Genomic DNA, 57,671 nt, shown 5'->3' with positions numbered 1-57,671 from the left:
CCGTAATTGCGTTTCATTATTTGAGCCTAACTTTACCCGTGCATTCAGCAATGGGTAAAGTCTGGTTTATCGTTGGTTTAGTTGCCAGTAGGTATTATATCGCCATAAATGCCACGAATATTATTGGATTCTCCTTATTATTTGCGGCGCTTTTTTCACTTACCGGAGGTTATATGGAACCTGATCCCACGCCTCTCCCTCGACGGAGATTAAAACTTTTCCGGTAAGCCCGTCTTTTCACGGCGTTACCGGATGCGTAAGGCCGTGACGTTTTAACGTCCCAGCTCAGCTTTATTACCTTCAGGTAAGGCTTCGCCACGCCTGAAGACATTTCTGCACTGTTTCAGACAGTGCGGAGGGACTCCTTATGTTTAAAGAAATTTTTACCCGGCTCATTCGCCATTTACCTTCCCGTCTGGTTCATCGCGATCCATTGCCTGGCGCGCAGCAGACAGTGAATACGGCGGTCCCGCCGTCCTTAAGTGCGCATTGCCTGAAAATGGCGGTGATGCCAGAACAGGAATTATGGAAAACGTTCAATACCCATCCGGAAGGGTTAAATCAGGCGGAAGTGGAATCTGCCCGCGAACAACATGGTGAAAATAAATTACCCGCGCAACAACCGTCGCCGTGGTGGGTACATTTATGGGTCTGCTATCGCAACCCCTTTAATATTTTGCTCACCATTCTCGGTGCTATTTCTTACGCCACGGAAGATTTATTTGCCGCAGGTGTTATCGCGCTAATGGTCGCTATTTCTACGTTGCTGAACTTTATTCAGGAAGCTCGTTCCACCAAAGCGGCAGATGCCCTGAAAGCGATGGTCAGTAATACCGCGACGGTACTGCGCGTAATTAACGATAAAGGTGAAAATGGCTGGCTGGAAATTCCGATAGACCAACTAGTGCCCGGCGATATTATAAAACTGGCGGCGGGGGATATGATCCCGGCAGATTTACGTATCTTGCAGGCGCGGGATCTGTTTGTCGCTCAGGCGTCGTTAACCGGTGAGTCTCTGCCCGTGGAAAAAGCTGCTACCACTCGCCAGCCGGAGCACAGCAATCCGCTGGAGTGCGACACCCTGTGTTTTATGGGCACCACCGTGGTGAGCGGCACGGCACAAGCAATGGTGATTGCTACAGGAGCCAACACCTGGTTTGGTCAACTGGCGGGGCGTGTTAGTGAGCAGGAAAGCGAGCCGAATGCCTTTCAGCAAGGGATTAGCCGCGTCAGTATGCTGCTGATTCGCTTTATGCTGGTGATGGCTCCGGTGGTGTTGCTGATCAACGGTTACACCAAAGGTGACTGGTGGGAAGCGGCACTGTTCGCACTTTCGGTCGCGGTAGGCTTAACGCCAGAAATGTTGCCGATGATTGTCACTTCGACGCTGGCGCGTGGTGCCGTAAAGCTGTCGAAACAGAAAGTGATCGTCAAACATCTGGATGCCATTCAGAACTTTGGCGCTATGGATATTCTGTGCACTGATAAAACCGGCACCCTGACGCAGGATAAAATTGTGCTGGAGAATCATACCGATATCTCCGGTAAAACCAGCGAACGCGTGCTGCATAGCGCGTGGTTGAACAGTCATTATCAGACCGGACTTAAAAACCTGCTTGATACAGCGGTGCTCGAAGGTACGGATGAAGAGTCAGCGCGCTCGCTGGCCAGTCGTTGGCAAAAAATTGATGAGATTCCGTTTGATTTCGAGCGTCGCCGGATGTCGGTGGTAGTGGCAGAGAATACCGAACATCATCAACTGGTTTGCAAAGGCGCATTGCAGGAAATCCTCAATGTGTGTTCGCAGGTGCGTCACAATGGTGAGATTGTGCCGCTTGATGACATCATACTGCGTAAGATTAAGCGCGTTACTGATACGCTGAATCGTCAGGGGCTGCGCGTGGTTGCGGTGGCGACGAAATACCTGCCAGCACGTGAAGGGGATTACCAGCGGGCGGATGAATCCGACCTGATCCTCGAAGGATATATTGCTTTCCTTGATCCGCCGAAAGAGACAACAGCTCCGGCACTGAAGGCATTAAAAGCGAGTGGCATTACCGTGAAAATCCTTACTGGCGACAGCGAGTTAGTGGCGGCGAAAGTGTGCCATGAAGTGGGACTGGACGCGGGAGAGGTGGTCATTGGTAGTGATATTGAAACGCTATCTGACGACGAACTGGCAAATCTTGCACAGCGCACCACGCTGTTTGCTCGCCTGACGCCGATGCATAAAGAACGCATCGTGACCTTGCTAAAGCGCGAAGGGCATGTGGTTGGCTTTATGGGCGATGGTATTAATGATGCGCCCGCCTTACGCGCTGCGGATATCGGCATTTCTGTGGACGGTGCGGTAGATATTGCCCGTGAAGCGGCTGATATCATCCTGCTGGAAAAAAGCCTGATGGTGCTGGAGGAGGGGGTTATTGAAGGACGCCGGACTTTCGCCAACATGCTGAAATACATAAAAATGACGGCGAGTTCTAACTTCGGTAATGTGTTCAGCGTGCTGGTGGCGAGTGCTTTCTTGCCCTTCCTGCCGATGCTGCCTTTACACTTACTGATCCAGAACCTGCTGTACGATGTGTCACAGGTGGCGATCCCGTTTGATAACGTCGACGACGAGCAAATTCAAAAGCCTCAGCGTTGGAATCCGGCGGATTTGGGGCGCTTTATGATCTTCTTCGGACCGATCAGTTCGATCTTCGATATTCTGACGTTTTGCCTGATGTGGTGGGTATTCCATGCCAACACGCCGGAAACGCAAACGCTGTTCCAGTCGGGCTGGTTTGTGGTGGGATTACTGTCGCAAACGCTGATTGTGCATATGATCCGTACCCGTCGTGTACCGTTTATTCAGAGCTGTGCATCGTGGCCGTTAATGATCATGACCGTGATTGTGATGATAGTCGGGATCGCATTGCCGTTTTCGCCGTTGGCCAGTTATCTGCAACTGCAGGCGCTGCCGTTAAGCTATTTCCCGTGGCTGGTTGCGATTCTGGCAGGGTATATGACGTTAACCCAGTTGGTGAAAGGGTTCTATAGCCGTCGTTACGGCTGGCAGTAAGCAAGTGATGAAGCTGGCCTGAAATACACTTTCAGGTCAGTCTGTTACGAAAACACCTGAATAAAAAAATAGATTACTGCAAAAATAAAAAAACAAATAAACGTCCAGCTCAAATTATAAAGGGCGCTATAGCTGTTATTAACAGAACGAGAGAGAAAAATGTCTTCTTTTTTTATATGTCTGGCGGAGATGTTGCGATACAGGCGGATATAATAAACACAATAGAATAATAAAGGCGGTATTGCCCATCCACCTGTAGGTTTACCAAATATAAGCGTGAGTATAATGACGATAGCAATGAAAAGCAGAAAGACGATCTGTGCTTTAGATTCTATTTTTTTTAATTCGCTTCTGATGCCGTCAGCGTGCTGTTCTTGCCAGCGCCGCAGCGTGTTAACGCTAAATTGATAGTGTTCACAAAGCTCCTTATTAGATGCCCCCTCTTTTGACCGCTGTAAAATTTCAGCAATTTGCTTATCTGTGAAACGGGATTTAGCCATCTTCAACCCTCCGTGGTTGAATCAGATAATCCAGGCGCGAAACCTGGATTATCTTTTTGAAAGAGATTAGCGACGAACAGCGATCGCTTCGATCTCAATCTTCACGTCTTTCGGCAGACGGGCAACTTCAACGCAAGAACGTGCCGGGAAGGTGGCATTGTGCTCGGTGAAGAACGCTTCGTAGGTAGCGTTTACGGTTGCGAAGTCGTTCAGATCTTTCACAAACACGGTGGTTTTAACGATATTGCCCACTTTCAGGCCAGCGGCTTCGACGATTGCTTTTACGTTATCCAGCGACTGACGTGCCTGTGCCGCTACGTCTGCCGGTACTTCGCCGGTTTTCGGGTTTACTGGGATCTGACCGGAGGTAATGATCATATTGCCCAGATCAACGCCCTGAACATAAGGACCGATAGCTGCCGGTGCATTTTCCGTCGCGATAGTTTTGCTCATGATTTCTCCTTTATTACAGCGGTAAAAAGTCTGGCTCATTATAGGGAGCCAGACTTTTATTACCAACCGCAATTAATTGGCCAGCACCACATTATGGGAAAACTCTTTTTCACAGTATTTGCATTTGAGCGCGATATCATTGGCGCGTTTTCGCACGGCAAAGCTGGATGAAACCGGTTCGGCATGGCTGATACAGTTGCTGTTCGGGCAGACCAGCACATTGTCGATGCGCTCTGGCAGACTGGGGCGCGATTTACCAACCACTTCATAGTTGTCGATACGGTTAACCGTGGCTTGCGGTGCATATAACGCCAGTTGATCAACCTGATCCTCACTTAAAAATGTATTTTCGATTTTGATCAGATCTTTACGCCCCATCTCACCAGAAGGCAGGTTCAGACCAATGGTGATGCGCTGATCCGTTTCGGTCAGCTTGAACAGACTCAACAGCTTAAAACCGATCTGGGCGGGGATATGGTCAATTACCGTGCCGCGTTTAATAGCTTCAACCTGCAATTTATTATCGTGTGTCATCTCTATTTCCCCTTACAGTACCAGATCGCGATTCAGAACCAGTGCCAGTAACGCCTGGCGAGCGAAAATCCCGTTGCCTGCTTGCTGGAAGTACCAGGCGTGCGGCGTTTTATCAACATCGGTGGCAATCTCATCAACGCGAGGCAGCGGATGCAGCACTTTCATATTGGCTTTGGCGTTGTGGAGATCGCTGGCGCGAAGAACAAACTGCGCTTTCACGTTGGCGTACTCGGACGGGTCCAGACGCTCTTTTTGCACGCGAGTCATATACAGAATGTCCACTTCCGCCATCACTTCTTCAATGGAGCTGTGCAGACTCCAGGCGATCCCTTTTTCATCGAGCATATCCAGGATGTATTGCGGCATTGCCAGCGCGTCCGGCGCGATGAAGTAAAAACGGTTGCCGTCGAACTTCGCTAACGCCTGGGTCAGGGAGTGAACGGTGCGGCCATATTTCAGGTCACCAACCATTGCGACGTGGAGATTGTCCAAACGCCCCTGGGTTTCCTGAATGGTGAATAAGTCCAGCAAGGTTTGTGTCGGATGTTGGTTGGAGCCATCACCGGCATTCAGTACCGGTACATTGCCGGAAAATTCGGTGGCCAGGCGCGCCGCACCTTCCTGCGGATGACGCATCACTATCGCATCGACGTAAGTGCTGATAACCGAAATGGTATCGGCCAGCGTTTCGCCTTTTTTACCCAGTGATGTATTGGCGCTGTCGGAGAAGCCCACCACGCTGGCACCCAGGCGGTGCATGGAAGTTTCGAAAGAGAGGCGGGTACGGGTAGAGGCTTCGAAGAAACAGCTGGCAATGACTTTGTGCTTCAACAGCTCTGGTTGCGGGTTTGCTTTCAGTTTCGCCGCTGTCGCCAGCACCAGATTAAGGTCATCGCGACTAAGGTCGTTTATGGAAATGATATGTTTCTGATATAGCGGATTAGCCATCTTTTATCTCCTGACGCCTGGGCAAAAAAAAGCCCCTCGATTGAGGGGCTGGGAATGGGTGATCAACGGGAAGAAAAACGGCAGGCCAGCGTCTTTTTTCAGACGCGGTAAGACAAAATGTCGAACACACTGAACCATACATCCTCCCGGCAAATTGTCCGGCATTATACTCATAGCCAGAAGCGGTGCAAGCATTTGATGCAATATTTTGTCAGCGCAAACGGTTTATTTGAATTAAAAGTCAAAGTGTATGCATTTTTATTTGCTATGATTCTGGAGGGGAACGGTCGTTCGGTATCAATAATTGCAGACATTTCCTGCTTTTTTCTTTTTCAATTTCACCCAATCCGATATGCATTTTATTCCATTCATCCGACTTATAGGGCGGAGTGTGAAAACTCACGGCTAAAACTATTGCTTACAGCTCAGGGATGCGCGCTATCACTTTAATTTCAAAATCAAAGCCTGCCAGCCAGGTAACACCCACCGCCGTCCAATTTGGGTAAGGTGGGGCGCTAAATATTTCATTTTTGACTGTCATGATGTCTTCAAATTGTTTTTCCGGATCGGTATGAAAGCTCGTCACATCAATGATATCGTCAAAAGTGCATCCCGCAGCTGCCAGGGTCGCATGCAAATTATCAAATGCCAGTCTGACTTGTTGCTGAAAATCGGGTTCAGGTGTTCCGTCTTCTCGACTTCCTACTTGCCCGGAAACAAACAGCAAATCGCCGGAACGGATAGCCGCAGAATAACGATGTTCAGCATACAGTGAATGTCGGCCAGCAGGGAAAACAGCGATTCTTTCTACCATTTGGTTATCCTCAAGATTTACGACATGAACAGAAGATTTATATTTACCGGGAGCCGCTTTTAGGGGACGACGAGAGTAAACAAAACCCAGACATCATGGATAATGGCTGGGCTTAATTGAGCATAGTCGGTTATGCGCCAAACGCGCCATCAATGGTATGCATCGCGCCGGTAACAAAACTGGCTTCTGGCCCTGCTAACCATGCGACCATACCAGCGACCTCTTCCGGTTGCCCATGTCTTTTGATAGCCATAAAACCATGCAACATATCGCGCATAGGCCCGTTGGCGGGATTCGCGTCGGTATCAATTGGCCCTGGCTGGACGACGTTGATGGTGATCCCACGCGGTCCAAAATCACGGGCCAGCCCGCGCGCCATACCTTGCAGGGCAGATTTACTGGCGGCATAAGCAGCCATGCCTGCAACAGGCATACGATCGCCATTCACGGAGCCGATGATTAAGATGCGCCCGCCTTCGGGCATCTGCCGGGCGGCTTCAACAGAGGCATGGTAAGAAGCATGAATATTGATTTTGAAAAGGCGATCAATATCGTCGGCATTTAATTCCAGGGCATCGCCAAAGACGCCAATACCTGCATTTACCACCAGGATATCCAATGCGCCGCTCTTACGAACGACATCAATGACAGCGTCTCTGTCAGCACTATCTGTGAATACTGCTGTCGCTCCCGTCTCTTGTGCCAGGCGTTCAGCGGCATCTTTCGACCCCGCATAGGTGAATCGTACATTGGCCCCATCGGTGACGAAACGACGTACGATAGCAGCACCGATTCCACGACTGCCACCGAGGATGAGAACTGTCTTACCTGTAAAAGCGCCCATAAGGACTCCTTGATTTATTATGTAACATGCATTACAAAACTGTTTTAACTTTCTGTCAACATGTTTTGTAATGGTCACTAAAAAACAATCTCGAGTTCCAGGTCGTCCCAGACGTTTCGCTCCTGAGCAGGCAGTCTCTGCGGCAAAAGTGCTTTTTCACCAAAAAGGTTTCGATGCTGTCAGTGTTGCTGAAGTTACTGATTATCTTGGTATTAACCCCCCGAGCCTCTACGCGGCTTTTGGCAGTAAGGCTGGGTTATTTAGCCGTGTACTCAATGAATATGTCGGTACGGAAGCTATTCCGCTTGCCGATATTCTTCGTGATGATCGTCCGGTAGGCGAGTGCCTGGTTGAGGTATTAAAAGAAGCGGCGCGCAGATATAGCCAAAACGGCGGCTGCGCTGGCTGTATGGTTCTTGAAGGTATTCATAGTCATGATCCACAAGCGCGTGGTATTGCCGTTCAATATTATCACGCCGCAGAAACAACCATTTATGACTATATCGCAAGGCGGCATCCACAAAGCGCACAATGTGTGACTGATTTTATGAGTACCGTGATGTCTGGGCTTTCTGCGAAGGCACGAGAGGGGCACTCCATCGAACAACTCTGTGCAACAGCTGCCCTGGCGGGGGAAGCGATAAAAACTCTTCTCAAGGAGTGATGCTGGCCTTGATCCGAAAGGCGGGAACGCGCCTGCCGATAAGTTGTGATAAGACAATAATTCACGCGTTAAGGCTGGCGGAATTGATCATCTTTTCGTATAACGATAGAAATGAAACATTGTTTTAATTAAGGAGTGGAAAAGATGATCATCGGAAATATTCATAATCTTCAGCCGTGGCTACCCCAGGAGTTACGCCAGGCGATTGAGCATATCAAAGCAAACGTTACGGCAGAAACGCCCAAGGGCAAGCACGATATCGAAGGCAATCGTCTGTTTTATCTTATCTCGGAAGATATGACCGAGCCGTACGAAGCTCGCCGTGCGGAGTACCATGCCCGCTATCTCGACATTCAGATTGTGTTAAAAGGTCAGGAAGGCATGACCTTCAGCACGCAACCTGCAGGCACCCCGGATACCGACTGGTTAGCAGACAAAGACATCGCATTTTTGCCGGAAGGCGTTGATGAGAAAACAGTTATCCTTAATGAAGGTGATTTTGTTGTGTTTTATCCGGGGGAAGTGCATAAACCGCTGTGCGCAGTGGGCGCGCCAGCCCAGGTTCGCAAAGCAGTAGTGAAGATGCTGATGGCGTGATGACTTTTCGCCGTAAATAACTCCAGGTTTACGGCGAGTTTGTGAAAAGAGCGTTTTTTGATATTTTTTTGTGAGTAAAATTTGTAATGCTTAGACGTTCTTATTAACTCAAGGAGTTCGTCATGAGCAAAATATCGCATTCGGATTATTTTCACTACGTTGCTTCCTGCAGGAATTTTAAACCAAAACATGATGTTTTAAATAGCTGGTGTGTGGGAATCAATAATTTTTCCCGTATTGCCGAGGGGCAGCATAACAAAAGAAATATCCTTTCTCCTAAGGCATTTTTGGAGTTTCTGGCATGGATATTTACCTTGGGACATGTAGATTTTAGTGAAAGCCGCAATGAAGCGGGAAGAAAAATGATGGGTAATATAAAATCCTCATCTTATTTAAAAAAAGATGATGGTAGTGAAATAATGCGATTTTACATGAATAATCCTGAAGGGTGGGAAGATGATATACGCCCGGTTATTTTAGAAGTTAGACTTACCCCTCCCTCTGTGAATGGGGCTCGTCAAGGGCGTACAGCCATTATATTTGATGATGTAACAGAATCTGGTAAGTCAATTTTTCGTTTTGAAGGGACGGATTTTGAAACAAAAGATGAGAGTTCATTACTACTGATTACTAATAAAGTTCTGGCGTGTTACCAGCGTGAAATTAACAACGAAATAGCACTTCAGTTAAATAATAACCAGATGAATTGGCAAGCCCAGGACTATAAAGATTTTTTTAAAGATGCCTTGGCTACAACATTGTCAACAATAAAGCAAGAGCATCTGCTAATAATGCCTCATGTATGTAATGAAATTATTCCAGACTTACTGGGCGAAGAAGGCATACTTGAAGAGATAGATAATCTCAGCGCGTCTGACGATGCCTTTACTAATAATAAAAAAAGTAATGATGAAATTAATAAGATCAAAGTTGATCTAGCGCATATTCTTATTGATTCCTTAGATGATGCGCCGGTTGACCTCTCACCGGTCATCCGTTCGATGTTAGAAACTTTTTTACAATCGCCATATATGAGTGATGTAAAAATACTGGAGTGGTGTTTTAATAAAAGTATCGAATATTTTAATGCTGCTGCAAAGATAGATTATGCATGCGACGTGATAAAAAATATTAAGTCTGGTTGTGATCAGTCTAAAAGAGCTGAGGCATTATTTTCCCTTCTTGATAAAGAACCCTATAAAAATAATCCTGATTTACAGACGTTGATTTGGGATAAGTTGATTGTATATGTCGAAGTTTTAAACTTAAGCAATCAAGAGAAATCACATTTAATTGAAAGACTATTTAATAATGCTCAGTTAGTATTTAAGGACGTACCTGTCAGTATCTTGGTGAACAAGGTGTTTCTGAATGATTTTTTTATGAAAAAACCTGAGATGATTAAATGGTACCTTCCTCAGTTACTTGTGAGTTATGCAAGGGAAAAGAGAGATCTTGATAGCTTAGAATGTGATATTAATAATAGACAACTTACGAAAGAACAACTGGGTCAACTTATTGAAGAAAAGGCGATTAATGAATTAAACCTTAGAACTAACGTGTTGGTAATCATCAAAAATTTAAAAAGTGCTCTATTAACAGATTTTAATGACGCATATTTGGAGGGACGAAAACCTCCTGAATGGCTACAGGATGCAATACAGAACTATGTGTCGAAACAGGAGACTGACGCTGAATAATAGGATGCCGGGATAATATTGTATTTCCCGGCATCTTTATAGAGGTACAAATTATTTACTGAGTGTCGCTACCATCACCGCTTTTATGGTGTGCATCCGGTTTTCTGCCTGGTCAAAGACAATACTTGCCGGAGATTCAAAGACTTCATCGGTGACTTCCATTCCACCATGCAGACCAAATTCTGCGGCCATTTTTTTACCCAGCGTGGTTTGATCATCATGAAATGCAGGCAGACAGTGGAGGAATTTAACCTGCGGATTACCGGTCAGGGCCATCATTTTGCTATTCACCTGATAGTCACGCAGCAGGGCAATACGCTCCGCCCATTTCTCTTTGGGCTCACCCATCGATACCCAGACATCGGTATAGATAAAGTCTGCGCCTTTAACCCCAGAGGCGATATCTTCCGTCAAGGTGATTTTACCCCCGTGTTTTTGCGCCAGAGCACTGCATTCGGCGACCAGCGATGCTTCCGGCCAGTAGGCTTTCGGCGCGACTAAACGCAGATCCAGCCCGGTCAACGCCGCAGCTTCCAGCATTGAGTTCCCCATGTTGTTACGAGCATCTCCGGCGTATACCAGCGTCATTTCATTGAACGCTTTACCTGGCAGATGTTCCTGCATCGTGAGGAGATCTGCCAGCAGCTGTGTCGGGTGAAACTCATCCGTCAGGCCGTTCCATACAGGCACGCCAGCGTATTCAGCCAGTGTTTCAACAATTTCCTGACCGTAGCCACGGTACTGTATCCCGTCGTACATCCGACCAAGAACACGAGCCGTATCTTTAATCGATTCTTTATGACCAATCTGGCTGCCGCTTGGGCCTAGATAAGTGACTCGTGCCCCTTGATCATATGCGGCAACTTCGAAAGAGCATCGTGTGCGAGTCGAGTCTTTTTCGAAGATGAGCGCGATATTTTTACCCGTTAATTTAGCTTCTTCAGTGCCGTTTTTCTTCGCGGATTTCAGTGTTGCGGCAAGTTGTAGCAGGGTGGTGAGATCTGAAGAGGTAAAATCGAGTAACTTCAAAAAATGCTTCTGATAAAAACTGGACATACTTCCCTCCCATGGCATACGCCTTTGATGAATTAAAATTCAATCTATATGAATGATTATTCATTTGCAAGCTTGATAAATAAAACTTTGTGACAAAGGTGGAGGCAATGTCAGTGGTGTGTGACAATAAGAGTATCGGCAGGACATTAAGAGGAATGAGCCATGGCAAACCCGGAACAACTGGAAGAACAGCGTGAAGAAACACGTTTGATTATTGAAGAATTACTGGAAGATGGCAGCGATCCGGACGCGCTGTACACCATCGAACACCATCTTTCCGCAGACGATCTGGAAACTCTGGAAAAAGCGGCAGTTGAAGCGTTTAAACTCGGTTACGAAGTGACCGATCCAGAAGAGCTGGAAGTTGAAGATGGTGATATCGTGATTTGCTGCGACATCCTCAGCGAATGCGCCCTGAATGCCGACCTGATTGATGCTCAGGTGGAACAACTGATGACGCTGGCGGAGAAATTTGACGTCGAGTATGACGGTTGGGGCACTTACTTTGAAGATCCTAACGGCGAAGATGGCGACGATGAAGATTTTGTCGATGAAGACGATGACGGAGTTCGCCACTAATTAAGCGTAGCGCATCAGGCCCAGGTAGTTCCTGCAACCTGGTGAATTTGTTGCCCGGATAAGGCATTCATGTCACATCCGGCATAAACAAAACGTACGTTGTTAATGTTCGAATGCCCGCGAGTTGAACACGCGGGCATTTTTTTAGAGTTCGCGCAACATCCGTACTTCACAATCGACATGGCCCGTGCAGCCAAGCGCATAGTCGATATGCTCAAAGCCCAAGTGCTCATAAAGCGCAATGGCTTCCTTTAAAAAAGCTGTCGTTTCCAGATAGCAGCGTTTGAAACCCATCTCTCGCGCCTGCTCCATCGCCATTAAGGCCAGTTTTTTTGCCAGCCCTTTGCCGCGGATAGCCGGAAGAAAATACATCTTTTGCAGTTCGCAAATGTCCGACTCACTCCCGGTTAATGGCGCTATCCCACCGCCGCCGACCACTTCACCCTCGTACTCAACTACCCAATATGCATGGCCAGGCTGACTATACACTTGATACAGCTCGTCAAGATTCGGATCGGCGACGGTGTATCCTTTATCAGCGGTAAGACCGTATTCGGCGGATACCTGACGAATGACGCGGGCGATAGCAGGATTATCCTGCAGCGTCAGGCGACGCATTACAGGTGATTGCGGCGCAATGTTATTCATAGTTTAACCCAATAAAAATAAAGTAATTATACATTTGTTTAATACCACTCTCTTCTTACGTGCGCAAGCGACTTATAAAGTAATAAAGTTTTTGCCAGCCTATTACTGATAAGAGTATTGTAACGTGGCAGAACATTTTACTGTCTGTATATATAAGTTATATCAATGGATTTTTTAATTCAGGGATTTTTTATGGCTCAAGTTATTAATGAAATGGATGTTCCGTCCCATTCGTTTGTTTTTCATGGTACAGGTGAGAGGTATTTTCTTATTTGTGTGGTGAATGTGTTGTTAACGATTATAACGTTAGGTATCTATTTACCATGGGCATTAATGAAATGTAAGCGTTATCTTTATGCTAATATGGAAGTTAACGGACAACGATTTTCTTATGGAATTACCGGTGGGAATGTTTTTGTTAGTTGTCTTGTTTTTGTTTTTTTCTATTTCGCAATCTTAATGACAGTGTCAGCAGATATGCCGCTTGTTGGTTGTGTTTTGACTTTGTTACTGTTGGTTTTGCTTATATTTATGGCAGCAAAAGGACTGCGTCATCAGGCCTTAATGACCAGTCTCAACGGCGTAAGATTTAGTTTTAATTGCTCTATGAAAGGGTTCTGGTGGGTGACCTTTTTCTTGCCGATTTTAATGGCCGTTGGGATGGGGACTGTTTTCTTTATCTCGACAAAGATGCTACATGCCAATAGTTCAAGTAGTGTTATTATATCTATGGTTCTGATGGCAATAGTTGGTATTGTTTCCATTGGTATTTTTAATGGTACTTTATATAGTCTGGTAATGAGTTTTCTCTGGAGCAATACCAGTTTCGGTATACATCGTTTCAAGGTGAAATTAGATACTACGTATTGTATAAAATATGCCATTCTCGCATTTTTAGCTTTATTGCCTTTTCTCGCTGTTGCTGGTTATATTATCTTCGATCAAATATTAAATGCGTATGATAGTTCTGTATATGCAAATGATGACATTGAGAATTTACAGCAATTTATGGAAATGCAACGTAAAATGATAATCGCGCAGTTAATCTATTATTTTGGGATTGCTGTTAGCACCAGTTATTTAACGGTGTCGTTGCGAAACCATTTTATGAGCAACCTGTCACTGAATGATGGGCGTATTCGTTTTCGCTCAACTTTAACGTACCACGGTATGCTTTATCGCATGTGTGCGTTGGTGGTGATATCCGGGATTACGGGCGGTCTGGCTTATCCACTGTTGAAAATATGGATGATTGACTGGCAGGCAAAAAATACGTATTTGCTGGGCGATTTGGATGACCTTCCTTTAATCAATAAAGAAGAACAACCAGATAAAGGCTTCTTAGCCAGTATTTCTCGGGGAGTTATGCCTTCTTTACCATTTCTGTAAGAGATAAAAAAGGCCGGAGCATGCTCCGGCCTTCGTTTTCATCACGGTGTTGATTACAGCGCGGCGATAACAGCCTGCTGTTCAATCAGCTTCGCTTTCGCTTCCGCATAGCCTTCCAGCTTCTCACGCTCTTTCGCGATGACCGCTTCCGGTGCACGGGCGACAAAGCCTTCGTTCGCCAGTTTGTTCTCGATACGGCTGATTTCACCTTCAATCTTCGCCACTTCTTTCGCCAGACGCGCCAGCTCATCTTCTTTGTTGATGAGGCCAGCCATCGGGATCAGCAGCTCTGCACCGTCGATGATCTTCGTAACAGAAACCGGACCTTTGTCATCGGCAGGCAGCACGGTGATGCTTTCCAGACGCGCCAGCGTTTGCAGGAAGCCACGGTTTTCATTTACGCGACGTTCTGCATCCGCGCTGCAACCACGCAGCAGCAGCTCCAGCGGTTTACCCGGCGCGATGTTCATTTCTGCACGGATGTTACGTACCGCAACGATCGCCTGCTTCAGCCACTCGGTGTCGGCCAGTGCGGCTTCATCGACCTGAGACGCATCGTACTGCGGGAACGGCTGCAGCATGATGGTGTCAGCGGTGATGCCGCAAAGTACTTTCACACGCTGCCAGATGGTTTCGGTGATGAACGGAATGATCGGATGCGCGAGGCGCAGCAGACCTTCCAGTACAGTCACCAGCGTATGGCGAGTACCGCGCAGTTCGGCTTCTGTTCCACCGTTCATTACCGGCTTGGTCAGCTCCAGATACCAGTCACAGAACTGGTTCCAGGTGAACTCATACAGAATGCCGGCGGCGATATCGAAGCGGAAGCTGTCCAGCGCTTCGCGGTACGCTTTGATGGTCTGGTTGAACTCCGCCAGAATCCAGCGGTCCGCCAGCGACAGCGTCATTTCGCCGCCGTTGAAGCCGCAATCCTGACCTTCTGTGTTCATCAGCACAAAGCGGCTGGCGTTCCACAGCTTGTTACAGAAGTTACGGTAGCCTTCCAGACGCTTCATATCCCAGTTGATGTCACGACCGGTAGAAGCCAGCGCCGCCAGGGTGAAGCGCAGCGCGTCAGTACCGTGCGGCTCAATGCCGTTCGGGAACTGCTTCTCGGTGCGCTTACGGATTTTGTCCGCCAGCTGCGGCTGCATCATATTACCGGTACGTTTTTCCAGCAGTTCCGGCAGCGAAATACCGTCAACCATATCCAGCGGGTCAATCACGTTACCCTTGGATTTGGACATCTTCTGGCCTTCGTCATCACGAATCAGGCCGGTCATGTAAACGGTATGGAACGGCACCTGCGGTTTGCCATTTTCATCTTTGATGAAGTGCATGGTCATCATGATCATGCGGGCAATCCAGAAGAAGATGATGTCGAAACCAGATACCATCACGCTGGTTGGGTGGAACTGGCGCAGTGCGTCGGTGTTTTCCGGCCAGCCAAGGGTAGAGAAGGTCCACAGTGCGGAGGAAAACCAGGTGTCGAGAACGTCTTCGTCCTGACGCAGGGCAACATCAGCACCGAGGTTATTTTCTTTACGCACTTCGTCTTCGTTGCGGCCAACATAAACGTTACCCGCGTCGTCATACCATGCCGGGATGCGGTGACCCCACCACAGCTGACGAGAGATACACCAGTCCTGAATATCGCGCATCCAGGAGAAGTACATGTTTTCGTACTGCTTCGGTACGAACTGAATGTCGCCGTTCTCAACCGCTTCAACCGCCGGTTTCGCCAGCACGTCGGCACGTACGTACCACTGGTCGGTCAGCATCGGTTCGATAACCACGCCGCCACGGTCGCCGTAAGGAACGGTCAGGTCGTGCGGTTTAATTTCTTCCAGCAGGCCGAGCGCGTCAACCGCAGCAACGACGGCTTTACGTGCCGCAAAACGCTCCAGTTTCTGGAATTCTGCTGGGATATCGCTGGAATAAACGTCAGATTCGTTACCTTTGGTATCGAACACCTGGGCGCTTTCACGGATATCACCGTCAAAGGTCAGGATGTTGATCATCGGCAGGGCGTGACGTTTACCGACTTCATAGTCGTTAAAGTCGTGCGCCGGGGTGATCTTCACGCAGCCAGTGCCTTTTTCCATATCGGCGTGTTCGTCGCCAACAATCGGAATACGACGGTTAACCAGCGGCAGAATGACATATTTGCCAATCAGATCTTTGTAACGCGGATCTTCTGGGTTAACGGCCACGCCGGTATCGCCCAGCAGGGTTTCCGGACGGGTAGTCGCAACCACCAGATAATCTTTACCGTCTGCGGTTTTCGCGCCATCAGCCAGCGGATAGCGGATGTGCCACATCGAACCTTTCGATTCGCGGTTTTCCACTTCCAGGTCAGAGATAGCGGTACGCAGTTTCGGGTCCCAGTTTACCAGGCGTTTGCCACGGTAAATCAGGTCTTCTTTATACAGACGAACGAAAACTTCTTTCACCGCATTGGACAGGCCTTCGTCCATGGTGAAGCGTTCACGCTCCCAGTCCACGGAGTTGCCGAGACGACGCATCTGACGGGTAATGGTGCCGCCAGATTCCGCTTTCCATTCCCAGATTTTGTCGATGAAAGCTTCGCGGCCATAGTCGTGACGGGTTTTACCTTCTTCTGCGGCAATCTTGCGCTCAACGACCATCTGGGTAGCGATCCCGGCGTGGTCAGTACCGACCTGCCACAGGGTGTTTTTGCCCTGCATGCGCTGATAGCGGATCATGGTATCCATGATGGTTTGCTGGAAGGCGTGACCCATATGCAAACTGCCGGTGACGTTCGGCGGCGGGATCATGATGCAGAAACTTTCCTGGCTTTCATCGCCATTAGGCTTAAAGTAGCCCTGCTTTTCCCAGTGCTCGTAAAGCGGCTGTTCGATATCTTGTGGGTTGTATGTCTTTTCCATTATTTCCAGGTTGCCGTATTCAGGTTGAAACCAGCCACGCGGTAGGCTTTATAGCGTTCGCGCGCCAGTTGTTTCAGAGAATCTTCATAAGGAACGAAGTCTACCACTTCTGTGAAAGCGGTGGCAAAATCTGCAAAGCTTGTTCGCAGACTAATCAATATATCGCGCGGGCTGCTGCTACGCTTTTGTGGCCAGGCGATCTCCACCGGCGCACCGCCGCGCGGTCCTTCTCCCGCTAAATTATGCGGAACAAAGCTTTCTGCCGGACGCGCCCACAGGGCTTCATCCAGCCGGTAAGCCTGCTTTTCATCTTCACAGGCGATGAGTACGCGCTTACCGCTGCGCCAACGTTCTGCGGCAATTTCACACACCAGTTGCTCAACGGCGCTTAAGCCATCGACGGTGGTGTCATTGTCCAGAAGGTAGAACGTCGCGTTTTTCATAAATGGGGCTTCTTGTGGTGGATTTAAATATGCATTTGGTAATACACAGCGTTGCCTGATGCGACGCTGTCGCGTCTTATCAGGCCTACGGGTCCGGTATTCTGTGTCGGTCGGATAAGGCGTTCACGCCGCATCCGACAATAACAACATTGCCAGATGCGACGCTGTCGCGTCTTATCAGGCCTACGAGTCCGGTGCTCTGTGTCGGTCGGATAAGGCGTTCACGCCGCATCCGACAATAACAACACAGCCTGATGCAATTACTCTTCGCCGTTAAACCCGGCGCGGTTTAACAGGAACTGTGCCAGCAACGCCACCGGGCGGCCGGTTGCGCCTTTTGCTTTACCAGAACGCCAGGCGGTACCGGCGATATCCAGGTGTGCCCAGTTGTACTTACGGGTAAAGCGCGACAGGAAGCAACCTGCGGTAATCGCCCCGCCAGGACGACCGCCAATGTTCGCCATATCGGCAAAATTGGACTCCAGCTGTTCCTGATACTCGTCACCCAGCGGTAAACGCCATGCGCGGTCACCGGATTGTTCAGATGCAGCAATCAGCTCATGGGCCAGCGGATTGTGGTTCGCCATCAGACCGGTAATGTGATGGCCTAGCGCGATAACGCAGGCACCGGTCAGCGTCGCCACGTCAATCACCGCTTCCGGCTCAAAACGCTCAACGTAAGTTAACACATCGCACAGTACCAGGCGGCCTTCGGCGTCGGTATTCAGCACTTCTACGGTTTGACCGGACATGGTGGTTAACACATCGCCCGGACGATAGGCACGTCCGCCAGGCATGTTTTCGCAGCCTGCCAGCACGCCAATAACGTTAATCGGCAGTTGCAGCTCCGCGACCATACGCATCACGCCGTAAACCGCCGCCGCACCGCACATATCGTACTTCATCTCATCCATGCCTTCTGAAGGCTTGATGGAGATACCGCCGGAGTCGAAGGTTAAACCTTTACCCACCAGCACGATTGGGCGAGCATCTTCCGACGCGTTGCCTTTGTACTCAATCACCGACATCAGCGATTCGTTCTGCGAACCCTGACCGACCGCCAGATAGGAATGCATCCCCAGCTCTTTCATCTGCTGTTCGCCGATAACGCGGGTGATGACATTCTTGCTGTAGCTGTCAGCCAGCTGGCGCGCCTGAGAGGCGAGATAAGCGGCGTTACAGATATTCGGCGGCATATTACCGAGATCTTTCGCTGCTTTTATCCCGGCGGCAATCGCCAGACCGTGCTGGATCGCGCGCTCACCGCTAGTCAGTTCACGGCGGGTCGGCACGTTGAACACCATCTTACGCAGCGGGCGACGCGGTTCGCTCTTATTCGTTTTCAACTGATCGAAACTGTAGAGCGTCTCTTTTGCTGTCTCGACAGCCTGACGCACTTTCCAGTAGTTGTTACGGCCTTTAACGTGCAGTTCAGTCAGAAAGCAGACCGCTTCCATCGAGCCAGTATCATTCAGCGTATTAATGGTTTTCTGAATAACCTGCTTGTACTGACGCTCATCCAGCTCACGTTCTTTGCCGCAACCAATAAGGAGAATTCGTTCGGAAAGTACATTCGGAACATGGTGCAGCAACAGTGTCTGCCCAGGTTTTCCTTCCAGTTCGCCCCGACGCAGCAGGGCGCTGATGTACCCATCGCTGATTTTATCGAGCTGTTCTGCAATCGGAGAAAGGCGACGTGGTTCGAAGACGCCCACGACGATGCAGGCACTCCGCTGTTTCTCCGGGCTACCGCTTTTTACACTAAACTCCATGCACTACGCTCCTGAATCTTAAAGACAACGGCGGTGGCTACAGATAGAATTGCAAGCTTTCGTAACTCATGTCCGCTGTTGCGATGACTTCGTGTTAATCTTAACGTTATTACGGCATTGGCACGTCAGAACAAAATCTGAGAGGTGAATCCGTTGAGTATAATTATCTTAGCGACGATTTCGACGACTCAAGAGAATAAATGACGTTTAAGCCATGAAACAAGCTAAAATCCTGCAAAAGACGAGTTTTTACGGGCGTATTTAAAGTGATAATCATAAGATATCTGGTGCGGGAGACGCTCAAAAGCCAGCTGGCGATACTCTTCATCTTGCTTTTGATCTTCTTCTGTCAAAAGTTAGTGAGGATCCTCGGCGCAGCGGTTGACGGCGATATTCCGGCGAATCTGGTGCTCTCCCTTCTCGGGTTGGGCGTGCCGGAAATGGCGCAGCTTATCCTGCCATTAAGCCTGTTCCTCGGGCTGCTGATGACGCTGGGCAAACTGTATACCGAAAGTGAAATTACGGTAATGCATGCCTGCGGCCTGAGCAAAGCGGTGCTGGTGAAAGCGGCAATGATCCTTGCGGTATTCACGGCAATCGTCGCGGCGGTTAACGTGATGTGGGCGGGACCGTGGTCATCGCGTCATCAGGATGAAGTGTTAGCAGAAGCGAAAGCGAACCCTGGCATGGCGGCGCTGGCGCAAGGGCAATTCCAGCAAGCGACTAATGGCAGCTCGGTGCTGTTCATCGAAAGCGTTGACGGCAGCGATTTCAAAGATGTGTTCCTCGCGCAAATTCGACCAAAAGGTAATGCACGTCCTTCTGTGGTGGTGGCCGATTCCGGACATTTAACCCAGCTGCGCGACGGCTCCCAGGTCGTCACTCTCAACCAGGGAACGCGCTTCGAAGGCACTGCACTGTTACGCGATTTCCGCATTACGGACTTCCAGGATTATCAGGCGATCATTGGTCACCAGGCGGTGGCGCTCGACCCGAACGATACCGACCAGATGGACATGCGCACATTGTGGAACACTGACACCGATCGTGCCCGCGCAGAACTGAACTGGCGTATCACGTTGGTATTCACCGTGTTTATGATGGCACTTATGGTTGTACCGTTGAGCGTGGTTAACCCGCGTCAGGGACGCGTACTGTCGATGCTGCCAGCCATGCTGCTGTATCTGTTGTTCTTCCTGATCCAGACCTCCCTGAAATCGAACGGCGGTAAAGGTAAGCTGGACCCGACGCTGTGGATGTGGACCGTAAACCTGATTTATCTGGCTTTGGCGATTGTTCTCAACCTTTGGGACACCGTGCCGGTCCGCCGCCTGCGCGCCAGTTTTTCGCGTAAAGGAGCGGTGTGATGCAACCTTTTGGCGTACTTGACCGCTATATCGGTAAAACTATTTTCACCACCATCATGATGACGCTGTTCATGCTGGTGTCGCTGTCGGGCATTATCAAGTTTGTCGATCAGCTGAAAAAAGCCGGGCAGGGGAGTTACGATGCGTTAGGCGCAGGAATGTATACCTTGCTGAGCGTGCCGAAAGATGTGCAAATCTTCTTCCCGATGGCGGCTCTGCTTGGGGCGTTGCTTGGTCTTGGGATGTTGGCGCAGCGCAGCGAACTGGTGGTCATGCAGGCTTCTGGTTTTACCCGTATGCAGGTGGCACTGTCGGTGATGAAAACCGCCATTCCGCTGGTCTTGTTGACGATGGCGATTGGCGAATGGGTCGCACCGCAGGGCGAGCAGATGGCGCGTAACTACCGCGCGCAGGCGATGTACGGTGGCTCGTTGCTCTCTACCCAGCAAGGTTTATGGGCAAAAGATGGCAACAACTTCGTCTACATTGAGCGGGTTAAAGGTGACGAAGAGTTAGGTGGCATCAGTATCTATGCCTTTAATGAGAATCGTCGTCTGCAATCTGTACGCTATGCCGCTACCGCGAAGTTTGACCCGGAACATAAAGTCTGGCGTCTGTCGCAGGTTGATGAATCTGATCTGACCAATCCGAAACAGATCACCGGTTCGCAGACGGTGAGCGGCACCTGGAAAACCAACCTCACGCCAGACAAACTGGGCGTGGTGGCGCTGGACCCGGATGCACTATCCATCAGTGGTTTGCACAACTATGTGAAGTATCTGAAGTCGAGCGGTCAGGATGCCGGACGTTATCAGCTCAACATGTGGAGCAAAATCTTCCAGCCGTTATCCGTGGCGGTGATGATGCTGATGGCGCTGTCGTTCATCTTCGGCCCACTGCGTAGCGTGCCGATGGGCGTGCGTGTGGTCACCGGTATCAGCTTCGGTTTTGTCTTCTACGTACTGGACCAGATCTTCGGCCCGCTGACGCTGGTTTACGGCATCCCGCCGATCATCGGCGCACTGTTGCCAAGCGCCAGCTTCTTCTTAATCAGCCTGTGGCTGTTAATGAGAAAATCGTAACTGGATGAACGTATAAGGGGAGCGAAAGCTCCCTTTATTATTGTTAGCAAAGTGTGCTTTGTTCATGCCTGCAAAATCATGCAAATTCAATACATTGCAGTTGTGTAGGTATGATAAGACGCGCCAGCGTCGCATCAGGCAAAGACAAATCGCACCTGGCTTACCTTTTTCTTCCCCCCAGCAAACTCCCCAACATCCCGCGTACAATCTGATTTGTCACCTGACGGGCGGCGCTTTTCGCTATTGTCTGTACTACTCCATCTTTCTTCCCGCCGCGCGGTCCGGTAGTGCCAAACAAAATATCCTTCAATCCACCAAGAATGCCGTCATCCACCGCGACCTCTTTCTCTTTCGCGGGGGGATTATTTTGCTGCTCGGTACTGGCCTGTACGCCTTTTTGCAGCATTTCATAGGCGGACTCGCGGTCCACCTCATCTTCATATTTGCCATACACCAGGGAGTGATTAATCAGGCTATTACGCTCATCTTCCGTCACCGGCCCCATTCGTGAACAGGGGGCAATCACCATCGCCCGTTCCACCACTGAAGGACTTCCTTTCGCATCGAGAAACGAGATTAACGCCTCGCCGGTCCCCAGCTCCTGGATTGCCTTTTCGGTATCAAACGCCGGATTGGCCCGCATGGTTTGCGCCGCCGCTTTTACCGCTTTCTGATCTTTAGGTGTAAAAGCCCGCAAAGCATGTTGAACACGATTACCGAGCTGGCCGAGCACATTATCCGGAATATCAGACGGGTTTTGCGAAACGAACCAGACCCCCACGCCTTTTGAGCGAATAAGCCTTATCACCTGCTCAATCTTATCCAGCAGTACCTGCGGTGCATCGTTAAATAGCAGATGCGCTTCGTCGAAGAAAAACACCAGTTTTGGTTTTTCCAGATCGCCTGCTTCCGGCAATTGTTCATACAACTCTGAAAGCATCCACAGCAGGCTGGCGGCATACAGTTTCGGCATCTGGTAGAGCTTCTCGGCGCTGAGGATATTGATAACCCCTTTACCGTTGGCATCGGTACGCATCCAGTCTTTGATATCCAGCATCGGCTCGCCAAAAAAGTGTGCTGCGCCTTGCTGTTCCAGCGACAACAGCCCACGCTGGATGGCACCAACCGATGCGCTACTGATATTACCGTACTGATTCTGGAAGGATTTGGCGTTATCGCCGATGTACTGAGTAATCGCCCGCAAATCTTTAAAGTCGAGCAGTAACAGCCCCTGATCATCAGCAATACGGAAGATGATATTCAGCACGCCAGATTGCACATCGTTGAGATTCAACAGTCGTGCCAGCAACAGCGGCCCCAGGTCTGAAACCGTCGCCCGCACCGGATGGCCTTTCTCGCCAAAGATATCCCACACCACCACCGGATTAGCATGTGGTTGCCAGTCATTGACGCCGATATTTTTAAGCCTTGCGAGCAGTTTTTCCGAAGATGTACCTTCCTCCGCTACTCCCGTTAAATCACCTTTCACATCGGCCATAAACACCGGAACACCGATTTCCGACAATGACTCTGCCAGTTTTTGCAGCGTAACGGTTTTACCCGTCCCCGTTGCGCCAGTAATCAGCCCGTGACGGTTAGCCATTCCCGGCAGTAAAAACAGTTCTGTGTCCGGCGTGCGGGCAATTAACAGGGGTTCGCTCATGAGATATCCTCCAGTTTCCTGCCTGGAGTATAGGCAACGTCCGGCAAAGAGAATACGTGTAATGAAGAGAAAATAACCTAAAGCGTGTTACCGTGATAAATCTGATACCCGAGGTCAACAGTGTTGTGGTTGTGATCGTTATTTTTAATTTTGCTCAGCAACATTTGGGCGGCCATCCGACCAATATCAAAACGGGGAGTAATTACGCTGGCGAGGCTTGGGATCATTTGCCTGCCAATCTCCAGCCCATGAAAACCCGCAATGGAAATTTGTTCTGGCACGGCGAGGTTTCGCTCGCGGCACAGCAGAAGCGCACCCATCGCAATATCGTCATTGGTGCAAAATACACCGTCTAAATCCGGGGTTGCGCTAAGGGCATCACGCATTAATTGCATTCCTAAATGAATGGATGAGATGGCGCGTGGATTCATGCGTAACGGGGAAAGATTATGCAGCATCATCGCATCGCAATACCCCTGATAACGCTGTTCATCGCGGGTGTCATCTTTGGAACCGAGATACAGAATTTTGCGCCTGACTCGCTTATCCAGCATGGTACACACCATGTCAAAAGCGGCCTGCCGATTATCAAAACCGACCTCCATATCCAGCCGTTCTCCCTGTACATCCATCAATTCCACGACCGGAATGGTGGCTGAACGCAGAAATTTCACCGTCCTGATGGTGTGATATTTTTCCGAAAGAATAATCCCGTCAATGTTATAAGAGAGCAGGTTAATCACCGACTCTTCTTCGGAATCGCGATCGTAATTGTAATTAGCAATAAGGGTCTGATAATTATGCTCAGAGGTGACGGATTCTATTCCCGCGAGAATGTCAGCGAAGAGTTGATTTTGAAATGACGGAATCAAGATACCGAGGGTATAACTTTGTGCATTCAACAACATGCCGGGAGCGCGATTAGGGATATAATTGATCTCTTCCATAATTTTGGCGATGCGCTCGCCTGTTTCCTTTGCCACCTTTTTCGGCGAGCGGATATAACGACTCACGGTCATTTTTGTTACGCCAGCCAGCGTAGCGATATCCTGTAAAGAAATTCTGTGATTGCGCATAACTTCTCCCAACGTCGGGGGAATCTTCAATCTTCCCCCGAAACTACATCACAATATTTTATTCTTTCAGTGCAATACGGCGTTAATGGCTAACACGCCCAGCAAACCCATAATAGAAATAAGGGTTTCCATCACCGTCCAGGTACGCAACGTTTCACCAACCGTCAGATTAAAATACCCTTTAAATAGCCAGAAGCCAGGGTCGTTTACGTGTGACGCGATCACGCTGCCCGCACCGGTTGCCAGTACCATTAAAGCGGGATCGGCATGGGTAACGTTGATAATCGGCAACACCACACCCGCGGTGGTAATGGCCGCGACGGTGGCAGAGCCCAGAGCGATACGCAACAGCGCCGCAACAGTCCAGCACATCAATAACGGCGAAAGTGTAGTTCCGGTCATTAAGTGTGAAATATACTGCCCGACACCGCTATCTACTAATACCTGCTTAAACGCGCCGCCGCCAGCGATAATAAACACAATCATCGCGATAGCGCCTATAGAATCCCCAATGATATCCATGATTTGCTCGATGGTGCGTCCATTACGTCGGCCCAGTGTGAAAATCGCAATAACAATGGCAATAAACAGCGCAACGGCAGGGTTACCGACAAATTCAAAGAAGAGGCGCACGGTGTTAGTTTTCGGTAACGTAATTTCACAAACGGCGGCGATAGCCATCAGGATGACCGGGATCACGGCAGCGAAAATACTGTTCCAGAAGGAGGGCATCTCCTCTTCGCTAAACAGATGAGGATTAAATAAGCCTTCCGGTGGTGCTTTCTCAAAGCGAGTTAGCAGTTTAGAAAACAGCGGTCCTGCGACAATAACTGTCGGAATGGTAATGATAAATCCATACAGTAAAGTCGTTCCGAGATTAGCCTCAAAGATAGTCGCGATGGCAGTAGGCCCTGGATGTGGCGGCAGAAAACAGTGGGTTACAGAGAGCGCTGCTACCATTGGTACGCCAACATACAACAGGGGTAATCCTGATGATGCTACGATGGTAAATACCAACGGCAACAGCAGGACAAAACCCACTTCAAAAAACATGGCGAGGCCCACAACCAGACCGGTGATCACTAGCGCCCATTGCACGCGTTTTTTACCAAAAGTAGCAATCAGCGTAGTGGCGATACGTTGTGCCGCACCCGTATCAGAAATCAGCTTGCCTAACATGGCCCCGAAACCGAGGATCATTGCCAGCCCGCCGAGCGTGCTGCCGATACCATTTTGTATAGAGTGCAGGACGGCCTGTGCATCCATCCCTTCGGCAAATCCGACGACGGCAGCTACCAGAACGAGGGCAATAAAGCCGTTAACTTTAAAGCCGATCATCAGGATAAGAAGCAGCGCGACGCCTGCCGCAATAATGATTAATGGCATAGTCTTTATCTCTTATTAGTGCCAGAAAAGCAGCGCTTTCGCGCTGCACGTAGGGTAGTAGGTGTTAAACAGCCACTAACATGCCGCCATCAACAAACAACAGGTGGCCGTTTACGAAATCAGAGGCTTTTGAAGAAAGGAACACCGCAGCACCAATCAGTTCCTGCGGATCTCCCCAGCGTGCGGCGGGGGTCCGTTTGCACAACCAGGCGGTGAAGGCTTCGTCCTCAACCAGTGCTTTAGTCATTTCTGTTTTGAAATAGCCCGGCGCAATACCGTTGACCTGAATATTGTGGCGCGCCAGCTCGACGCACATGCCGCGGGTGAGCATTTTTACCGCCCCTTTCGATGCGGCATAAGGGGTGATGGTGTCACGTCCCAGTTCGCTTTGCATCGAGCAAATATTAATAACTTTACCTGCCTTGCGTTCAACCATGTGACGAGTTACCGCTTGCGACACCAGGAACACGGCGGTCTGGTTTACTGCGATCACATCATTCCACTCTTGTTCAGGGAACTCAGTAAAAGGATGACGGCGCTGGATACCGGCGTTATTCACCAGCACATCAATGGGGCCGATGTCCTTTTCGATATGTTCAACGGCGGCATCAATTTCATGTTTATGAGTAACATTAAAAGGTGCGGCAACGGCCTGAATACCCTCCTGGTGGAGTTTTTTTACAGCAAGTTCTGCGCGTTCGGCAGTAATATCATTAATAATTATTTGTGCGCCATATTTACCCAGGCCGGTTGCCAGTAAAAAGCCAATGCCCTGTGCTGAACCGGTAATCAAGATATTTTTTCCTGCCAGTGAAAATAGATCGTTCATTGTATTATTCCTTTATTTATCTCTTAGAAAACAAGCTGGACTTTTGCTGCCTGGGTTTTATCACCGGCGAAACGTAGCGCCTCTTCCAGGTCAGTGAAGGGATATTCAGCACTCAGTAAAGGCAGTGGATTGATAACGCCATTCGCCAGCCATGACACTGCGGTATTAAATTCGCTGGTAAAACGGAAAGAGCCTTTGAGTGAAATCTCCTTACCAATCAACGTCATCATTGGGAATTCTGCCATCGCGCCTCCCATACCTACCTGCACCATTACGCCGCGTGCACGAGTGACCTCCAGACAGGTATTCACTGATGAAGGATGACCGGACACTTCAAAGCTGACATCGAAATAGCCTTTTTCCGCTTTCCAGTGATCCATGTCGTCGTTTTGTGGGTTTACGAGCACATCCGCCCCCATCTCTTTGGCCAGCAAAAGGGAACGGGGACTCACATCGGCACAGACAATTTCCGAGGCCCCCAGTGTTTTCACAGCACTGACAATCAGGCAGCCAATGGGCCCAACACCGGAAATAAATACTCGCTTGCCCTGTAACTCGCCGGCCTGATGTGCGGCATGAATCGCGACGGCTAAAGGTTCGGCAAAAGCCATAACCTTTTCGTCAGCTTTGGCCGGATAAGGGACACATTGCGACGTTTCGACCATTTTATAACGGGTAAAGCCACCATCAACATGAGGGAAATACATGGCACTGCCAAAAAAACGCATCTCTGTACACTGATTCTCGTTATGTTCAATGCAGTATTTGCAGTGACCGCAAGGTTTAGACGGATTAATGGCTACCGTTTGCCCTTCATGTAATTCTGATGAGTCGCTATGAATAACTTTACCGATAACTTCATGACCTAACACCATCGGTGCCTTTATCATGAAATTACCTACTTTTCCTTCCTGATAATAATGTAAATCGGAACCGCAAATTCCACCTCGGGTTATTTGTACTAATGTTCCATTATTATTCCAATCTATCGTCTGCTCGGTAACGGCAACAGTTTTCTTGCCCGCAACAACGCAGGACTGTGTTTTCACTTGCATAAATTCCTCACTGGTCAGGTAGACACCTCGGAAGCATTTAAGCGGTTTTAATTGTCATTATTTGTGATGAAGATCACGTCAGAAAATTGTTACATTACTATGTTACGCATAACGTGATGTGCCTTGTAATTCTTATCAACAGAAATAAAAAAACGTGAAATTATTATGCCGCCAGGCGTAGTATCGCCGCAGGTAAGATGATTCAGGAGATTTTAAATGGCGGGTGAAAGCTTTATTTTGATGGGCGTATCAGGGAGTGGTAAAACATTAATTGGTAGCAAGGTTGCCGCGTTATTGTCTGCGAAATTTATTGATGGTGACGATCTTCATCCAGCCAAAAATATAGATAAAATGTCGCAAGGCATTCCATTATCTGATGAAGATCGACTTCCCTGGCTGGAACGCTTAAATGATGCTTCATACAGTCTTTATAAAAAGAATGAAACAGGATTTATTGTCTGTTCATCATTAAAAAAACAGTATCGTGATATTTTACGCAAGGGTAGCCCCCATGTTCATTTCCTCTGGTTAGATGGCGATTATGAAACTATTCTCGCGCGAATGCAGCGTCGGGCTGGGCATTTTATGCCGGTAGCGTTACTAAAAAGTCAGTTTGAGGCGCTGGAGCGTCCACAAGCAGATGAACAGGATATTGTGCGCATTGATATCAACCATGATATTGCCAATGTCACCGAACAATGTCGGCAGGCTGTGCTGGCGATAAGACAAAACAGAATATGTGCGAAAGAGGGCAGCGCCTCAGATCAGCGCTGCGAATGATTTTCAAAAATCTGCTTTTAACACCACGCGGTAGCGCGCTTTACCATCGCGTACATGCTGAATGGCGTCGTTAATTTTCGACATCGGGAACAGTTCGGTAGTCGGCGCAACCTTGCTGCGGGCGGCAAAGCGCATCAGCTTACGCAGCTCATGAGGTGTACCGGTTGCTGAACCAGAGACGCTGCGGTCGCCCGCAATTAACGTAAAGGCCGGAACAGACAGCGGCGTGAGGACCGCGCCGACTGTATGGAAATTACCGCCATACGTCAGCGCCTCAAAATAAGGCTGCCAGTCGAGGCTGACGTTGACGGTGTTGATAATGAGATCAAACTGCCCCGCCAGAGCCTTCAGTGCCTGCGGATCGCGGCTATTCACCACTTTATCGGCACCCATCGCCAGCACTTCCTGCTCTTTCGCCGGATTAGAACTAAAGGCCGTCACCTCGCATCCCATTGCGTGCAGAAGTTTTATAGCGATATGCCCCAGCCCGCCAATACCAATTACCCCAACGCGGCTGGTGGCAGTGATATGGTGCATTAACAGTGGTTTGAAGACCGTGATACCACCACACAGCAGCGGCCCGGCGGATTCGATATCGATATTTTCCGGCAGTGGAATCACCCATTGCCAGTCTGCACGCAACTTCTCGGCAAAACCGCCGCGATTCATAATTGTTGGCACCGCACCTTGCTCGCAGTTGATCTGATTACCGCTAATACAGGCATCGCAGTGACCACAGCTTCGCGCCGTCCAGCCAATCCCGACACGCTGACCGACCTGCAAACCTTTATCCTGCGCGGCGTTCCCGAGTGCCACCACGCGCCCAATCACCTCATGCCCGGCAACCAGCGGATACTGTGAAAATCCCCATTCGTTGTCGATCATCGACAGATCGGAATGACAAATCCCGCAGTAATCCACCTGAACTTCGACATCTTGTGGCTTCAGTTCACCGGGATCGTACTCATAAACTTCCAGTTTGCCGCCAGCCTCTTTTGCGGCATAGCTTTTTATCATCGACATATTTTTGTCCTTCTCTGGTGTTGTCTGGGAAGTGTAGAGCATGGTAGGGCGGGGTGCCTGGAGTGTGACAAAGGTTACACATCGCGGTATGCAATGCTGAAAATTTCAGCACTTAGCGAGGTGCGAGCAAGCTGGCGCTTGCATGGTGGCGTGCGACAGGTATAATCCACAACGTTTTCCGCATACCTCTTCAGTGCCGAAGTGGCGAAATCGGTAGACGCAGTTGATTCAAAATCAACCGTAGAAATACGTGCCGGTTCGAGTCCGGCCTTCGGCACCAAAAGTACGTAAATAGACCTCAACTGAGGTCTTTTTTTTATGCCTGAAATCCAGTGCTTATCTATCTTTCCCGCTATATTAACTCTCTCAAGGTCAACCGATATCAACGTACATCTACCAACATATGTTGGTACAGATGATGGTATTTCCGGTTCGATAATGCTTGTACCAACAGGGAGGGAATACGCATGGCATTAACAGATATCAAAGTCAGAGCAGCCAAGCCAACGGATAAGCAATATAAGCTGACTGATGGTGGCGGTATGCATCTGCTTGTCCATCCAAATGGTTCTAAGTACTGGCGTTTGCAGTACCGTTATGAGGGAAAGCAAAAAATGCTGGCACTTGGGGTTTATCCTGAAATCACACTAGCGGATGCCAGAGTACGTCGTGACGAGGCGCGTAAGCTGCTTGCGAATGGCGTCGATCCGGGAGACAAAAAGAAAAATGATAAGGTTGAACAGAGTAAAGCACGAACCTTTAAAGAAGTCGCGATTGAGTGGCATGGCACCAATAAAAAGTGGTCTGAAGATCACGCCCATCGTGTGCTAAAAAGTCTTGAAGATAATCTTTTTGCAGCGCTTGGTGAACGTAATATCGCTGAGTTAAAAACTCGAGATTTATTAGCACCTATTAAGGCCGTAGAAATGTCTGGACGTCTTGAAGTGGCCGCTCGTCTTCAGCAGCGCACTACAGCCATCATGCGCTATGCAGTGCAAAGTGGGTTAATTGATTATAACCCGGCACAAGAGATGGCTGGGGCGGTTGCTTCCTGTAATCGACAACATCGTCCCGCGCTTGAATTAAAGCGCATCCCTGAGTTGCTTACAAAAATAGATAGCTATACTGGTAGGCCGCTAACCCGATGGGCGATAGAACTCACTTTGCTGATCTTTATTCGGTCCAGTGAGCTGCGTTTTGCTCGTTGGTCAGAGATCGATTTCGAAGCGTCTATATGGACTATCCCACCGGAGCGGGAGTCTATTCCTGGAGTGAAACATTCCCATAGAGGCTCAAAAATGCGTACAACGCATCTAGTGCCTCTTTCAACGCAAGCTCTTGCAATTTTAAAGCAGATAAAACAGTTTTATGGGGCCCATGACTTGATATTTATTGGTGATCACGATTCGCACAAACCCATGAGTGAGAATACGGTAAATAGTGCGTTACGGGTCATGGGGTATGATACAAAAGTAGAGGTTTGTGGTCATGGCTTTCGAACAATGGCCTGTAGTTCATTGGTCGAATCAGGTTTGTGGTCTCGTGATGCTGTTGAACGTCAGATGAGCCACATGGAGCGAAATTCAGTGAGGGCCGCGTATATCCATAAAGCAGAGCATCTGGAAGAACGGCGATTGATGCTACAGTGGTGGGCCGATTTTCTGGATGTAAACAGAGAAAGGTTTATCAGTCCATTTGAATATGCAAAGATTAATAATCCATTAAAACAGTAATCATCCCGGGCAAATGCCCGGGAATTATTCTAGGATTATTTTCTTTGTTAAAAAAGATAAACGGTATTAACTGATGTATTTACTATTTACCGCTCCCTGCAGGGGGGGTTATCAGAATCCGCGGTTATTCATTATTTATATACATTCAATAAAAAAGTAACCTCATAAAAAATCCTGTACTCACAGGGTGATGCGGGATAACTGACGTAAGGAGTGCTGCAGGGATTTGATGGTCCCTTGTGCTGATATGAATACGGATATTTTATACAGAATACTTTTCAGCACAAGCGACTGTATTACAGTCTGCCATATATGATTGCCTGTGATCAGGAAGAATAAGTGGCTGAGGTTTCAAACTGTCTGCCGGTATATTCCTCTCTCCCTTAAAAACCATAACAGGTTAATTATCTTCGTCTGTCAGCGGATTGAATGGCGGTATATTTTCAGTACAAATACCGGTCATCCACTGAAAAATACCTGCGAAATGACGGGCACTGATTTTTCTACTGACGGGCTGATGAGACGTTATGTCACTGGCGGTAATAATCAGTGGCACACTGTAGCCTCCCTGCACATGACCATAATGATGAACAGGATTGGCACTGTCGCTGACCGACAGCCCAAGGCCAGAAAAGTAAAGCATGGCGAAATGACGTGAGTACCGGTAAAGGATACCATCAAGCTGGCCAAGAAAGTTATCCAGTTTACTGATGCTGGCGAGGTAACAGGCAATTTTTCGGGGATACTGCTCCAGGTAATTATTCGGCCAGGAGTTAAGGCTGTCACACGGATTTGGATGAGAACCCATCATGTGCAGGAAAATTATCTTCGGAGAGGATGTATCCGCCAGCGCACGTTCTGTTTCCTGTAACAACAGTTTGTCATCTGTTTTACGGGAAGCGAAGCTGCCTTTCTTGAGGAAAGTGGCATGCTCCGCATCAGAAGCAATAACAGAGATGCGTGTGTCATGCTCCCCCAGTTTTCCTTGATTGGATATCCACCATGTGCTGTATCCTGCTTTTGCTGCCAGCGCCACCACATTGTTGCCGGAATCAGGGTTCTGCTCATAGTCATAAATCAGTGTCCGGCTCAGGGAAGACACTGTACTGGAGGCTGTCGAGGTATAATCGTCAATAAATAAACCGGGTGCCGTATTCAGCCACGGTGTGGTTGGTACGGGATAGCCATACACTGACATATAATCCCTGCGCACACTCTCACCAGTGACAATAACAATCGTATCATATAACGGTGCTCCCGGCTGGATTTTCCAGTTGTCAGCCCCGTGCTGACTCAGTTGTTCATAACGCTGCATTTCACGTAATGTGTCAGTTGTCCCCACAACTGTTCCTTTAACCATCCGCAATGGCCAACGGTTTACAGAGCATAATACGAATAGCCGTAGAGCCAGCCAGTTACGGTGGTCGCGATGGTGTGTCCGCCAGAAAATCATCACGAATACCAGAATCGCGGCACTGACCAGAAAATGATAAACAGGAAACACGGGGCGGTTCACTTTGCTTTCTCCTGTAGTGTTTTCTGTAGGTTCTGAACCGGTTCGAGCGGGGTTGTGAGGCTGATGGCAATCCCCGGGCTCTTTCTGCATGTTACACTGGTACTGCAAGAGGGGGCCTTCGCTCCTCTGACATTACTCAGTATTTTCACTACTACACCCTATCTGCCATCCATAACAACCGATTCACCCCCTCGCGAGGCGTTGTTGCCCGTCACCCGGACAGACATCGTTATGGACTTCTCTTGTTGCACGATCGATCAATTGTTATGCATGCTGACACCACAACCCCGGTGGGTATGACCGATGCCTTTCTCACTCTCTTCCCGGTCATCGTCGGCCTTCCCCGTTATTGTGGCGTGTCAGCACCCTCGACGGCATTTCGATGGCTGCTCAGTGTTCACTCACGTTACGGCCCGCATAACCCGTTGACTTCCTGAAGAAGTCGTTTCAGGGAGAGATTCAGCCCTTTTGTTACCTCCTGGACCGCTTCTTGTCCTTCTAGTCGGAGCGAGAGTTAGCCGGGGCGGACTTTCACCGACGGAAAGATCGTGCATTTCAAGGCACACACAACAATATCTGCGAGCGTGCTATCCGTCCGGTCGTTATGGGACGAAAGGCCTGGTTGTTCGCTGGTTCACTGATGGCCGGGAACCGCGCGGCACAGATAATGAGCCTTCTGGGAACCGCAGTCTGGAGCCACATGCTTGGCTGACGGACGTCCTGACGCGTCTGCCGGAGTGGCCGGAGGAGAGGTTGGCTGAGTTACTGCCTCTTGAGGGCTTTACCTTCTTCGGGTAAGTGATACCTGCCGTCAGGTGTTTGTGCACCGGGCCATAACCTGCAGTTGGGAATTGAACGCCTGACAACAGGAAATGAGCTAGAGCAGTAAACACGCGGGCTGGCAATGGGTCAGAATATGAGTCAGCCCGGCGTTATTCCTGGGGTCAGTACTTCAGATCCAGCCTCCGGTACCAGACTAGCTAGCCCCTACGCAACCAAATAAATCAACCATCGTCAGAGTGCAATCGTTCATATACACTGTCGGTGATGCGCTGAAAAATGCGTTAATGTTGAGTTCCTCGAACCCTTAGCAATTAAGTGACATAGCCAGATACGCAACTGGCTGATGCAAGCAGTCTAATGTCTTTAGATCCGCTGGCCTGCGGGCATGACAATGTCAAACAGTCAAAGATTGTGGCGTTGACGGTCAGTCTTGGGGACAAAAAAGCTCAGTATTCTCGTTGGCAACCAGATAATTTAACAGTTGATGCTGAAACGAAATAGGCATCTTGGTTCTGGTGTTTGTAACAAACTATCAGCTACAAAAATATGCTCAATTTGTGACATCAGTAACAAAACGCGTTTTGTTATGTGGATTGCTTGTTTTTTGATCTGGTATAACAGGTATAAAGGTATACAGAAAAGCAAAGAAATACTGCAAAGGAAAACAGCTATAACGTAAGCTAAAGTAATAACCTCTCAGTCTTTCCTCATTTGACTAAGGGAGTTTTATTCAACCTGAACGGACTACGAAAATGAGCACAATGAATAAGTCAATTTTTGAAGCAGGGTTGAACTGTGCCAGTGGTGGAATATCTGGCGAACATTGTTTTTTGTTGGTGACCCAAAACTGTAGGTGGGTATCAGTTTTATCTTTCATAGAGTGAAATATGTTAAGAAGAAATGGAGGAAAAGATTGTACTGATTAGGTATTGATAACAATCAATAGTACTGGCGTATTTGAAGACGATATAATTATTTCTGGATATTGTTGAGGCTCCCTAATATTTACTTTAAGGGCTATATTAGAATAACACAGGAAACAAATATGGCAACAGCATGGTATAAACAAGTTAATCCACCACAACGGAAAGCTCTTTTTTCCGCATGGCTTGGATATGTATTTGATGGCTTTGATTTTATGATGATATTTTACATTCTTCATATTATAAAAGCAGATCTTGGCATTACGGATATTCAGGCTACTTTAATAGGGACAGTGGCCTTCATAGCCAGACCTATTGGAGGTGGTTTTTTTGGTGCCATGGCTGATAAATATGGTCGTAAGCCAATGATGATGTGGGCAATTATCATTTACTCAGTCGGAACAGGCCTTAGCGGTATTGCTACAAACTTATATATGCTCGCAGTTTGCCGTTTTATTGTTGGCTTAGGGATGTCTGGTGAATATGCATGTGCTTCAACTTATGCGGTAGAAAGTTGGCCTAAAAATCTTCAATCTAAAGCTAGTGCTTTTTTGGTAAGTGGTTTTTCTGTTGGAAATATTATTGCGGCACAAATAATCCCTCAGTTTGCTGAAGTATATGGATGGAGAAACTCTTTTTTTATAGGCCTGTTACCAGTTTTACTAGTTCTTTGGATCAGAAAAAGTGCTCCAGAAAGTCAGGAGTGGGTTGAAGATAAATATAAGGATAAATCAACATTTTTGTCTGTCTTCAGAAAACCACATCTTTCAATCTCTATGATCGTTTTCCTCGTCTGTTTTTGTCTATTTGGTGCAAACTGGCCGATAAACGGACTACTTCCTTCCTACCTGGCAGATAATGGAGTTAATACAGTGGTTATTTCAACTCTGATGACAATAGCAGGTTTAGGAACACTGACAGGTACAATATTTTTTGGTTTTGTTGGTGATAAGATTGGTGTAAAAAAAGCCTTTGTAGTCGGTCTAATAACTTCATTTATTTTCCTTTGTCCTCTTTTTTTTATTTCTGTGAAAAACTCTTCTCTTATAGGATTATGTCTCTTTGGATTAATGTTTACAAATTTAGGTATTGCAGGGTTGGTTCCAAAATTTATATATGATTACTTTCCAACAAAATTAAGAGGATTAGGGACCGGTCTTATTTATAACTTAGGGGCAACTGGAGGAATGGCCGCACCTGTATTAGCTACATACATTTCAGGATATTATGGCTTAGGTGTTTCATTATTCATTGTTACGGTTGCATTCTCTGCCTTATTAATTTTGTTAGTTGGTTTTGATATTCCAGGTAAAATTTATAAACTATCCGTGGCTAAATAATTGGAGGCTTTATGATTAATTATGGCGTTGTTGGTGTTGGATACTTTGGCGCTGAATTAGCTCGTTTTATGAATATGCATGATAATGCAAAAATTACATGTGTATACGATCCTGAAAATGGAGAAAATATTGCCCGTGAATTGCAGTGTATCAATATGTCAAGCTTGGATGCTTTAGTCTCAAGTAAATTAGTCGATTGCGTGATCGTAGCCACCCCAAATTATCTGCATAAAGAACCAGTAATTAAAGCAGCAAAGAATAAGAAGCATGTTTTTTGTGAAAAACCAATTGCATTAAGTTATGAAGATTGTGTGGATATGGTCAAAGCGTGTAAAGAAGCTGGTGTGACCTTTATGGCCGGGCATATTATGAATTTTTTCAATGGGGTTCAATATGCACGGAAGTTAATTAAAGAAGGTGTTATCGGCGAAATATTATCATGTCATACTAAGAGAAATGGCTGGGAAAACAAACAAGAGAGACTTTCCTGGAAAAAGATGAAAGAACAATCTGGTGGACATCTATATCATCATATACATGAGTTAGATTGTGTTCAGCATTTACTTGGAGAAATACCAGAGACGGTTACTATGATTGGTGGAAATTTGGCCCATTCTGGTCCAGGATTTGGCAATGAAGATGATATGTTATTTATGACCTTGGAATTCCCGTCAGGAAAACTAGCAACCTTAGAGTGGGGGAGTGCATTTAACTGGCCGGAACATTATGTCATCATCAATGGAACTAAAGGCTCTATTAAAATTGATATGCAAGAAACAGCAGGGTCACTTAGGATTGGCGGTCAGACAAAGCATTTTTTGGTCCATGAAACACAAGAAGAAGATGATGATCGTCGGAAAGGCAATATGACCTCAGAAATGGATGGCGCTATAGCATATGGTCATCCAGGAAAAAAAACACCATTATGGCTTGCCAGTTTAATAAGAAAGGAGACGTTATTCCTCCATAATATCCTCTGTGGTGCAAAACCTGAAGAAGATTATATTGACCTTCTCAATGGTGAGGCGGCCATGTCGGCGATTGCTACTGCTGATGCTGCCACTCTTTCAAGATCGCAGGACAGGAAAGTGAAAATCAGTGAGATCATTAAACATACATCAGTAATGTAAAAACTATACGCCTCTTGATTTAATTCAGGAGGCCTTTTATGTATGATCAAGAATTTTATCTTCGATAATCTCATAATTTTAGCAGTGCCATTTATGATAAAAATATCCCTTAAAACCAATCTAATCTTTTTCTTCCTCTGTGTATTTGTTCCCCGTATGGCGTCATAATTTACGCTACGTAATACGGGATAGTTACGATACGCAGCGATAGCGCTAAGTTTTAGTTAAAATCCCCCATCAGCGGGATATGGGGATCTCTGGGAGGTTCAGGTTTTAGCATCGCGACTTTAATACGACAGACGCTGGTGACGATGATGCCAAGTAGTGACTCTTCCGAATAAGGTTCCCACTGACCAATTGGCGCGCGCTTCGCAATAACATCTCCCTTCGCCCAGTATTGGGAAAAGTAGATACATTCAAACTGTGTACGCTGTTTCGTCTCACAGTTCACGACATTGCTGGCCGATGAGCTGACCATTGGGCCTATCCGGGCTGTCCCGATGGATATTACGCCGAAGTATGTGGGAATTGCCAGCGGATTGATGAACGCCGGTTCCGCTGTCGCCGACATTATTTCACCTATCGCCTTTGGCATTATTATCGACAAAACAGGCAACTGGAGTTTACCATTCTACGGTTCCGTCGCATTGCTTGTTATTGGTATATTCCTGACGTTCTTCATGCGTCCAGATAAGTCATTGTAAAAGTCGAATTCAGGGCTGAAGTGGTCTACTGAATTTGGCCATCTGAACAGGGTGATATGCTCACCTTAGAACAACACAGGTGCACCAATGAAAAGAAGAAATTTCAGTCCTGAATTCAAACGTGAATCCGCTCAGTTGGTTGTCGATCAAAATTACACTGTTTCTGACGCTGCTAAGGCTATGGATGTTGGTCTTTCCACGATGACGGAATGGTTCAAACAACTGCGTGATGAGCGTCAGGGCAAACGCCAAAAGCCTTCCTGATAACACCGGAACAAATCGAACTACGTGAGCTAAAGAAAAAGCTACAACGAATTGAAATGGAAACGAAATATTAAAAAACTTTCCATGTGTGAAACCCCGTCCCGAGTCTCAGAAACTCCCCGGTAAAGCTGGCAGTCTAATATAGCGAAGGAAGCAGTCGTCGGCCTTTTGGTGGTATGACCCTTAAAAAAACATGGTTCAGGGACTGTGGCGGATCCGACGGTGGTAGCTTGATCCCGTTCAGGAAGGTGATTTCTCCGTCGTCTCCTCCTTCGTTCATTAAAAATGAGCAAGGAGATTTATATGAAAAAATCCTCCCGAATGTCTATTGTCCATTCTCATGCTGCGGGCGTTGATATTGGGGCCAAATTTCACGTTGTGGCCGTACCGCCTGATGCTGACGCCGAGCCAATAAGGACTTTTCAAAGTTTCACCGGCGACCTTCATCGTATGTCTGACTGGCTCAAAACCTGTCATATTACAACCGTCGCCATGGAGTCCACCGGCGTTTACTGGTTGCCTGCTTTTGAGATCCTTGAAGCAGCGGGTTTTAATATGATACTCGTTAATGTCAGAGCCGCAAAAAATGTTCCCGGTCGCAAGACTGATGTCAACGACGCACAGTGGTTGCAGAGACGACATGCATTTGGTCTTCTCCGGGCCAGTTTCAGACCTGTACACGATATTTCAGTCCTCAGGTCTTATCTGAGGCAACGAGAACGCTTGACTGAATACCGGGCTGCGCATATTCAGCATATGCAGAAAGCGCTGATGCAGATGAATGTGCAATTGCATCATGCCGTATCGGATATCACTGGCGTCACCGGTCTCTCGATCGTCAGAGCTATTGTCAGCGGTGAGCCCGATCCTTCAGTATTGATCTAGTACCGTGATGTGAGATGTAAGAAGACGCCAGAAGTACTCCAGCAGGCACTGACAGGGAACTGTCAACCTGAGCATCTTTTTGCACTTGAGCAGTCGGTGGCATTTTTCTATTTTTACCTGGAAAAGATCCGTGAACGTGACGATCAAATCGAAATTCATTAATACAACTCAGCACCGGGACTGAAAATCCTGAAGGAGTATTACCCTGCGCCAGACATCGTACAAAGCAACCCAATCAGCTTTCCTTGATGTCAGACCGTTACTCTGGAAAATTACCACGGCAGATCTGACACAAATACATGGGGTTGGGCCTTATCTGGCACTAAAATTCGTTGCCGAACGCGGTACTGACATGAATCGCTGGCCTGATGCGAGCCATTTTACCTCGTGGCTATTTTGTCCACGGGAAATAAGATCTCCGGTGGAAAAGTGTTGTCCTCGAAAACGAGACGTTCATCCAGTTGAATTGCTGCTGCACTCAGGCTGGCAGCCACAACGATTGGTCGGAGCGATACTGCGTTGGATGCTTTTTATCGTCGATTATCATCCCGTATAGGTAAAGCAAAAGCAGTCACTGCAACGGCAAGAAAACTGGCAACACTGTTCTACAATGCCTTGAAATATGGTAAAAAATATGTCGACAATTGTGCTGATTACTATGAAGAGCGTTACCGTAGTTGCGTACTCAATGGACTTAAACGAAGAGTAAAATCACTGGGTTATTCTCTCCAGCAAGACCCTGAATTATGAGTGTGAACCAGGAGTTTCTCAGGAAGGCTACCGCGCTCTTGATGTCAGATTCCTGAACAGTCTCAATAATCGGGAAACTCAGAGCGCATTATCCTGTGTTCACACTCTGTCATGTGTTCGCAGTTCATCGCTGCAGCTACAGATATTGGAAAACCCGTCCTGAAAAAACAGACGGCAGATGGGCTAGGTAATTGACTCGCATGGCGGAGCTAGGAGCATTGCCACAATGGCAACCCGGAGAGATTACCAGATGGGACGCTGGCTTGCTGGCAGGCTCATGAAAAAACAGGGGCTGGTCAACTGTCAGCCGCCGCCCCACCGGTCATGAACATGTCGCTATTCCTAACTATCTTGAACCGCACTTCGCTGTGACACAGCTAAATCAAGTGTGATGACGTGACGTATATCTGGATAGGTAAACGATGGGGATACCTCGCAGTAGTACTTGCTCTGTTCGCAATAAAGCCCGGGGATGGGCAATGTCGTTCTCACCGGACAGCAGACTGACTATAAAAGCGCTGAAGATGGCCGAGGAAACGCGAGGTAAACCAGAGGGAGTTATGTTCCTTAGCAACAGGAGAGCCATTACACAAGTAGACAGTTCAGGCAGGTGATGTGGCGTTATCGGATCAAGGAGAGTATGAGTCGTCGGGGAAACTGCTGGGATATTAGCCTAATGGTACGTTTCTTCAGAAGTCTGAAGAACGAGTGGGCACCAGTGACTGGTTACTTTAGCCTTAACGAAGATGTCCATACAATAACAGAGTATATAATTGAATATTAAGTGCACTCCGGCCTCATGAATATAACGGTGGATTACCTCCGAACGAATCGGAAAATAGATACTGGAAAAAATCTGAAATTGTGACCAGTTTTTGTTGACCACTACACAATACAGTAGTGTTAATCACTAAGTCATAAATTCTAGGAAGTCTTGCTTCTTGTTGTTACTATATAACAAAAAACGAGGTCGCTATGAAAACAACATTGTACAAAGATTTCACCTTTGAAGCCGCACACCGACTCCCAAACGTGCCTGATGGGCATAAATGTGGGCGTTTGCACGGACACTCTTTTGTGGTACGTCTGGAAATTACCGGAGAGGTCGATAAACACACCGGTTGGATAATCGATTTTGCCGAGTTGAAGGCGATTTTCAAACCCACGCTAGACCGACTGGATCACTACTACCTCAACGATATTCCTGGTCTGGAAAACCCGACCAGCGAAGTACTGGCAGAATGGATTTGGAAGCAGATTAAATCACAGTTGCCACACCTGACCGCTGTAATGGTGAAAGAAACCTGCACAGCGGGTTGCATTTATCGCGGTGAATGATATCCGACCCGATGACTGGTTTGGATAAAACCAGTCACATTCCTTAGTCGATGGCAACAAACAACCTTCCATTTTATAACTTGCATCACAATTCTCGGCAGTTTATGTTTTCCTTAGTGGCGTTGATATGAATATTTAATATTCGATGGTGATCATTTTATTATTACTTAACAATTATTTTTGAATTCATCCAGCCTACATTAGTAGATTGAAAAATACTCATTGTAACAGATAAAATTGATATCGCTGAAATCTCCCCTGCATAAGCCAACATCTCATTGATCTTTTTCTACTTTCCCCCTTGAATATGAGAATTATCTCAGTATCCTGATCATAATACTCAAATCAATGCACTTATAAGCATGTCGCTCAGGCATAGCAAAGTAACATTTTCGGTCTGTCTTTGGTTGTTTTTGAGCAAATGTGATTATAAGAAACAATTCAAGGATGTGAGGATGAACGTATTACCCATCGGGTCACTGGTTATCTCTGAGCAATTTGAAGGCATCGGTAAAGTTGTCACCGTCGATAGTGATACAAATAACGCCACGGTCGCTTTTTTTGAGTCACCGGCTCAACCTTATGCACGACAAATGAAAGTTCCTTTAGAACAACTCACCCTGACAATCCCGCACGAAGAGACGGTAATTTATTGCATTGAGCCACATAGCCAACGATGGACTAGAGCCCGGTTTGGCGGATCGCGCCCCAAAGGGGATTTTCTCGTCATCTTTCGCGAAGATGAAACTACGACGCTGCCAATCGACGAAATTTTTGTTCTGAACAAAGCGCCGGATACCCCGATAAACCCTGCAGATTTCCTTGCCCTCCAAGCTAATGACGCACCGTTCTTTTTCCCTTACCGCCAAGCCTTTATTGAAACCTACATCCAGCAACGCGCTGCATGCCGCGCGATGGCATCCATTTCTAGTAGTGCCGTTGAACTCGAACCCCACCAATTGGCGGTAGTACGCCGTGTACTTCAGGATAAAAACCCCAAGTATATTCTGGCCGATGAGGTTGGGCTGGGGAAAACCATCGAAGCAGGAATGGTCATCCGTGAACACGCGTTAGAAGCAACTGGCCACGTCAGCATGCTTATTGCGGTTCCGGCACCACTAGTTAGCCAGTGGCGGGAAGAACTGGCTGAACGTTTTCAACTGAAACAACTTATTATTGATGCTTCGACGGCCCTCGCAGGTTTGCGACAAAATGAGGCCACGGAAGGCATCGTGATTTGCAGTCATTGCGATGGCTGTACCCTGATTGAACGGGGATTCACCCCTTCACTTATCGCAGTAGATGAGGTCCACCAGATTGCCTCTTGGCCGTGGTCAGGAGATAAAGATGAACGTTATGACTTCAACCTGATCGCAGAGGGTTGCCGGAAAGCCCACTACGTTCTGTTACTCACGGGGACCCCTCTGCATGGGCATGAAAGGAACTTCTTGTCGATGCTGCACTGTATTAATCCGGAAGCCTACCAAGTGGATGAGACCCATCTGCAAGACTTTACCGAACTAGTCAAAAATCGCGAAAACCTTGGCGGGATCTTCTCGGGGTTAGTACCTTCCGTCTCAAACGTCAGCTTACGTCGTAATCTGGAAACACTGCAGCAGCAGTTCCCAGAAGATACTGTTCTGATGACGCTCTGTCAGCAACTCATTCCGCTTATTGGGACGTTCTCCCCCAATACGCCGGAGCGTGAAGAAGGGATCCGGGATATTCGCCGGCACTTGGGGGAAAACTATCGCATTCATCATCGACTGTTGCGTAATCGCCGTCAGGTTTCACTCAGCTTCGATGAAACGAAAAACCTCAATCTAAACCTTCTGTTTCCTGGGCTAAATGGAGCAGAGGAGTGCCGCTGGTATTGCGATGGGTTAGCATTAGACGAACTGATTGATGAGTATCGTTCATTATCTTTACTGCCGCAGAATACGCAGTGGGCAATGAGTGAAGACACGTACCTCTTCTGGGTTGACGATCTCCTATCCAGCCCACTCTGTGTTATGCAACGCGCTAAAGTACATTTGGGTGAAGCGGAACGCACTCAGGAAGAACGAGATCTGTTAGAGCACATTGTTTCAACTGCAAAAAATGAACTACAGGCCATTGATTACAAGCTTGCCATCACACTGAATGAGTGGTTGCAAAAGAATCCGACAGGAAAAGCAATCGTCTTCTGCGATCGTCCGGATCTTGCCCAACACTTGGCAATAAAGCTCGAACTACTGCTGGAGTACCCCCAGGAACTCTATCAGCCGGGTCATCCCTTGATGTACCTCAAACCCGGCAGCCCTATTCGGATCCTAATTTGCGATAAAAGCGGCGAAGATGGTCTGAATCTCCATGGGGGAATGCGACTAGCCGTTCACTACGGTTTACCGCGCTCTTGTAGTCGTATTGAACAGCGCCTTGGTCGTCTGAACAGGTACAGTGCAAACCTGAAAGGCGTAAAACCTGTCCAGAGTCTGATCCTGAAAAATCACGCCGACTGTGGATTACGCAACGTGTGGGCCCGCATTCTGAAAGACTATATTGGCGTATTTAATAACACAATCGCCAGCCTCCAGTTCGTCCTCGACGATTATCTAGAAAATGCGTGGCAAAATGTCTACCAAGAAGGCCCGGTGGCCCTTGAACGTGTTGCCAGAGAATTCCCTGGCGAACAGGGTATTCTGGCCAATGAAACGCATAAAATTAACATGCAGGAAAAGCTGCTGGCGATGGATGATGAGATTGCAGAGGCGGCGATTTTTGCGCAACAGATCAGCGCTGACGATCATCTTGCAGTAGCGCAGTGTAATGCACTGACAAGTTGGATCACGCGTGTGCTACGTTTTCGCACCACCGGCACTCCAGAAAAAGGTATCAAGTTTCAGTTCGAACTCTCTGATCGCAGCACAGGGACGCTGGTCGATTTTAAAACCTTTCTCACCACCTGCATGCTCAGCTTCGATAAAGAAGGGGGCAACCCACCGTCAACGCATCTGATGAGCGCTGAACGCATTCCGGCGATCGACGGAACAACCGTTTACCCGCTGCGTTATGGGCAGCCATTTGTCGATACGATCTGGCAACTGTTAAACCAAGATGCCCGAGGCAGTTCCATGGCGGTACTGCGAGTGCTCCCCAAGCCACTGAATGAGCCCAATTACTTCTTTCAGTCAACTTGGCTTGTCACCCATTGCCAGACGCAGGATACCTACGCACAACGCCGTATTGCAGACGAGTTGTACCCGCCGCGAATTGTGCAACACTGGCTGTCCTCTAATGGTACGCCGGTGATAAATCCGCAGTTGCTGGAACTGCTCAATGGCGAGTACGCCAAACATGAAACATCGCAGAAATTCTATGCAGATATAAATCTGCGCCCTAATCTCTGGCAAGAAATCGAAGAACTTGTCTCACCGGACACGTGGAAAGAGATGGTGGAACGAGTCTATACCAGTGACCGAGAACAACAACAGGCAACCTTCGGCGAACAAGCCAGACTTCAGTTAATGGCCGTGAAAGCCGTGGTGGTGTGCAGCAGAAATCTATTAGAGGAAATCGTCTGATGGAAGAGGAATGGTCACGCCTGCAGCAGGCGCTAACCACCTATTTTAGTCAAGGGGTCACCTTTAAGGATGGCATCGAAAATCAGTTTCTGAACAGACTGATTCAGATCATCACCGATGCCTCGGCAGGTCATGGTGACATTTTTGCCGGCTACGCCGATGCGTTACGTGCCGCTCACGCGAGTGGTATTAGCGAGCCGTGGCTACCCCTGCCGCCAGAACTGACCGATGCTCCGGCACCTGAGTGGGGCATGACAAAGTTGCCTGCCGTGCAACAAATTCAACTGGCTGAAGAGTCGGACCTGGCGCTGACCAGAGCCACCTATCAGCGTAAGATACGCAGGAACTTGCTGCGCCCCGAGACTGATCCGGCACTGAGGCGCCTGTTACCCGAAGAGCCATGGCTGACTCACTATCAGGGATTCGGTCAACAGGCCGCCATCCGGACGCTGCTAACGTCTGATAATAACTGTACATTGCTGGTTAATCTGCCCACCAGTTGCGGTAAAAGTCTGCTCACCCAACTCCAGGCGCTCAGCGCACCGACAAACACCCTCACGCTGGTGATCGTCCCCACTGTCGCCCTCGCGATTGAGCAGGCTGACGATATGCAAAAACTGCTTCGCGGTGCTGACCAAGATCATGGTGGAAGTTATGTTTGGATCGGAGGCCAAGATCAGCCCTCGCGTCAGGCAATTAAGGAAAGAATCAAGGCGGGAACACAGCGTGTTCTCTTCTGTTCCCCAGAATCCGTTCGCTCTTCTTTGGTTCCGGTGCTGTTTGAGCTTTCCAGACTGAATATGATTGGCGCGATTGTCATAGACGAAGCGCATTTGATCGATCAATGGGGCGCAGAGTTCCGCCCTGACTTTCAGCTAATTGCCCCTATGATTCGCTCACTGAAAGCCATGGGCAAATGCCGTTTTCGTACGCTGCTGCTTTCGGCGACTTACAGCAAAAGTACCCGCGACATTCTGGTCGAGCAGTTCCATGATGAAAACAGTGAACTGATTGAAGTATCAGCTAATTTCCTACGCCCAGAGCCGGAATATTTTGTGCATCATGAGGCAAATGAAAACGCGCATCGTCAGCGGGTCGAACAACTTCTGATGACCTTACCCCGCCCGCTGATTTTGTATTGCACTACCCGCACAGATGCGGAAATGTGGTCTGCCCGTCTGAACGAACTGGGCTACTGGCGAATCGGCATATTCCACGGTCAAATTGACACAAACAATCGCAAGAAATTGATTTCAAAATGGAAAAATGACCAACTCGATATCATGGTCGCTACCTCTGCCTTTGGGGTAGGGATGAATAAAAAGGAAATCCGCAGCATCATTCATGCTGCTATTCCGGAAAATATCGACCGCTATTACCAGGACTGTGGACGTGCTGGGCGTGACGGCAGATCCTGCCAGGTGCATCTGGTATGGCATAAGGCGCAAATGAAAACGGCAAAATCGCTGGCCGTTGAGACGCTGATTGGCGTAGAAAAAGGTTTTGCCCGCTGGAAAGCAATGTTTGACGATCGTAAGAAAAGCCCGATCGCTGACTACATGATTTCACTGAACACCAAGCCCGTTCATATCGATCACCAAGGCGATAAAAACGAAGCTTGGAATCGTCGGACGTTGCTGTTAATGCAAAGAGCCGGACTCATCAAACTGGTCTTTGCTGAACCGAAAATTCCTGACGACCTGCGAGATAATCTGGATGACAACAACACGCAACTGATTGAATGGTCCGAAAGCTACTATAACCACGTACATATCCGTCACTGTGACGATGCGCATTATTCAGAAGCGCACTGGAACACCTATGTGGAGAAGATCCGCCAGTCCGAGTTGAATAACCGCCGGGCAGCCTTTACGGTAATGGAAACGTGGTTGGAGGATCCTGGCAAACCACTGTGTAAAATTCTGCAGAAATTCTATGAATATCAGAGCCATCCTCCCGAGTTAACCTGTGGTGGTTGTCCGGGATGTCGCCAGAAAGGGAAAGGGGCGTTTTCGCCCACCGTGGGCACAGATGTACAAATTTTACGTTCCGAGCCGAAGAAAAAAGCACTCTTCGTAGGTGCGGAAAAGAAAGTTTATTACAACGAAAATATGAAGTTACATTCGTTGTTGATGGAACTTCGTGTGACGTTGCGATCACTGATCACCTCTGGCGAATACGTGTTTATTCGTGCAGACAGAGCAGTGTTCCTGCAACTAGAGAACAACCTAGATTCGCTTTCGCATTTCTGGAGCGCACAGAAAATGACAGCACCTGCATCGGATGGACCAGAGATCGTGATCATCCCTAACACGGCTAATGCGTTCCCAGATCTACCCATGACGCGCTTTGAGCGAATTATTATTGCACCTGAGCATCTCGCCGATCCTCAGTTCCCACATCGAACATGGTGCGCAAGTGCCGCTAATGCGCTGTCGCTGGACTCTTTTATCAGGCAACTACAACATGTCAATAATTAACAACGCAAACCCAGGAAGCGGACTGATACTGCTTCCTTTGATTGAACGCGTTCTGCAAAGCGCACAGGAACCGTTGTCTCAGGACACACTGCTCGCCCGCTATCGTCCTGATAACCTGCCCGCTAACGATAACGCGTGGAGAAAATTAAAAGAGAACCTGAGCTTTTGGTGCAATCTGGGACTCTGGCCGATGCTCGACGGAAAGATGTTACCGCTTGAAGCAGGTGTGCGTCCACTGGCGCATCGGTTGCTTATCTGTACGATTGATGCTTGTCGTGAAAAAGGCGTTGCCAGTGGGAATGATTGCGAACCGTTGTGGCGGGTACTGAGTTGCTTGTTGAGCCTTCAGCAACACTCGGTCGGGGGCCGGGAACCTCTTTCCCCTACGATCATCACCAACAAAGTGCATAAATGGTTACCTGGCGAAACCATCAATAGCAACACCGAAAAACTAGTGAGAGAATTTGGTCGTTTTCTCGGTTTTCTCGAGTTAATGCCGGACGGAAATTATGTCACCGACCCTACCCGGGCCATCCAATATTTTCTGCCGGAGATCTTTGACGATACGCATACCCTTCCCGCCAAAATCTTTATGGCAAACATGGCGGAGGTCATGCCGATGATGGACGGGGGCCAGTACAGAAACTCCGTTCATGACGTGATGCAGCAGGAAAAAGACTGGATCGCACCGGAAGGTGACAATATCTGCACCAGCACATCTGTTGCGCTGCAACGACTTGAAATCAGTAGACGCATTATCCTCTCCATCCACAGTGATGATAAAGACGCCTTATCACTTCACTTACCTGGCGGTAAAATTCGCCGGGTTAGCCAAATCACGCTAAGAGAGGATGCAGAATGAGCATAATGGAATATTGGCCATCCAGGAAAAATATCGTCCAATGCATTCGCAATGAAGCAGAAGAATTAGAGGATCATGTGCTTCTGGCCGTACATGAACCGATGCTACTGACCCGACGCGACGTCAATGAAAATCATACAATATTGCGTGATGAAGACCTGTTCCAGCAGTTACTTCATACGGAGCGCGCGATCCCACTGATTGGCCGCTCGGGGATGGGGAAATCACATCTGGTGCGCTGGTTAGACTGCCGATTCAACATGTACCTAGCGGAAAACAACAAGAATGAGCAATGGGAAATTGTCCGGATACCCAAAAACGCCAGTCTACGGCAGGTGCTTTTACGCATCCTAAAAAATTTGACGGGGGAATTTTTCGACAACGCACGCATGCGCGTTAATGAAGTGACAGAACAGTACCCAGCGAAAGATCTGGCAGACCTACTGTTGACCATGATGGCCCATCAGTTGCAGGACATGCAAAAAGCGGTCAAGGAAGAAGGTCAAACATTGCTGGCGCAAGGTAAAGACATTCCTGCAGACCGACTCGCCTATATGGAAGCTATCATTGAAGAGGTGGAAAACGGTATCTGTGATCTGATCACCGACCCTAACTTCAAACAGAATCTTCTGAATCCAGGCCACTGTATTTTCAAACTTGCCAGTCGGATGAGTAGTGGTCTGAAAGAAGGAGAAGAAGATCATGATAAATATGAACTTCTTCCGGAAGATCTCTATTTTATCTTTGAACCTGACGATCTGTCCGCGCGTGCACGCCGCTATCTGAACCATTCTCAACTGCATGAGTCAGACCAAGTGGAGGCGCGTGCCCGAGCAGCGCGCGTGCTCAATGAAGCCATGCATACCTCGCTGAAATCACTTTTCAAGCGCCTGTTCACCTTCAATGGAGGATCTTTTCAGGAGCTTTTTCAGGACATCCGCAAGGAGTTTCTACGACTTAATCGTCGTCTGGTGATTCTGGTAGAAGATATGGCGGCGATTTCCGCTATTGAAGATGTTCTGATCGACAGTCTGATCGAAGAAGCGGCACCTGGCGGCGTGCAAGTTCTCTGTCCTGTCCACTCAGTGATTGCAGTCACCGACAATTATCCTGGCTATAAACGCCGCCAGGAAACGTTAATCACACGTGCTGGCTACGAGTGGGTCATTGAGAACGTCGATAAAGACAATAACGAAGATCGTATTGTCTCGTTCTGTGGTCGCTATCTGAACGCCGCACGCTTTGGATCAAAGGAGTTAAAAAAACGTCCTGAGCAAGGTAAGTCTCTGTGGCCACCTGTATGGCACAGTGATGAGATCCCTGATGCACTAGAGGATTTTGGTTATTCTGCCAATCAGAAATTCCCGCTATTCCCGTATAACCGTAGTGCCATTCTGGCATTGGCGGATAAGCATTGCCGCGACAGCAGCGGCGAGTTGATTTTTAACCCGCGCACAATCATTAACCGCATCCTGTTAGATATTCTGCGCGATTGCCGAATAGAAGCGGAAAAAACACAGTTCCCGCCAGCAAATTTCGCTGGAATTCATGCCGTTCCCGAGATCGAAGACAAGATTTCACAACTGGTTGTCAGTCGGGTTGGCAGTTCGGTGACACTTGCCGCCATCTGGGGATATGGCATTGATTCTTTTGATGAACTACGCGTAAAACTGCCAAGTAGCGTTGCGAGTACCTTTGGCCTCGATGAGCTAGCCGCACAACTGAATGGCAAAGGTCCCACGATGAAATCGGTGGAACCAGTAACAAAGAACGCACACGAAACGACTGGCAAGACAGGCAGTACGCCGGCGGGTAAAAAGATTGACAATCCGGAGTTCGAACCGAAAGAAGAGGCAAAATACACTGCCAAATCCGAACTACCCTTTATCAGGGCGGTCCGTGCATGGGTGAATGATAATGTCATTCTGCCGCAGGAGGTTGCCCGTGATTTGCGTACGGCACTGAACGCTTGTTATGAAATTCATGCACAGCCAGAGTTGTTTGGTATGTCTTCTCGACCACCGCTGAAAGAAGGTCGTTTTACGTTGATTTTTCTGCCAAAAGCGGCATCTAACCCCTCAAGTATTATTACGAACTTTTACTCTGAGCAGGACCTGACCGATCCTTCCCGACGGGTAGATGTGTATAACGCCGCGGTAGCCCTGTTACGTATCCAGCATTACGCCGATTTAAAGCAAGGTTTTAATTATCCAGAGGCGCAGGAAGACTATACTCGCTATCAAAACTTCATCCAGTGGTGGGTACCGCAGGCTACGGAAAGTGCCATTAATCACTTCCGGGCGCGTAACTTACGGGATGCGCTGAAAAAGCATCTGCAAAAAGCTCTGCTGCTTGGCCTGGTGACCGGTAAAGAAGAACCGGCGGAAATCGTCAATACCCTCTGCCTCACCCAGAAAGGCGTCGGAAGAACTGAAGGTAAAAGTACCGGTCGAACGCTGACGACCGCTCCTTCCGAGATCTGTTTCAGAGGGATTGAGGCAACACTGCATCCGCACGCCAGTGCCAGAGTCGCCGAAGCTAGGGCGCAGGCGCTCGTAGGATGGGATGATGCCAGAAAAGCGTGGCTTGAACAGGTTGCCATCACGGAGCAAGGCTCAGGCTTGGGCAGCAGTCGTGCGCTGGATGCCGATGTAATATATTCTGCGCTGAAAACAGTGTTAAAACAGCCGCTTGGCGCAGAAATTGAACGTGCGGCGCTCTCCGTCAAACAGGAACTTGCCAGCACGTTAAAAAATGTTCAGCTCTTTGCCAACATCAAAGATAGTGACGATTTCCTCAGACAACTGAACGACTGGCAGACGTTTATTGAGACTGTGCGGGCCGAGCACTACCCCACTGGCAGCGCTCAGTACAAGCCATCTTCGTGGCTGCTGGGGGAAATTGAAGCTCTCAGAACCAACTCCGAGGAGAGTCTGGCGACATTAAATGCGTTACTTTCCATTGAAAAACAGAAAGATAGTGCGAAATTGTGGCTGGAGATCTGTCAACTTGATGGTGACTACGTTTCAAGAATCAGCAGCATACTTGCGCAATGGCAACTGGTACAACCCAAGATCGCGTTCACACTCCAGCAGATGAATGCCAAAGGGGATATCCAGCAACTGACTCTTGCTCTGAATAAAGTGAATGACCGTCTAAAAACACTTGCGAGCGATATCATCGCCTCTGGAGTTGATCAATGACCACCTTACGCCAACAACTGGCCGAGATGCAAAAAGAACTCGATCTTAGCTTTCAGGCTGGTAAGGCCTCACAAATCATCGATAAATGTAATCTGGTGTGCAGCAAAACTAACACCATTGCAGATAAGTTTGTATTGCTTAAACAGCAATATTCAGCCCAGCAACAACTCCCGCGGGGCATTGCGGTTACCTGGAATGACGAGCAGCGTAGCGAACTGATCGCTGCCGCGAACAGCGTCAAAAGTCTCATGTTGCAGTGGAGACGCTGGCTGAAAAAACAGTCGGTAGACAATTCTGGCGAGGAAGAGAACCTTGCAGATCAGGAAGAGTCACCACAGGAATCTCTGGGTGAGACTCTGACCGCCTCAGAGGAACCTACTGCCTACGACATCATCCAGAATGATTCCTTGACCCATTGCGTCAACCAACTCGGCGCCCTGCACAAGGACCTAAGCAAAGAACTAAAAGATGCTTGGAATACATGGCTGGAAGAGTTACATCATCAAGTTCACGTCGATGACAAAACTCTGAATTTTCAGAAAAATACGAATAAATTTGATGATATCGCCTCCGACTACGAGCGTCGACGTCTGGATTTCGAAAACTTAACGCAGAGCCAGCCAGTCAGCGATGAAAAGATTCACCAAATTAAAGCGCTAGCCGAGAAACTTTATTCCCTGCGCGGCATGATGAAAACGGACTGGCCTGACGTGGTTCAGGCATTTTTCAATCGCATTAATGGCCCGCAGAACTTGCGCCCGACGTTAAGCGCCCTTACGCCTGAGGTGCTTGAGTGGTTAACGGTTGAAGAGATGCTGGATGAGTTCGTGATCACAAGGAAATAATTTATGTCTACGGCTGATTTGTCCCTCCTGCACCAAGCGCTGGATCTGCTCGAAGAGCGGGAAGCAGAACTGCTGGTCTGGGGGGATACAGATGGCGCATTTACCCATGCCGATATCATCTCGCTCTTTACCCGGCACCTTCCGTACGAAGATGCCGAGTCGTTACTGGCAGAACTGCAGAAGGCAGCCATGCTTTTCAGCGTCCCGACCAGCAAAGGGGGAACTCGCTACCGCACGCGTATGGCAGAAGCGGTATGCCTGTTCCGCCACCAGCGTCAATGGTTCCGCAATCAACCGCTTCAGCAAGCCCGGACGCTTGTCGCCGACTACCGTTTCGTCCGTCGCCCGCGCAACTATCCGAAGCGTGAACTTCCGGCGCAAACGGTGCTGAGCAAATGGGTCGATGTCCCGTGGATGAACGAAATTAAACGCCAGGCGCTTTCCCGACTGATCGGCGACTTTTCCATTGCCGGCTTTCAGGAACGCTCAACCGAACGTATTTTGCGCGCCTGGCACTTTCATAGTCATCATGCCCGCGTGAAAGAAGCTACCGGGACCATTGTCTGTGCCGGTACGGGGAGTGGTAAAACACTGGCGTTCTATCTCCCGGCACTCACCTCGCTCCTCAATGATATTCAGCGCGACAATGCGCAACGGGTCAGGACGCTGGCACTGTATCCACGTAAAGAACTGCTTAAAGATCAGTTCATGGAAACCTGGAGTAAATGTCGTGAACTTGATAATCAGGCCCTAGTACTGACAGGACGCAAGATCCGTATTGGTTCTTTTTTCGGTGATACCCCGTTCAACCATCAATACGCAATGAAAGATAAAGACAAGGATATGCCCTTTGATTTACTCCGTTGTACCACGCCGAAATGTTCGGGGCAAATGCACTGGAAAGCAGAAGATATCAAAGCGAAAAAAGAGATTCTTCGTTGTAGCCACTGTAATCACAGCGTAGACAGTGACGAAGTAATCCTGACCCGCGTCTCGCTGATGAAAAACCCGCCTGACATCCTGTTTACCACTACCGAAATGCTCAATCAGCACCTAGGGAATAACCAAACGAATCACCTATTTGGCGTTGGCATTGACGTAACACCTCCGCCGGTAGTCCTGCTGGATGAAGTACACACCTATGTGGGGAATACCGGTGCACAGACGGCCTATCTACTGCGACGCTGGATGCAACTTGCGCGCAGCCACCCTCATTTTGTTGGGCTTTCGGCAACGCTGAGTGACGCCGAACGTTTCTTCGCCGATCTGGTAGGTGCACATAAAAAACATGTGGCTCTTATCGAACCGAAGTTCCACGAAATGGAAGATGAAGGGGCTGAATATCTGCTGGCATTACGCGGTGATCCGGTCTCGCAAACCGCCTTGCTATCTACTACTATCCAGACCAGCATGCTCGCTCGGCGTATTCTGGATACGAAAAGGAAAAAATCATGCGGGACATGGGGGCAAAAAACCTTTGTCTTCACCGACGATCTGGATATCAATAACCGACTTTATCATCAACTGTGTGACGCCGAAGGCTGGCGGTCGCGTGGTCAAAACTTATACGTTGCAAAACCACCGCTGGCTTCTCAGCGTCTGGAAACACCGAAAAACAGCCATAAGCTGACATTGGCAGGACAGAACTGGCGTATCGCGCTGGATATTGGTCACTCACTTGACGAAAATGACCGAGCCATCGTTGCCCGCACGTCCAGTCAGGACGTCGGGGTCGATCCTAGAGCGGAAGTGGTGATTGCAACCGCGTCGCTGGAGGTGGGCTTTAACGACCCCTCCGTTGGCATGGTTATTCAGCATAAAGCGCCACGTAACGTTGCCTCCTATTTGCAGCGCAAAGGGCGTGCTGGTCGTTCAAGAACCATGCGTCCGTGGATGGTCGCTGTCCTATCCGAATTTGGCCGCGACCGAGTCGTTTATCAACGCTATGAAGAGCTCATTAATCCAGAGATAAAAGGACAGTTGTTGCCAATGGGCAACATCCATATCCAGAAAATGCAGGCGGCAATGGCGACACTTGACTGGCTGAGCATGAAGATCCCCGGAAGTAATATCTGGTCATTGCTGAATAAACCGCAGACAAAGCAAGAATCTCTTGATCATCTTGATCGTATGCTCCACCTGATTACTGCCGTGATTGAACAACATGCGTGGCAGCTGGAGCTGGAGAAGTATCTGTTTTACGCGTTGCGCATCACTGACGAGCAACTTCAGCGTGTACTGTGGTCGCCGCCCCGTTCGATCATGATGGAGTTGCTGCCGACATTAAAACGACAACTCACGACCCAATGGTCGCGGATGGGCCAACCGGAGGCAGATCGTTCGACGGGACGTTCCCCACTGCCGGCCTTTATTCCTTCAGCGCTATTCAGTGAGCTTAATCTGCCGGAACTGGAGATCCATCTCGAGCGGAAGTTCGAGAAGCGTGAACATTTGCCCTTTATTCAGGGGCTGAAAGAGTTTGCGCCGGGGCGCATTTCCAAGCGCTATGCCGTTTACTCCGACAATGAAGCAGACTGGCTTATCCCAAACAACTTTGTTCCGGCGATGAATTGCGTTTCGGATGTTGATTTTGAAATTGAGCAGGCTTTCGGCAATACTTGGCAGCCCGAGTGTGTCATCGAGTGCGAAGGTCAGCCCCCTATTAGGGTCATTCGCCCGATGCAGGTGCTTACGCGCGCGCTGAGATTTGATCAAAATCTCACCGAGAAAAGCAACTCGCAACTGTACTGGCATACCCGTTTTAACCCAGACGATCAGGCCGTTCCGCTCCCCATTCCTACCGGCCCGTGGGCGGAGATCCTCCGCTCCATTACGTTCTTCACCCACCAGAACATGACACCTCTAGATGTCACGCGTTACGCCACCCACGCAACAGCCTCATTACGCAATAAAACCAAGCAACAGGCGCATGTGAACTTCAGATGGGTCGAGCATGGCGAGCCTGTCGGGGTTGGCGTGCGGCAGTGGGTGGATGGCGCACGGCTCAGATTTACGCTGCCACCCAATCTGCTGCAACGCCTCCGGCATGACCCGGCCATTCAGCGCGCACTGCGAACACTCTATTTCCAGCATCGCATCAAACGTGAACCACGCTTCGAATATGACACGTTTACCGCTGACTGGATCTACGAGTGCTATCTGGCTGCGGTTACGCGGGAACTGGTCACACAGTCGTCTCTGGCAGATTCTATCGCGGAATTAAAAACTCCGGACGGCCGACGTCGCCTCGCTGATATCGCGGACACACTCTTCCAGGCAGATAATATCTTTGAAAATTGCGAGGATGGTGAAGACGACGTTGAAAGTCAGGAACTGCAGCAACATTTGCGCAACCTGTTTAAAGAGACCGACATTCTGGACATGATAGATAGGCACAGCGCGATCCTGACTCAGGATCTCAGTGATGATGTCGATTTTCAGGACTGGCTACAGGAGTTACTGACAACGACGCTGGCCGGAGCGGTCAAACAAACCAGCCACCTGTTGCTGCCGGATGTCGATGAACGCGGTCTGGTGGTGGATACCGAACTAAACGACGAAGTACTGGACGTCTGGCTGACCGAATCAGAACCCGGCGGCTGTGGTATCATTACCCGTATGGAAGACGTTTTTCATCAGGATCCGGTCTCCGTACTGAATCTGTTTATGCGTAGTTTTGCCGTCAGCGATTACGAGCAGATCGACTACAACCTGTTCGAGATGCTTTCGCGGCTCTCATCTTCCAGCGAACTTCAGGAGGCCTTGAATGCGATACGTCAGGCCAGCAGTCATCTGCAGCGTCGCCAGGCTAACGCCCACCTCAGAGCGCTGCTAAAGGCGCAGGGATTTGCACTTAGTCACAGTTTTATGTCGGTGCTGCACACGCGGGTATTACGTCCGGGCAGCCAAGCGTCACATGATGCGCAGATGCTTGCATATCTCAACGCATGGCGGGAATTGGAAGATAAAGCCGGATACGAAATCGCTCTGAATATTTTTGCCCATACCCAAGCGACGCAAGAACTGCCTGACGCCAGTGTGATTAAAGTTTTTGAGCGCTTTTGCAAAATTCAGGGAATGCTCTGGCAGCGCGGCAATGCCATCCGTCGGTCGGTTCTCAGCTATTACAATCCGTTTAAGTCCGGTAACAACCTGACTGAACGACTGCTGCTAAGCTCACTGTTTCAACAGACGGCGTGTAGCATCAGCATCAGCGAGAGCGATTGGTTAGCGCAGTTACATCACGCCATTACCCAACACGGCTTTGCAGAACTGCATATCCCGCGCGAGGCTCGCCATCGTATTGTGGAAGTGATCTCTCTGGTGCAGGTGACTCCAATTGAGTACTTTGGTTTGCATCTTTATCCCCGCGAATCCGCCGTGGATTATCAGGATGGCAATCTGGTGTTACGTTTTGAACTGGCCGAAGCGCTACTGTAAGGAACGCAGAAATGGAAGAACAACGACAAATTTTCCTGCATGGCCCACTGGGCCAGCGACATTTGCGGGAAATCCTAAGCGCGCAGTTTAGTGGCTTGATCCTCTATCCGGAACTGATCTGGCTGATCTCTCCGTGGATGAGTGACTTTGACGTGATTGATAACCGAGGCGGTCAGTGGAGTTTTCTTGATCCTTCATGGGGAGCTCGGATGATCAGCTTTCAGGAATTGCTCGCCACCGCCGTTAACAATGGTTGCCCGTTACGTATCGTGACACGTAAAGACACGCACAGCGTGGTCTTTATCGAGCGACTATTGATGCGCTTATCGCCCGATCACGACATGCAATACCTATATCACGAGAACCTGCACGCTAAGGGATTGCTGACCAAACATTTCTTTCTGAAAGGCTCCATGAATTACACCTGGAGCGGCGCAAACGTGAACGATGAGCATCTGTTGTTTTCAACCAATAATACGGTGATTGTCAACGACGGATGAAAAGTGATCCACTTATATCTCCACCAACGGCCCAATATTGATCCACCGTTTTACTCAGGATTAGCTTCTGCTATAACCCCGGCTTTTCGTTTCTGTCTGAGTCGATAGCTTTCTCCTTTGATTTGAACGACATGTGAGTGGTGTAAGATACGGTCCAGCATCGCTGAGGTCAGTGCTGCATCACCGGCGAACGTTTGATCCCACTGCCCGAACGGCAGATTGGATGTCAGGATCATTGCGCTCTTTTCGTAACGTTTAGCAATGACCTGGAAGAACAGTTTTGCTTCTTCCTGACTGAACGGCAGATAGCCTATTTCATCAATGATGAGCAGGCGGGGGGCCATTACTCCACGCTGAAGCGTCGTTTTATAACGGCCCTGACGTTGTGCCGTAGATAACTGAAGTAACAGATCTGCTGCTGTTGTGAAGCGAACTTTGATACCTGCACGGACGGCTTCATAGCCCATCGCTATTGCCAGATGGGTTTTCCCCACACCTGATGGCCCCAGTAATACGATATTTTCATTACGTTCTATGAAGCTGAGTGAGCGTAACGACTGGAGTTGCTTCTGCGGTGCTCCGGTGGCGAATGTGAAGTCATACTCTTCGAACGTTTTCACCGCCGGGAAGGCTGCCATTCGGGTATACATCGCCTGTTTACGTTGATGACGTGCCAGTTTTTCTTCATGAAGCAGATGCTCCAGGAAGTCCATATAACTCCATTCCTGGTCTACTGCCTGTTGTGACAGCGCAGGCGCTGCGCTTATAAGGCTTTCCAGTTGCAACTGCCCGGCGAGCGCCATCAGTCGTTGATGTTGCAGTTCCATCATCACGCCACTCCTCTGCAGAATGAGTCGTAGATGGAGAGTGGATGATGCAGGGGGTGTTTGTCGAAGTTCACCAGATTTTCACCAGGATGCACGTCATACTCTTTTTTCTCCGGAGGCAGTGCCAGCATGGACTGCTGCTCTTCGAGCCAGCGATCGCAGGGACGGGCCTGGATTGTTTCATGCTTTCGTTGGTTAGCGACATCGTGCAGCCAGCGCAGACCGTGGCGGTTGGCTGTTTCAACATCGACAGTGATCCCCATCGGGCGCAGGCGAGTCATTAGTGGGATGTAAAAACTGTTACGGGTGTACTGCACCATCCGTTCCACCTTACCTTTAGTCTGTGCCCTGAAGGGGCGACACAGTCGGGGAGAGAAGCCCATCTCCTTGCCGAACTGCCACAGCGAAGG

General features: G+C 48.6%; 47 protein-coding genes, 1 tRNA gene and 5 pseudogenes (1 of these 53 running past the window's edge). 30 read left to right on the top strand and 23 right to left on the bottom strand.

Annotation, left to right across the window (positions count from 1 at the left end):
- Positions 1 to 48, bottom strand: the 5' end (the start) of a protein-coding gene (gene treR / locus ATB02_RS14880; RefSeq protein WP_257187417.1) for a trehalose operon repressor TreR. Its footprint begins 957 nt before the window's first position; 48 of the gene's 1,005 nt are visible here — the first part of the coding sequence; it begins with the start codon at positions 46 to 48; the stop codon falls past the left edge of the window.
- Between the two features lie 125 nt (positions 49 to 173).
- Here treR and mgtL point away from each other — a divergent pair, with 125 nt between their 5' ends.
- Together mgtL and mgtA are read left to right on the top strand one after the other, a co-directional pair.
- Entirely contained in the window at positions 174 to 227 is a 54-nt protein-coding gene (gene mgtL / locus ATB02_RS14875; protein ID WP_001387276.1) for a mgtA regulatory leader peptide MgtL, read from the top strand.
- Positions 228 to 367: 140 nt separating this feature from the next.
- Positions 368 to 3,064, top strand: coding sequence for a magnesium-translocating P-type ATPase (gene mgtA, locus ATB02_RS14870; RefSeq protein ID WP_000471876.1), 2,697 nt, complete (start codon positions 368 to 370; stop codon positions 3,062 to 3,064).
- 44 nt (positions 3,065 to 3,108) lie between these two features.
- Here the strand turns inward: mgtA and ATB02_RS14865 are convergent, their stop codons facing one another.
- From ATB02_RS14865 to bdcA, 7 genes are all read right to left on the bottom strand, one after another.
- Positions 3,109 to 3,564, bottom strand: a complete 456-nt coding sequence (locus ATB02_RS14865; protein ID WP_105271822.1) for a transposase — start codon at positions 3,562 to 3,564, stop codon at positions 3,109 to 3,111.
- 66 nt (positions 3,565 to 3,630) lie between these two features.
- The gene (gene ridA / locus ATB02_RS14860) at positions 3,631 to 4,017 is read right to left on the bottom strand and encodes a 2-iminobutanoate/2-iminopropanoate deaminase (RefSeq protein WP_064221923.1); all 387 of its coding nucleotides are present in this window, start codon (positions 4,015 to 4,017) and stop codon (positions 3,631 to 3,633) included.
- Between the two features lie 72 nt (positions 4,018 to 4,089).
- Complete coding sequence (pyrI, locus tag ATB02_RS14855) at positions 4,090 to 4,551, bottom strand: aspartate carbamoyltransferase regulatory subunit (RefSeq protein ID WP_000148581.1); 462 nt, start codon at positions 4,549 to 4,551, stop codon at positions 4,090 to 4,092.
- 12 nt (positions 4,552 to 4,563) lie between these two features.
- Positions 4,564 to 5,499: an aspartate carbamoyltransferase gene (gene pyrB / locus ATB02_RS14850; protein ID WP_000013046.1), complete on the bottom strand. Its 936-nt coding sequence runs from the start codon at positions 5,497 to 5,499 to the stop codon at positions 4,564 to 4,566.
- A gap of 3 nt (positions 5,500 to 5,502) precedes the next feature.
- Positions 5,503 to 5,637 carry a pyr operon leader peptide gene (gene pyrL / locus ATB02_RS14845; protein ID WP_001296693.1) on the bottom strand — a complete coding sequence of 45 codons (135 nt, stop codon included), beginning with the start codon at positions 5,635 to 5,637 and terminating at the stop codon, positions 5,503 to 5,505.
- A gap of 280 nt (positions 5,638 to 5,917) precedes the next feature.
- Positions 5,918 to 6,313: a RidA family protein gene (locus ATB02_RS14835; RefSeq protein ID WP_039021195.1), complete on the bottom strand. Its 396-nt coding sequence runs from the start codon at positions 6,311 to 6,313 to the stop codon at positions 5,918 to 5,920.
- Between the two features lie 130 nt (positions 6,314 to 6,443).
- Positions 6,444 to 7,157 (bottom strand): SDR family oxidoreductase, encoded by a 714-nt coding sequence (gene bdcA, locus ATB02_RS14830; protein WP_105271821.1) that lies wholly within the window; start codon positions 7,155 to 7,157, stop codon positions 6,444 to 6,446.
- 70 nt (positions 7,158 to 7,227) lie between these two features.
- Here bdcA and ATB02_RS14825 point away from each other — a divergent pair, with 70 nt between their 5' ends.
- The 3 genes from ATB02_RS14825 to ATB02_RS14815 all read left to right on the top strand — a co-directional run bounded on the left by ATB02_RS14825 (position 7,228) and on the right by ATB02_RS14815 (position 10,118).
- Positions 7,228 to 7,821: a TetR/AcrR family transcriptional regulator gene (locus ATB02_RS14825; RefSeq protein ID WP_000256677.1), complete on the top strand. Its 594-nt coding sequence runs from the start codon at positions 7,228 to 7,230 to the stop codon at positions 7,819 to 7,821.
- 144 nt (positions 7,822 to 7,965) lie between these two features.
- On the top strand, positions 7,966 to 8,418 hold the full coding sequence (gene tabA, locus ATB02_RS14820; RefSeq protein ID WP_001315168.1) for a toxin-antitoxin biofilm protein TabA: 453 nt from the start codon (positions 7,966 to 7,968) through the stop codon (positions 8,416 to 8,418).
- Positions 8,419 to 8,540: 122 nt separating this feature from the next.
- A complete protein-coding gene (locus tag ATB02_RS14815; RefSeq protein WP_105271820.1) occupies positions 8,541 to 10,118 on the top strand; it encodes a hypothetical protein in 1,578 nt (525 codons plus the stop codon).
- Between the two features lie 51 nt (positions 10,119 to 10,169).
- Here ATB02_RS14815 and argF read toward each other — a convergent pair whose 3' ends face one another.
- Positions 10,170 to 11,174 (bottom strand): ornithine carbamoyltransferase, encoded by a 1,005-nt coding sequence (gene argF / locus ATB02_RS14810; protein ID WP_105271819.1) that lies wholly within the window; start codon positions 11,172 to 11,174, stop codon positions 10,170 to 10,172.
- Positions 11,175 to 11,336: 162 nt separating this feature from the next.
- Here argF and rraB point away from each other — a divergent pair, with 162 nt between their 5' ends.
- Positions 11,337 to 11,753 (top strand): ribonuclease E inhibitor RraB, encoded by a 417-nt coding sequence (gene rraB / locus ATB02_RS14805; protein ID WP_000002953.1) that lies wholly within the window; start codon positions 11,337 to 11,339, stop codon positions 11,751 to 11,753.
- A 144-nt stretch (positions 11,754 to 11,897) separates the two neighbouring features.
- Here rraB and ATB02_RS14800 read toward each other — a convergent pair whose 3' ends face one another.
- Entirely contained in the window at positions 11,898 to 12,401 is a 504-nt protein-coding gene (locus ATB02_RS14800) for a GNAT family N-acetyltransferase (RefSeq protein WP_001059402.1), read from the bottom strand.
- Positions 12,402 to 12,593: 192 nt separating this feature from the next.
- On the opposite strand from ATB02_RS14800, the gene ATB02_RS14795 reads away from it, so the two are divergent.
- Positions 12,594 to 13,790, top strand: coding sequence for a YjgN family protein (locus ATB02_RS14795; protein WP_000079650.1), 1,197 nt, complete (start codon positions 12,594 to 12,596; stop codon positions 13,788 to 13,790).
- A gap of 53 nt (positions 13,791 to 13,843) precedes the next feature.
- On the opposite strand, the gene valS is transcribed toward ATB02_RS14795, so the two are convergent.
- From valS to pepA, 3 genes are all read right to left on the bottom strand, one after another.
- Positions 13,844 to 16,699, bottom strand: a complete 2,856-nt coding sequence (gene valS, locus ATB02_RS14790; RefSeq protein WP_046076409.1) for a valine--tRNA ligase — start codon at positions 16,697 to 16,699, stop codon at positions 13,844 to 13,846.
- Positions 16,699 to 17,142 (bottom strand): DNA polymerase III subunit chi, encoded by a 444-nt coding sequence (gene holC, locus ATB02_RS14785; protein WP_000786399.1) that lies wholly within the window; start codon positions 17,140 to 17,142, stop codon positions 16,699 to 16,701. The genes valS and holC overlap by 1 nt, the downstream gene beginning before the upstream one ends.
- Before the next feature lie 260 nt (positions 17,143 to 17,402).
- Entirely contained in the window at positions 17,403 to 18,914 is a 1,512-nt protein-coding gene (pepA, locus tag ATB02_RS14780) for a leucyl aminopeptidase (RefSeq protein ID WP_000397144.1), read from the bottom strand.
- Between the two features lie 153 nt (positions 18,915 to 19,067).
- Between pepA and ytgA the strand changes: the two genes are divergently transcribed.
- The 3 genes from ytgA (at position 19,068) to lptG (ending at position 21,363) form a co-directional block, all read left to right on the top strand.
- Positions 19,068 to 19,118, top strand: a complete 51-nt coding sequence (ytgA, locus tag ATB02_RS26715; protein WP_211180521.1) for a protein YtgA — start codon at positions 19,068 to 19,070, stop codon at positions 19,116 to 19,118.
- 62 nt (positions 19,119 to 19,180) lie between these two features.
- Positions 19,181 to 20,281: an LPS export ABC transporter permease LptF gene (gene lptF, locus ATB02_RS14775; RefSeq protein ID WP_000584114.1), complete on the top strand. Its 1,101-nt coding sequence runs from the start codon at positions 19,181 to 19,183 to the stop codon at positions 20,279 to 20,281.
- Positions 20,281 to 21,363 (top strand): LPS export ABC transporter permease LptG, encoded by a 1,083-nt coding sequence (gene lptG, locus ATB02_RS14770; RefSeq protein WP_001295681.1) that lies wholly within the window; start codon positions 20,281 to 20,283, stop codon positions 21,361 to 21,363. The genes lptF and lptG overlap by 1 nt, the downstream gene beginning before the upstream one ends.
- 160 nt (positions 21,364 to 21,523) lie before the next feature.
- On the opposite strand, the gene ATB02_RS14765 is transcribed toward lptG, so the two are convergent.
- The 5 genes from ATB02_RS14765 to idnD form a co-directional block, all read right to left on the bottom strand.
- Positions 21,524 to 23,026 carry a helicase HerA-like C-terminal domain-containing protein gene (locus ATB02_RS14765; RefSeq protein WP_105271818.1) on the bottom strand — a complete coding sequence of 501 codons (1,503 nt, stop codon included), beginning with the start codon at positions 23,024 to 23,026 and terminating at the stop codon, positions 21,524 to 21,526.
- Positions 23,027 to 23,103: 77 nt separating this feature from the next.
- Positions 23,104 to 24,102 carry a DNA-binding transcriptional regulator IdnR gene (gene idnR / locus ATB02_RS14760; protein WP_001348245.1) on the bottom strand — a complete coding sequence of 333 codons (999 nt, stop codon included), beginning with the start codon at positions 24,100 to 24,102 and terminating at the stop codon, positions 23,104 to 23,106.
- A gap of 66 nt (positions 24,103 to 24,168) precedes the next feature.
- Positions 24,169 to 25,488 (bottom strand): gnt-II system L-idonate transporter, encoded by a 1,320-nt coding sequence (idnT, locus tag ATB02_RS14755; RefSeq protein WP_001128336.1) that lies wholly within the window; start codon positions 25,486 to 25,488, stop codon positions 24,169 to 24,171.
- A gap of 64 nt (positions 25,489 to 25,552) precedes the next feature.
- Complete coding sequence (gene idnO, locus ATB02_RS14750; protein WP_000998702.1) at positions 25,553 to 26,317, bottom strand: gluconate 5-dehydrogenase; 765 nt, start codon at positions 26,315 to 26,317, stop codon at positions 25,553 to 25,555.
- A 23-nt stretch (positions 26,318 to 26,340) separates the two neighbouring features.
- Positions 26,341 to 27,372, bottom strand: coding sequence for an L-idonate 5-dehydrogenase (gene idnD, locus ATB02_RS14745; RefSeq protein WP_001197418.1), 1,032 nt, complete (start codon positions 27,370 to 27,372; stop codon positions 26,341 to 26,343).
- Between the two features lie 216 nt (positions 27,373 to 27,588).
- On the opposite strand from idnD, the gene idnK reads away from it, so the two are divergent.
- Positions 27,589 to 28,152 carry a gluconokinase gene (idnK, locus tag ATB02_RS14740; RefSeq protein ID WP_000896738.1) on the top strand — a complete coding sequence of 188 codons (564 nt, stop codon included), beginning with the start codon at positions 27,589 to 27,591 and terminating at the stop codon, positions 28,150 to 28,152.
- A 3-nt stretch (positions 28,153 to 28,155) separates the two neighbouring features.
- On the opposite strand, the gene ahr is transcribed toward idnK, so the two are convergent.
- Positions 28,156 to 29,175: an NADPH-dependent aldehyde reductase Ahr gene (gene ahr / locus ATB02_RS14735; RefSeq protein WP_105271817.1), complete on the bottom strand. Its 1,020-nt coding sequence runs from the start codon at positions 29,173 to 29,175 to the stop codon at positions 28,156 to 28,158.
- Positions 29,176 to 29,370: 195 nt separating this feature from the next.
- Between ahr and ATB02_RS14730 the strand changes: the two genes are divergently transcribed.
- Positions 29,371 to 29,455: transfer RNA gene (locus ATB02_RS14730), tRNA-Leu, on the top strand.
- Between the two features lie 187 nt (positions 29,456 to 29,642).
- Positions 29,643 to 30,908: a tyrosine-type recombinase/integrase gene (locus ATB02_RS14720; RefSeq protein WP_105271816.1), complete on the top strand. Its 1,266-nt coding sequence runs from the start codon at positions 29,643 to 29,645 to the stop codon at positions 30,906 to 30,908.
- 262 nt (positions 30,909 to 31,170) lie between these two features.
- Here the strand turns inward: ATB02_RS14720 and ATB02_RS14715 are convergent.
- A pseudogene (locus ATB02_RS14715) lies at positions 31,171 to 32,409 on the bottom strand (phosphoethanolamine transferase); the annotation flags it as partial.
- A 583-nt stretch (positions 32,410 to 32,992) separates the two neighbouring features.
- Here ATB02_RS14715 and ATB02_RS14700 point away from each other — a divergent pair.
- From ATB02_RS14700 to ythA, 4 genes and pseudogenes are all read left to right on the top strand, one after another.
- Positions 32,993 to 33,222 (top strand): annotated as a pseudogene (locus ATB02_RS14700) (transposase domain-containing protein); the annotation flags it as partial.
- A gap of 1,030 nt (positions 33,223 to 34,252) precedes the next feature.
- A complete protein-coding gene (locus ATB02_RS14690) occupies positions 34,253 to 35,470 on the top strand; it encodes an MFS transporter (protein ID WP_105271815.1) in 1,218 nt (405 codons plus the stop codon).
- Between the two features lie 11 nt (positions 35,471 to 35,481).
- Entirely contained in the window at positions 35,482 to 36,600 is a 1,119-nt protein-coding gene (nanY, locus tag ATB02_RS14685) for a 2,7-anhydro-N-acetylneuraminate hydratase (protein WP_000611568.1), read from the top strand.
- Positions 36,601 to 36,642: 42 nt separating this feature from the next.
- Positions 36,643 to 36,768 (top strand): protein YthA, encoded by a 126-nt coding sequence (ythA, locus tag ATB02_RS14680; RefSeq protein ID WP_105271814.1) that lies wholly within the window; start codon positions 36,643 to 36,645, stop codon positions 36,766 to 36,768.
- Positions 36,769 to 36,820: 52 nt separating this feature from the next.
- Here the strand turns inward: ythA and ATB02_RS14675 are convergent, their stop codons facing one another.
- Complete coding sequence (locus ATB02_RS14675) at positions 36,821 to 37,078, bottom strand: surface-adhesin E family protein (protein WP_000255000.1); 258 nt, start codon at positions 37,076 to 37,078, stop codon at positions 36,821 to 36,823.
- Positions 37,079 to 37,100: 22 nt separating this feature from the next.
- Between ATB02_RS14675 and ATB02_RS26145 the strand changes: the two genes are divergently transcribed.
- The 13 genes and pseudogenes from ATB02_RS26145 to dpdK all read left to right on the top strand — a co-directional run bounded on the left by ATB02_RS26145 (position 37,101) and on the right by dpdK (position 56,434).
- Positions 37,101 to 37,304, top strand: a complete 204-nt coding sequence (locus ATB02_RS26145; protein WP_000355616.1) for an MFS transporter — start codon at positions 37,101 to 37,103, stop codon at positions 37,302 to 37,304.
- A gap of 87 nt (positions 37,305 to 37,391) precedes the next feature.
- Positions 37,392 to 37,630: pseudogene (locus tag ATB02_RS14665) on the top strand (transposase); the annotation flags it as partial.
- A 241-nt stretch (positions 37,631 to 37,871) separates the two neighbouring features.
- Entirely contained in the window at positions 37,872 to 38,453 is a 582-nt protein-coding gene (locus tag ATB02_RS26710; RefSeq protein ID WP_241957640.1) for an IS110 family transposase, read from the top strand.
- A 199-nt stretch (positions 38,454 to 38,652) separates the two neighbouring features.
- Positions 38,653 to 39,009, top strand: coding sequence for a transposase (locus ATB02_RS26705; protein ID WP_342343158.1), 357 nt, complete (start codon positions 38,653 to 38,655; stop codon positions 39,007 to 39,009).
- 216 nt (positions 39,010 to 39,225) lie between these two features.
- Positions 39,226 to 40,085, top strand: a pseudogene (locus ATB02_RS14655) (IS3 family transposase); the annotation flags it as partial.
- A 93-nt stretch (positions 40,086 to 40,178) separates the two neighbouring features.
- A complete protein-coding gene (gene queD, locus ATB02_RS14650) occupies positions 40,179 to 40,541 on the top strand; it encodes a 6-carboxytetrahydropterin synthase QueD (RefSeq protein ID WP_000859001.1) in 363 nt (120 codons plus the stop codon).
- 455 nt (positions 40,542 to 40,996) lie between these two features.
- Positions 40,997 to 44,104, top strand: a complete 3,108-nt coding sequence (dpdE, locus tag ATB02_RS14645; RefSeq protein ID WP_105271813.1) for a protein DpdE — start codon at positions 40,997 to 40,999, stop codon at positions 44,102 to 44,104.
- Positions 44,104 to 46,584 carry a protein DpdF gene (dpdF, locus tag ATB02_RS14640; protein WP_105271812.1) on the top strand — a complete coding sequence of 827 codons (2,481 nt, stop codon included), beginning with the start codon at positions 44,104 to 44,106 and terminating at the stop codon, positions 46,582 to 46,584. The genes dpdE and dpdF overlap by 1 nt, the downstream gene beginning before the upstream one ends.
- On the top strand, positions 46,571 to 47,446 hold the full coding sequence (gene dpdG / locus ATB02_RS14635) for a protein DpdG (protein WP_000022533.1): 876 nt from the start codon (positions 46,571 to 46,573) through the stop codon (positions 47,444 to 47,446). Before dpdF ends, dpdG begins: the two co-directional genes overlap by 14 nt.
- The gene (dpdH, locus tag ATB02_RS14630; protein ID WP_000026162.1) at positions 47,443 to 50,649 is read left to right on the top strand and encodes a protein DpdH; all 3,207 of its coding nucleotides are present in this window, start codon (positions 47,443 to 47,445) and stop codon (positions 50,647 to 50,649) included. The genes dpdG and dpdH overlap by 4 nt, the downstream gene beginning before the upstream one ends.
- Positions 50,646 to 51,494 carry a hypothetical protein gene (locus ATB02_RS14625; RefSeq protein ID WP_000209821.1) on the top strand — a complete coding sequence of 283 codons (849 nt, stop codon included), beginning with the start codon at positions 50,646 to 50,648 and terminating at the stop codon, positions 51,492 to 51,494. The genes dpdH and ATB02_RS14625 overlap by 4 nt, the downstream gene beginning before the upstream one ends.
- Before the next feature lie 3 nt (positions 51,495 to 51,497).
- Complete coding sequence (dpdJ, locus tag ATB02_RS14620; protein ID WP_105271811.1) at positions 51,498 to 55,934, top strand: protein DpdJ; 4,437 nt, start codon at positions 51,498 to 51,500, stop codon at positions 55,932 to 55,934.
- An 11-nt stretch (positions 55,935 to 55,945) separates the two neighbouring features.
- A complete protein-coding gene (gene dpdK, locus ATB02_RS14615) occupies positions 55,946 to 56,434 on the top strand; it encodes a phospholipase D-like domain-containing protein DpdK (protein WP_105271810.1) in 489 nt (162 codons plus the stop codon).
- Between the two features lie 50 nt (positions 56,435 to 56,484).
- Here the strand turns inward: dpdK and istB are convergent, their stop codons facing one another.
- Both istB and ATB02_RS14605 read right to left on the bottom strand, forming a co-directional pair.
- Positions 56,485 to 57,267, bottom strand: a complete 783-nt coding sequence (istB, locus tag ATB02_RS14610) for an IS21-like element IS100kyp family helper ATPase IstB (RefSeq protein WP_001317493.1) — start codon at positions 57,265 to 57,267, stop codon at positions 56,485 to 56,487.
- Positions 57,264 to 57,671 (bottom strand): annotated as a pseudogene (locus ATB02_RS14605) (IS21 family transposase); the annotation flags it as partial. The pseudogene ATB02_RS14605 and the gene istB, both read right to left, overlap by 4 nt.

Origin of the sequence: Escherichia sp. MOD1-EC5189, from assembly GCF_002966045.1 — a bacterium.
GTDB lineage: Bacteria > Pseudomonadota > Gammaproteobacteria > Enterobacterales > Enterobacteriaceae > Escherichia > Escherichia coli_F.
Note: the sequence above shows the minus strand (reverse complement) of the source record. Positions and strands in the feature narration are given on the sequence as shown.

What these genes read in the sequence shown, in the direction of transcription:
- pyrI (WP_000148581.1), bottom strand. Translation starts at nt 4,551, where the DNA reads ATGACACACGATAATAAATTGCAGGTTGAAGCTATTAAACGCGGCACG.
- tabA (WP_001315168.1), top strand. Translation starts at nt 7,966, where the DNA reads ATGATCATCGGAAATATTCATAATCTTCAGCCGTGGCTACCCCAGGAG.
- dpdK (WP_105271810.1), top strand. Translation starts at nt 55,946, where the DNA reads ATGGAAGAACAACGACAAATTTTCCTGCATGGCCCACTGGGCCAGCGA.
- ATB02_RS14800 (WP_001059402.1), bottom strand. Translation starts at nt 12,401, where the DNA reads ATGAATAACATTGCGCCGCAATCACCTGTAATGCGTCGCCTGACGCTG.
- rraB (WP_000002953.1), top strand. Translation starts at nt 11,337, where the DNA reads ATGGCAAACCCGGAACAACTGGAAGAACAGCGTGAAGAAACACGTTTG.
- ATB02_RS14690 (WP_105271815.1), top strand. Translation starts at nt 34,253, where the DNA reads ATGGCAACAGCATGGTATAAACAAGTTAATCCACCACAACGGAAAGCT.
- ATB02_RS14625 (WP_000209821.1), top strand. Translation starts at nt 50,646, where the DNA reads ATGACCACCTTACGCCAACAACTGGCCGAGATGCAAAAAGAACTCGAT.
- argF (WP_105271819.1), bottom strand. Translation starts at nt 11,174, where the DNA reads ATGTCCAGTTTTTATCAGAAGCATTTTTTGAAGTTACTCGATTTTACC.
- ahr (WP_105271817.1), bottom strand. Translation starts at nt 29,175, where the DNA reads ATGTCGATGATAAAAAGCTATGCCGCAAAAGAGGCTGGCGGCAAACTG.
- ATB02_RS26145 (WP_000355616.1), top strand. Translation starts at nt 37,101, where the DNA reads ATGGATATTACGCCGAAGTATGTGGGAATTGCCAGCGGATTGATGAAC.
- idnR (WP_001348245.1), bottom strand. Translation starts at nt 24,102, where the DNA reads ATGCGCAATCACAGAATTTCTTTACAGGATATCGCTACGCTGGCTGGC.
- ATB02_RS14675 (WP_000255000.1), bottom strand. Translation starts at nt 37,078, where the DNA reads ATGGTCAGCTCATCGGCCAGCAATGTCGTGAACTGTGAGACGAAACAG.
- idnD (WP_001197418.1), bottom strand. Translation starts at nt 27,372, where the DNA reads ATGCAAGTGAAAACACAGTCCTGCGTTGTTGCGGGCAAGAAAACTGTT.
- mgtA (WP_000471876.1), top strand. Translation starts at nt 368, where the DNA reads ATGTTTAAAGAAATTTTTACCCGGCTCATTCGCCATTTACCTTCCCGT.
- ATB02_RS26710 (WP_241957640.1), top strand. Translation starts at nt 37,872, where the DNA reads ATGAAAAAATCCTCCCGAATGTCTATTGTCCATTCTCATGCTGCGGGC.
- ATB02_RS14835 (WP_039021195.1), bottom strand. Translation starts at nt 6,313, where the DNA reads ATGGTAGAAAGAATCGCTGTTTTCCCTGCTGGCCGACATTCACTGTAT.
- dpdE (WP_105271813.1), top strand. Translation starts at nt 40,997, where the DNA reads ATGAACGTATTACCCATCGGGTCACTGGTTATCTCTGAGCAATTTGAA.
- ATB02_RS14825 (WP_000256677.1), top strand. Translation starts at nt 7,228, where the DNA reads ATGGTCACTAAAAAACAATCTCGAGTTCCAGGTCGTCCCAGACGTTTC.
- ATB02_RS14720 (WP_105271816.1), top strand. Translation starts at nt 29,643, where the DNA reads ATGGCATTAACAGATATCAAAGTCAGAGCAGCCAAGCCAACGGATAAG.
- idnK (WP_000896738.1), top strand. Translation starts at nt 27,589, where the DNA reads ATGGCGGGTGAAAGCTTTATTTTGATGGGCGTATCAGGGAGTGGTAAA.
- pyrL (WP_001296693.1), bottom strand. Translation starts at nt 5,637, where the DNA reads ATGGTTCAGTGTGTTCGACATTTTGTCTTACCGCGTCTGAAAAAAGAC.
- dpdJ (WP_105271811.1), top strand. Translation starts at nt 51,498, where the DNA reads ATGTCTACGGCTGATTTGTCCCTCCTGCACCAAGCGCTGGATCTGCTC.
- idnO (WP_000998702.1), bottom strand. Translation starts at nt 26,317, where the DNA reads ATGAACGATCTATTTTCACTGGCAGGAAAAAATATCTTGATTACCGGT.
- ATB02_RS14815 (WP_105271820.1), top strand. Translation starts at nt 8,541, where the DNA reads ATGAGCAAAATATCGCATTCGGATTATTTTCACTACGTTGCTTCCTGC.
- pepA (WP_000397144.1), bottom strand. Translation starts at nt 18,914, where the DNA reads ATGGAGTTTAGTGTAAAAAGCGGTAGCCCGGAGAAACAGCGGAGTGCC.
- ythA (WP_105271814.1), top strand. Translation starts at nt 36,643, where the DNA reads ATGATCAAGAATTTTATCTTCGATAATCTCATAATTTTAGCAGTGCCA.
- valS (WP_046076409.1), bottom strand. Translation starts at nt 16,699, where the DNA reads ATGGAAAAGACATACAACCCACAAGATATCGAACAGCCGCTTTACGAG.
- queD (WP_000859001.1), top strand. Translation starts at nt 40,179, where the DNA reads ATGAAAACAACATTGTACAAAGATTTCACCTTTGAAGCCGCACACCGA.
- lptG (WP_001295681.1), top strand. Translation starts at nt 20,281, where the DNA reads ATGCAACCTTTTGGCGTACTTGACCGCTATATCGGTAAAACTATTTTC.
- nanY (WP_000611568.1), top strand. Translation starts at nt 35,482, where the DNA reads ATGATTAATTATGGCGTTGTTGGTGTTGGATACTTTGGCGCTGAATTA.
- ATB02_RS14795 (WP_000079650.1), top strand. Translation starts at nt 12,594, where the DNA reads ATGGCTCAAGTTATTAATGAAATGGATGTTCCGTCCCATTCGTTTGTT.
- holC (WP_000786399.1), bottom strand. Translation starts at nt 17,142, where the DNA reads ATGAAAAACGCGACGTTCTACCTTCTGGACAATGACACCACCGTCGAT.
- pyrB (WP_000013046.1), bottom strand. Translation starts at nt 5,499, where the DNA reads ATGGCTAATCCGCTATATCAGAAACATATCATTTCCATAAACGACCTT.
- bdcA (WP_105271821.1), bottom strand. Translation starts at nt 7,157, where the DNA reads ATGGGCGCTTTTACAGGTAAGACAGTTCTCATCCTCGGTGGCAGTCGT.
- ATB02_RS14865 (WP_105271822.1), bottom strand. Translation starts at nt 3,564, where the DNA reads ATGGCTAAATCCCGTTTCACAGATAAGCAAATTGCTGAAATTTTACAG.
- ATB02_RS14765 (WP_105271818.1), bottom strand. Translation starts at nt 23,026, where the DNA reads ATGAGCGAACCCCTGTTAATTGCCCGCACGCCGGACACAGAACTGTTT.
- dpdH (WP_000026162.1), top strand. Translation starts at nt 47,443, where the DNA reads ATGAGCATAATGGAATATTGGCCATCCAGGAAAAATATCGTCCAATGC.
- ridA (WP_064221923.1), bottom strand. Translation starts at nt 4,017, where the DNA reads ATGAGCAAAACTATCGCGACGGAAAATGCACCGGCAGCTATCGGTCCT.
- idnT (WP_001128336.1), bottom strand. Translation starts at nt 25,488, where the DNA reads ATGCCATTAATCATTATTGCGGCAGGCGTCGCGCTGCTTCTTATCCTG.
- dpdF (WP_105271812.1), top strand. Translation starts at nt 44,104, where the DNA reads ATGGAAGAGGAATGGTCACGCCTGCAGCAGGCGCTAACCACCTATTTT.
- dpdG (WP_000022533.1), top strand. Translation starts at nt 46,571, where the DNA reads ATGTCAATAATTAACAACGCAAACCCAGGAAGCGGACTGATACTGCTT.